The sequence below is a fragment of the Castellaniella hirudinis genome (assembly GCF_042651965.1).
GTDB classification, from domain to species: Bacteria; Pseudomonadota; Gammaproteobacteria; order Burkholderiales; family Burkholderiaceae_B; genus Castellaniella; species Castellaniella hirudinis.
Window position 1 is genome coordinate 168,752 of sequence record NZ_JBHSDY010000007.1, and the last position, 57,671, is coordinate 226,422.

Genomic DNA, 57,671 nt, shown 5'->3' on the forward strand with positions numbered 1-57,671 from the left:
GATTGCCCGCACTGAGCGCCAGACCCAGCGTGCCGGCGCCGGAGCCGTCCTGGATGATGCCGGAGAAGCTGGACGCGCCGGCCGAGCTGTCCACCGATAATATGCTGTCGGTCACGCCATCGTTGGTGATGAGGCCGGCGCTGCCGCCAAGGCTGGTGATGCGGCCGATGGTCGTGCTGAAGCCGTTGAGCCGCAGGATTCCGCTGGAGGGCGAACCGCCCATTTTCACGAAACGGATATCGGTCGTCTCTGCCAGCGCATTGGTCGCAAGCACATTCAGCGTGCTGGCCTCATAGAATGTCTGCATGCCGCCGGATATGGCGTGTGCAGACTGGGCATTGAGCCTGCTTGTGCCCTCAAAGTACTGCTCACCGTCGGCAATGGCGTTTACCGCAGACGCGTTGAGCGTACTGTTCCCGTAAAAGTCCTGCCAACCGCCACCGATCGCACCGTTCGCCGTGGCGTTGAGGATGCTGTCGTCGTTGAACTCCTGCGAGCTGTCCGCGATGGCCCTTGCAGCCGACGCATTGAGCACACTGTTGTCATTGAATACCTGCATGCCGCCCACGATGGCGTCGGTTGCGCCGGCGTTCAGCCGGCTCGTACCCCAGAATTCCTGCAGGCCGCCACTGATCGCGCCGTCGGCCTTCGCGTTGAGCGTGCTGTTGTCGTTGAACGACTGTTGGGTAAAGCCGCCGATGGCGTCGGCGACGGCCGCATCCAGCACACTGTCTCCATAGGCCTCGATGGTGCCGCGCAGGATGCCATCGAGCACCAGCGTTCCCGCCTGGAGGCGGGCAGTGCCGTCGAAGGCGGAGGAATCGCCCGCAAGCGCCAGTACGCCGAGGCCGGTCTTGGTCAAGTCGCCCGACCCCGATAGGCCACCCGCGATGGTCGTGGTGTTTCCGTCTGTGATGTCCAGCGTCAGCGCCCCTGAATTGAGCGCGACGCCGCCGCTGAAGGTGTTGGCCGTGCTGCCGCTCAGGGTCCAGGCCGTGCCGTTCATGACCAGGTGTTCCCAGCCGGATTCCAGCGCGGTGAGGGAGAAGCTGCCGCTGTTGCTCAACTGCACGGTATCCGTGCCGTTGCCGCCCAGCATGCGCGTCGTGCCGGTGGGCGAAGCGTTGAGTTCCAGCAGGTCGTCGCCATCGCCGAAATCCACGAAGCTCAAGCCGGAGAAGGTGCCGCCGTTGACGATGAATGCGTCATTGCCGCCACGAAGGCTGATGTAGCCGTTCGCCGAGGCAAGCGTCCCGGTGGACTGCAGGGTCAGCCTGTCCGCGCCGCCCTGGCCCGTCAACAGTGTATTGACGGTTGTATTCCGGAGCGTGCCGCTCAGGGTGATGTCCCAGCGCGGCTCGCCGGCGGCAAAGGCGCTGATGACATCTGTGGCGCTGACGAGTTCGCCGGCAATGTTGTAAGTGGTCAGGCTGCCGGGCGTGGTTGCAATGAAGACAGGATAGGCAACAGCAACCGCCGCTGAGTTCTTGATGGACGCACCCGCAGCGACATTCACGACGTAGTTGTCCGGCCCGCCAATCCGGAAAAGCGGGTTGTTGAAACTCGAATACGTCAGGTCGGTCGTGCCATCGACGGTAATGGTGGGCGTGCTGACGCTGCCGCCGCCGGCATCGTACGGAAAGGCGGGCGCGGTGCTGCCGCTGACGGTGAAATTGCCATCGCCATGATCGATCACATCGGCATGGGCCGCACCCGCCAGCACCACCGACAACAGCATGGCGGAGGCATTTTTTGCACGACCGCCTTTACCGCAACCGCCGGCCATTTCGGAAACAACCTGCCATACGCCAAGGGTTCGATTGAAGATCACGCGAAAAACACGGTTCATAAGTACGGCTCTGCCATTCACCGGCCTCGATTCGCACCCATGGGGCGAATGCGGGCAACATAGGATCCTCAAAATTTTTGCATGGCGAGATGGGCTCACCGGAGGCTATCTCTGGCGCGGGCGTCCCGGCTCTGGTGAATACGTTCCACTTTTGCCCTTCACAACATCGGCCATGCCCGCCGCAACCCTGCGCGAATCCAGTTCACTGCGCACCGTTAAACCTTAAAATGGCGCGATCCGCCCCCGCCGGGGCGCCCACACGAGAGGTCCGGATGTTCCGACGTTACCTGAACCTGGCTGCGCTGGCGGCCCTGACGCTGCTGCTTTCGGGCTGCGGCTACAACGAGATCCAGAGCCAGGACGAGCAGGTCAAGGCGGCCTGGTCCCAGGTCCTGAATCAGTACGAACGCCGCGCCGATCTGGTGCCCAAGCTGGTGTCCTCGGTCAACGCCTACATGGTCAACGAACGCACTGTGCTGCAGCAGGTCACGGACGCGCGCTCACGCGTCGGCCAGATCCGCGTCAGCGCCGACGACCTGGACGACCCCGCCCTGATGGCCCGCTTCGAACAGGCGCAAGGCGCCCTGTCCTCCAGCCTGTCGCGCCTGCTGGCGGTCTCGGAAAACTATCCGCAACTCAAGAGCGACGGCCTGTTCCGCGACCTGATGACGCAGCTCGAAGGCACGGAAAACCGCATCACGGTGGCGCGCGAACGCTACGTCGGCGCGGTGCAGACCTATAACCTGACGGTCCGCCAGTTCCCCACGCTGATCACGGCCCGCATCTTCGGCTACCAGCCCAAGGCGCAGTACGGCCTGGACAAGGCCGACGCCGTCATGCGCGACCCCGAAGTGAAGTTCGACCTGCCCCAGGGACAAGGGAAATGATGAGCACGCAGGGCCGCCCCAAGTGCGAATTCCCCCCTGGGGGGACGGCGCGTCGCGCCAAGGGAGCGACCCTGCGCCGCCTGCTGGCCCACGGCCTGCTGGCGCTGGGCCTGAGCGTGAGCCTGGGCATGGCGCCCGCCGTCTCATCGGCCCAGTCCGCGCCCGCGCCAGCCGCGCAGGCCACGCGCGCCGCTGCGCCGGACGCGGGCGGCCTCCTCGCCGTCCCGGCCTGGACCGGACCGGTGATGGACCGGGCCGGTGCGCTGACGCCGGAGCAGATCCGGACGCTGACGAGCCAGGTCAAGGCGCTGGAAAAAGCGCACGGCTCGCAACTCTTTGTGCTGCTGGTGCCCTCCACGGGCAGTGAATCCATCGAGCAATATGCACGCCGTGTGTTCGACCAATGGGCCGTGGGGCGCAAAGGCATCGATGACGGCGCCATGCTGCTGGTGGCCGTGCAAGACCGCCGCCTGCGCATCGAGGTCGGCTATGGGCTCGAAGGCGCGGTCACGGACGTGGACGCCGGGCGGATCATCCGCGAATGGATCACGCCGCATTTCGCCGAAGGCAAGATCTACGACGGGGTGGAAGCGGGGGTTTCCGCCCTGTCGGACCTGATTTCGGGCGAACCCCTGCCGCCGCCGAAATCCTCCGACGATGACGACGTGCTCGACGAGCGCGTGATGTTCCTGCCCCTGACGTTCTTCGCCCTGGTGATGACGCCGCCCATCGGCGCCCTGCTGATGGGCGGCTTCGTGTTCGTGCTGACCGAAAGCCTGCTGTGGACCGTGATCGGCGCGCTGGCCGGGCTGGCGCTGGGCATTCTGGGCCGCGTCCTGCACATCCCCGATCGGCTCGCAAGTGGGCGCGGCGGCCGAGGGGGCCGTGGCGGCAGGGGCGGAGGCGGCGGATTCGGTGGCGGCTTTGGCGGCGGCGGGGGCGGCTTCGGAGGTGGCGGCTTTGGCGGAGGCGGCGGTTCCTCGGGCGGCGGTTCCTCGGGCGGCGGCGGAGGGGGCGGACGCGGCGGCGGCGGCGGCGCGTCCGGCAGTTGGTGATTGACGCGGGTCATCGACAAGCACCCGCCCGCCAAGGCTGAAAAACCTACCGCAACTACAGCGCGGCGAACAGCGCCTGGGCCATGGCGCCGACCAGGGCCTCGCGCCGGGCGTCGGGCACTGGGTCCTCGCCGATCGAGGACCAGTCCGGGTGGCCGCGCGCCTCGTCCAGCATGCGCTGCACGTCCGGCGGCAAACGCCGCAGAGGCTCTGGCAGAGCGTCGGACGCCGGGGGCGTGCCCTCGGGCGCGTCCTGGCCCTCGGTCTCCGTCACAGCGGTCTCCGCCGCAGGTTCGGCCGGCAAGGCCGGCTCCGGCGGCGCCATCCGCGCCAGCAGATCACCGTCGATGGGCCGCATGGCGGCATGCCCCCGGCACTCCAGCGCCCGCACCAGCGCCAACTGGCGCAACCCCAGCAGATGCAGCACCGGATCGTCCACCGTCATTTCCGTATTGCCCGCCAGGCGGCCCACCAGGCGCTTGCCCCACTGGCTGGCGCCCTGCCAGGCGCCGCCGATGGCGGCCCCCAGCAACGCAGCGGCCCCCAGACTCAGGCCCCCGGTCAGCACGTCGATGGTGGCGCCGGCCATGGCGCCGGTGGCCATGCCCTTGCCGACCTGGATACCGAAGGTGCGCAGCGCCTGGGGATTGAACAGGTCCATGCCCCAGCGCTCGCCTTCCAGCGGCAGGGGGTGATGGGGAAAGGTCATCTTGCTGAAGCGATAGCGTTTCAGCAGCGCATGCACGCAGTCCTGCTCCCGGTCTCGGGTGCGCTTGCGCAGCCCCAGGGTGATGGCGGCCATGTCGGTCGGGTCCTGGGAGCAAGGGAGCCGCAGGGCGGCCGCGTCCACCAGCAATTCGGCGATCAGGCGCGTGGCGTCCTGCAGGCGGCGCAGGCGCTGCTGGCCCAGGTCGGTGCGCAGGGTCTGCAGGGCCGCCGCGTGATGGTCCAGCATCAGGGCCAGACGATCCAATAGTTGGCCCTCGCCGTCCAGCGCGGGCGCCACCGTGTCGAAATCCACCGTGGCGTGCAATCCCAGGCGGGCCAGCGCGTCGCGCCAGGCCGCCGTGTCCGACAGCGTCGCGCGGGTGAAGTTCAGCACCGGCAGGATGGGGCGGCCGCAGGCGGCCAGCAGCATCAGTTCGTCGCGGTGCTTGGGCAGGACCGGATCGCGGGTGTCGATGACGTACAGGGCCGCGTCGGTCTCCAGCACCGTCGCCAGAACCCGGCATTCCTGCTCGAAACGGCCGGCCGATTCAGGGCTGTCGAGCAGCATGCGGATACGATCCGGGCCGTCATGCCGTTCCTGGGGCGGGGACAACTGATCCAGGTAGTCCAGGACGCCCATGGCGTCCTCCAGGCCCGGCGTGTCGCGCAGCACCAGGATGGCCTGCCCGGTCTCGGTCAGCAGTTGCGCGCTTTCGACGTGGCGGGTGGTGCCGGGGCGGTCCGCGACCTCGCCAAAGTATTCGTCGCGCAGCAACGTGCGCAGCAGCGAGGTCTTGCCGGTATTGGTATGGCCGACGACCGCCAGGTCGATGGGGTTCGAAGCGTCAGTCATGGCGGAGGATTCCGATGTGTTCGAGCCAGCCGTCCAGGCTGGGGATCCGGGCGACGGCCTGTTGCGACAGAATGTCCTGCCAGGCCTGCAAACGGGGCGGCGTGCCGCCCAGGCACAGGGCGCGCAGGTCAGGGCAGGACCGGCGCAGTTCGTCCAGCCAGGCGGCGGCGCCCCGATCCGGCGTCAGACGCGCGTCGCAGACGAACAGCAGATGCGCGGGCGGCGCGCCCAGCAGCGCGCGGATGCGGGCGCGGTCCGCGCGGCTGTCGCAGCGGCCCAGGTCCACGACATCGGCCGGCAGTCCTTCCAGAGGCCAGGCCAGATCAGGCCCCAATTCGTAAGCCAGGACCGCCGCCCGGCCGTCGACCGCGACGACCGGCGCGACGGGTCCGGCCGCGCCGCCGGGCGCGGGCGCGGGCCGGTCGATGCCCAGATTGGCATGGGTGGGCAGCAGGCGTTCGCGCAGGTCCAGCCAGCCCGGCAGGCCCGGATCGACGGTCAGCCCGGCCAGGCGTTGCCGCAGGTGCACCACGCAGGCGAACAGGGCCAGCAGCCTGGGCAGCAGCCCCCAGACGACGACGCAGCCGATCAGCCACAGGGACCAGTCGGCCTGGACGCCGGCGGCCAGCGGCTGCGGCCCCAGGCTGGCGGCGATCTGGGCGTCGCCCGGCGCCGGAAAGCCCAGCAGCCCGGGCAGAGCGCCCAGCGCCCGGGTCGCGCCGACAAAGGCGTCCGGCGACAACAGCGTGGTTTCCCAATGGAAGGTGTAGCGGCGCGCGCTCAGGAGCAGGAGCAGCGTGGGCAACGCCCCCAGAAAGGCGGCCGTCCAGGCCCCGTGGCTGATCAGCCCGATGGCGGTCTTCCAGGCCCGCGCCCGGCCCAGCAAAGACAGGAAGGCCTGGGCCGCCAGGGCGGCGTCCGGCCCCCGGACCAGCCGCCGCGTCAGCCAGAGCCACAGACGCGACAAGGCAGTCGAGTCGGGCAGGCCCGGCAGCCAACTGGCCAGCCAGATCAGGAAAGTGAGCGCATGCAGGCCCAGCAGCCCCAGCAAGGCCAGCGCCAGATTGACCTGTCCCTGGCCCAGCACGGCGGCGGCCGTGCCGATGCCCGCCAGACAGGCGCACAGCCACAGAGCGGCCAGCGCCCAGCGGGCGCCGATGGACCATTGAACCAGACGGTCATGCAATTCGCCGTGTTCGGCCAGCCAGGCGGCGCGCGCCAGGATGCGGTCCTGGAGATCCGCCGGCAGGCGCAGGGCGGCCTGGCAGGCGGCACGGTCTTCCAGCGGCCCCCAGTGCGCTTCCCGCAGGCGCACGGCCTCGGCCTGCCAGTGCTGGAGCAACGGGCCGGCGGCAGGGCTTGCAGAGGATGGCGGACGATTCCACATGGGGAAACGGGCGGCTGAAAACAGGATGATACCGAGTTTTACCGGACCCGGGCACACCGGTGCAGAGGGGCCTCAACCTCGCGCCTTGCGCATGCTGGCCGGCGGCACCCCCATGGCTTCGCGGTACTTGGCCACGGTACGCCGGGCAATCACCACGTCCTGATCGGCCAGCAGTTGCGCCAGCCGCATGTCGGACAGGGGTTTGCCGGCCGGCTCCGATGCCAGCATCGCGCGCATCAGCGCCTGCACCGCCAGCGCCGAGGTCTCCTCGCCCGAGCGGGTCTGCACCACCGTGCCGAAAAAGAATTTCAGTTCGTGCACGCCCCAAGGGGTCTGCGCGTACTTCAGGCGCGTGGCGCGCGAAATCGTCGACTCATGCAGGTCCAGCGCCTGGGCGACCTCGCGCAGCGTCAGCGGCCGCAGCGCCCCGACGCCGGATTCCAGGAAGGCCTGCTGGTGCTGCGCGATGATTTCCGCCACTCGCAGGATCGTCTGACGACGCTGGTCCAGATTGTGGATCAGGCTGCGCGCCTGACGCACCCGATCCCGCAGATCAGGCGACAGGTCCTGCCCCGCCAGGCCGTCCGCCAGTTCGGGATTCAAGCGCACGCGGGGTTCGACGGCGGGATTGAGGCTGACCCGCCAGCCGTCTGCCGCGCGGTGGAACAGCACGTCGGGCACCACATAATGGATGGGGTCGGTCTGCCAGGCGCCTGCCGGACGGGGGTCCAGGCAGCGCAAGGCCCGATGGGCGGCGTCCAGCAGCGCGCGGTCGCAAGCCAGCGTCTCGCACAAGCGCCCCCAGCGGCCCGCGCCCAGGTCCTCCAGATGGTCCGTCAGCCGCAAGGCGCAGGCCAGCACGTCTGCGGGCCATTCGTCGGCGCGCGCCCGCAGTTGCAGCCGCAGGCATTCGGGCAAGTCGCGCGCGCCCACCCCGGCGGGATCAAAGGACTGCAACAGGCGCAGCGCCGTGCGCCATTCATCGTCCTCGACTTCCAGTTCCGGCGGCAGGCCGGCGGTCAATGCCGCCGGCTCGAATTCCAGGTAGCCGCGCTCGTCCAGTTCGCCCATCAGCCGGATCACCAGCAGGCAGTCGCGCTCCGTCGCACGGGTGGCGTGCAACTGTTGCAGCAGATGGTCGATCAGGCTGAGCGGCTGGCCCGGCTCGGGCAGATCGTCGGGCAAGGCGGCGCGCGCGGGCTGCGACCACAGACGGTCCAGCCGCTCGGCCTGGGCCGCCGATTCCGGTTCCGGTTCGACGACTTCGAGCAGCGGGTTATCGGCCAGCGCCTGGGCGATCTCCTGATCCAGCTCCTGGGACGAGCATTGCAACAGGGCCAGCGCCTGGCGCAACTGCGGCGTCAGCGTCAGGTGCTGATGCTGGCCCAGTTCCAGGGAGGGTTGCGCGCGCATGTTCAATCTAGGGCCTGTTCAATCTAAAATACGGTCATGAACCCAGAACGAAACGAATCTTCCAGCCGTCGGGACCACGCCTTGCTGCGCAGGATCCTGCTCAAGCTCACCGCCACGTCCAGGATCCTGTCGGCCGCGCTGGTCGTGGTGGTCGTCCTGATCTGGTATGACGCGCTGAACCGGCTGCTGGCGTTCGGCAACGGCATTGATTATGCCGGAAACCGCATCATGGGGGCGGAAGCCACCGCCCTGCTGCAGCGCTACAACCCCTACTTCTGGGGCGCGCTGGTCACGCTCTGCTCTCTATTGCTGGCCTACCTGACGTGGCTGGCCGTGCGCGCGATCCTGGCGCGCGCGCGCCTGCGGCCCGTCGATCCCGCCTCGTTCCAGCAACTGGCCGACCAGTTGTCCAAGCCCTCGCTGGACGTGCTGCTGTGGGCCTGGCAGACCCGCGACGAGCCCCTGCGCGTGGGTGACCTGATGCAAACCCGGGACGAACTGGCCGCCGGCCGCGCCGCCCGCCTCCACCGCGCAGCCGAACAGCTCGCCGTCCTGGAAAACGCCCGCCGGCGACAGTGACGCGCCCCGCGCGGTATGTCCACCCGGGTTCGACCGTTGCCGCGCCAGGCGATCGCGTCACCGCGTGCGAGCTGCCCGGCGCCCCTCTCCCAAACCTCCGCCTCGCGCGCCGTTTTCTTGCGTCATATCAATTGCATATAAGAATTATTATCATAATCATTGATTGATGCAATTGCATTCTCTATAGTGTGGCTCGCCATCCGGACGACCTGCGCCGTCCGGTTTCCTCATTTCCGCCAAGAGCCATGAGCACACCCTGCCCGCCCTGTCATTGATTCACACAGGGAACCTACAAAATGAACCATGCAATCATGGGCCGGGGAGAAGCATCCGCCGCGCCGCGCGTCGGCATGCGCGCACTGGCGCTGGCCTTCAGCCTGCCGCTGGCGGCAGGCGTAGCCTGCGCGCAGGAAACCGGCGCACAGCACGCCACCTGGCTCGACACCATCACCGTGACGGGCACGCGCACCGAAACCTCCGTCATGAACAACCCGGCCTCGGTCTCGGTCGTCGATCAGGAGCAGCTCGAGCGCCAGGCGCCCAGGAGCATCGCCGACCTGGTGCGCGACGTGCCCGGCGTCGAGGTCGTCGACGCATCCGCGCCGGGCATGCAGCGCCTGCGCATCCGGGGCGAATCCTCGCACCGCGTGACCATCCTGGTGGACGGCCAGGAAATCACCGACCACAGCGACTACGGCACGCCCATCCTGGTGGACCCGGCCAACGTCGAGCGCATCGACGTGATACGCGGACCGGCGTCGGTGCTGTACGGCGCCAAGGCCATCGGCGGCGTGGTCAACATCATCACCAAGCGCGGCGCGCCCAAGCCCATCCAGCTCGAAACGGGTGTCAGCTACTATTCCGGCACACGCGGCTGGCAAGGCTGGGCCGCCGTGTCCGGCACCGTGGGGGATTTCGACTACCGCCTGTCGGGCAGCGCCGACCGCCACCATGACCGCAAGGTGCCCAACGGCATCTACACGCAGACCGGGCAACTGGACGGCTCCAGCTACCGCGACAGCGATGTTTCCCTGCACCTGGGCTATGCCTTCGGCCAGAACCGCAACCATTACCTGGCGCTGAAGGCCGAGCAGCACATCCTGAGCACGGACAGCTGGACGGATCCGGACTACCTGCAGGACCCGATCCGCGATTTCGGGATCGAACTGCCCAAGCGCGACCTGCGCAAGGTCGGCCTGTACTACGACGCCAGAGACCTGAGCCCGATCGTGCGCAAGATCCATGTGGACGCCTACCACCAGACCGTGGACCGGCTGTTCGAGAACCGGGTCGAGGTGCAGCCGACGGCATCCATGAACATGAAGAACCGCGCCACCTCGGACGACCGCAACCTGAACTACGGCGGCACCGCGCAGATCGACCTGGCCCTGCATCCCGACCATTACACGATCGTCGGCGCGCAGTACCTGATGGACGACCTGGACACCCGCAAGAACAGCATCACGGATCTCGCCATCAAAGTGCCCTTCCCGCCGCCGGCCGGATCGACGGTCAGGACCACCACGACCAGTCCCACGCACACCCGCGCCTCGATCCAGACGGCCTCGCTGTTCACCCAGGACGAATGGGCCTTCGCCCGGGATTTCAAGCTGACCGCCGGCCTGCGCTACTACCACGTCAGTTCGAGCCTGGACGAAACCACCAACACCGCCCTGGCGAACCAGGACGACGGCACCACCAACCGCCTGGTGAAGTCCCTGGGCCTGACCTGGGCCGGCCTGGAGCACACCACCCTGCGCGCCCTGTATTCCGAGGGTTACACGACTCCTACCCTGATGCAGCTATACAGCGACACCACGGCGGGCAGCGGCAACCCGACCCGGGCCAACCCCGGCCTGAAACCCGAGACCTCGCAGAACTACGAACTGGGCGCCCGCTATCAGCACGCGGGCGTGGTCCTGGACGCCGCCGTGTTCTACACCCGGGCCAAGGACTACATCACCACGACGACGTGCGCCTCGGCCGGCACCTGCCCAGTCGGTTACGGCGCCAAAGACAACACCTACGTCAACGCCGACCGCGCCGACACCCACGGCATCGAGCTGGCCGCCGAATACGCGCTGCCCGGCACGAACTTCACGCCCTACGTGTCCGGCGCCTGGATGCAACGGGAGCTGAAGTACGCCGCCTATTCGACCAGGGACAGCGGCACACCGGCCTTCTCGGGCCGCATGGGGATGCGCTACGACACGACGCTGTACGGCGCCGAGGTCTGGGCCGACCTGTTCGTGCGCGCCGCCACGTCGATCAAACAGGCCAGCAGCGCCACCGCAAGCGAGCACCTGCCCGGCTGGGGCACGCTGAACCTGGCCTTCGGCGGCACGCACGGCAAGGACCGCAAAGTCCAGGTCGGGGTGCAGTTCAACAACCTCCTGGACAAGGAATACCGTTCCGCGTTCGACTCCCTGCCGGGCACCGGCCGCAGCGTAGAGGTCACCCTGCGCACGACCTTCTGATCCGGGTTTCGCCGTCGATCCTTCTCGACACCGCACCGGCAGGCGTACACCGCCTGCCGGCCGTCAGCGGTCACACGTGACGATCACGCGTGGCGATGCCGCCACCAGTACACGATCACCCCCACGATCAGGGCGATCCCCAGATAGCCGAGCAGCGGATACACCGTACCCACCAGGGTGGTGAAGCCCACGAAGCTCAGCCCCAGGCCGACGAAGCTGGACACCACGCTGATCAGGCGGAATTTCGGCGTCTCGGGATCGGCAAAGCGGGCGCTGAAGGCAAAGAACATGCCCACCGCCGTGCTGTAGATCATGCAGCACAGCGACACCATCATCAGCCAGCCCAGCCAGGGGCTCAGGCGCTTGGCCAGCATCACGGTCGGCATCTCGGCGCCCTGGATCTGATCCAGCGTGGCGAACAGGCCGATGTTCAGCAGCAGGATCAGCACGCCCAGGCCCAGCCCGCCCAGCACCCCGCCGCGCGTGGTGTTGCGCAGATTGGTGCTGCCGCCGGACAAGACGGCCAGCAGCGGGAAGCCGACGGCGATGTTGAAGGACGCATACAGCACGCCGCCCAGGAACCAGTTGGGCGCGGCGCGGTCCTGCTGCTGCGCCGCCAGGGCGCTCAGGGTCCCGGCGTCCGTATCGCTGTTGAACAGCGCATAGGTCACCAGCACGATCACCAGGGCCAGCAGCAGCGGCGTCACCGCGCTGATCAGGTCCACGATGCGCTGCACGTTCAGGCACAGCGTCAAGGACACCAGCACGGTCATGAACAGGCCGCCGGCCAGCTTCGGCAGGTCGAAATGCTCCAGGAACAGGGAGCCCGTGCCCGCCAGCATGGCCACCCCCACGCCGAACAAAAAGAAAATCAGCGCCAGGTCGATGACCGACCCCAGCTTGTCGCCAAAGACCGCGTTCAGCACGACCTTGTGCGAATGGGCCTGCAACTGGGTGCCGATGCGCGCCACCTGCATGCCCAGAAAGGCGAACAACAGCCCCGCCACCAGCGTGCCCGCCACGCCCCAAAGACCAAAATGCGTGAAAAACTGCAACACTTCCTGCCCGGAGGCGAAACCGCCGCCGATGATCACGCTCATATACGCGGAAGCTAGCTGAAGAACCTGTCGATTCATGATGCCCTCACACGCCCTTCACGGGCCGGATCAGCCTGCTGGGCGCCTCGAAACGTTGGATAAACCGCGCATTGTGCCGAAATATAGGGGCGCTGGCACTTGCGGAAACACAGGAAATATGTTCGACTTGCATGTATGAACACCACGCGCGCCTCTTTTCGTGACTCCCCGCAGCCCCCCGCTGCCGGGCGCGCGCGTCCGTCGTTCTCCCTCTCCCTGTCGGGTCTACTGCTGCTAGCGATCGGTTGCCGGGCCTAGCGCCGCGTGGCAGTTCGGCAACCTGTTTCGCCACACCCTCGCATTTCCGCGCCCGTGATCCGGGCGCACCACCCAGACAGGTACCGACATGATCAAGAATCCCGCCGACAAATACGTTCCGTTCGCCCCGTTCACGCGCGACTTCGCTGAACGCACCTGGCCCAGCCGCCGCATCTCCGCCCCCCCGATCTGGATGAGCACCGACCTGCGCGACGGCAACCAGGCGCTGATCGAACCCATGAGCGTCGAGCGCAAGCTGCGCTTCTTCGAGCAACTGATCAAGATCGGCTTCAAGGAAATCGAAGTCGGCTTCCCGTCCGCGTCCCAGACCGACTTCGACTTCGTGCGCAAGCTGGTCGACGAAAAGCGCATTCCCGACGACGTCACCATCATCGCCCTGACCCAGTCCCGCGAAGACCTGATCCAGCGCACGGTCGCAGCCTGCGCGGGCGCCAGGCACGCCATCATCCACCTGTACAACGCCTGCGCGCCGGCCTTCCGCAAGATTGTCTTCCGCATGAGCCGCGACGAAGTCCGCGCCATCGCCGTCGAGGGCACCAAGATCGTCAAGGCCGAAGTCGCCAAGCACCCGGAAACCCACTGGCGCTACGAATACTCGCCGGAGGTCTTCAGCACCACCGAACCCGATTTCGCACTGGAAGTCTGCAACGCCGTGGTCGAGACCTGGCAGCCGACCGTCCAGGACAAGATCATCCTGAACCTGCCGGCCACCATCGAGGCCACCACGCCCAACCTGTATGCCGACCAGATCGAATGGATGCATAAAAACCTGGCGCAGCGTGACAAGATCGTCGTCAGCGTCCATCCCCATAACGACCGGGGCACCGCCGTGGCTGCCGCCGAATTCGCCGTCATGGCCGGCGCCGACCGTATCGAAGGCTGCCTGTTCGGCAACGGCGAGCGCACCGGCAACGTGGACCTGGTCACCCTGGCGTTGAACCTGTACACCCAGGGCATCCACCCGGGCCTGGACTTCTCCGACATCGACGAAGTCCGCCGCTGCGTCGAATATTGCAACCAGTTGCCCGTGCACCCGCGCCACCCCTACGCCGGCGATCTGGTCTTCACGGCCTTCTCCGGCTCGCACCAGGACGCCATCAAGAAGGGCTTCGCAGTGCGCCAGGAAGGCTCGGTCTGGGAAGTCCCCTACCTGCCCATCGACCCGGCCGACCTGGGCCGCAGCTACGATGCGGTCATCCGCGTCAACAGCCAGTCCGGCAAGGGCGGCGTGTCCTTCCTGCTGGAACAGGAACACGGCCTGGTCCTGCCGCGCCGCCTGCAGATCGAATTCAGCCGCGCCATCCAGCGCGTCACCGACGAGACGGGCCGCGAAGTCACGCCCAAGGACGTGTTCGAGGTCTTCTCCAGCGAATACCTGGATCGCGAAGCGCCGATGAAGCTGATCCGGCACCGCATCACCGGCAGCCCCAAGACCACCGGCCAGAAGCAGTTCATGATCGAAGTCGAACTCGAAGTCGACGGCCAGGTCCGCCACCTGTCGGGCCAGGGCGACGGCGCGATCTCGGCCTTTGTGGATGCGCTGGACATCGACGCCCGCGTGATGGACTACCAGGAACACGCCATCGGCACCGGCACCGACACCCGCGCGGCGTCCTACATCGAGATGCGCATCCAGGACTCGGCCAGCGGCTACGGCGTCGGCGTCCACGAGGACATCGTGACCTCGTCCTTCCTGGCGATCCTGAGCGCGGTCAACCGCCACGCGGCGGCGGGCGGCGACGTCCGGCCGCGCGCTTCGGTTGCGGCTTGATGCATTGATTCTCCCGGCCTGATCCAGGCCTGAGCGAGGACAAAAACCGGGCGCCCCACAAGGGCGCCCGGTTTTTTTTACCTACCAGGACGGCGCCGGTTCCCAGGTGACGTCTTCGCCCTTTTCGCGGGCCAGACGCAGCATGGTCAGCAGCGGCCAGGCCCGGCGGCGCATGCCGACCGGCTGAGCGATGGGGTGCTCGACCGTGTCGTCGTGGTCGCCGGAGGCATCGTCATGACCGGGATCGGCCGCCACCAGCGACTCGATACCGGCGATGGCCGTGTCCAACTGCGCCCGGGTGATGACACCGCGTTCCGGCAGGCCGGGTTCGTCGAAGGCCTTGCCGGCGGCCAGCAGGATGGGCCGGGCATGCTGGGCGAACATCAGGACTTCCGCTGCAGATTTCGACTGGAACAAAATGAGCATGGTGGACTTCCTGCAATGGACACATTCATACACTAACCCATCTTCAACCCCCTGCCAAGCGACACAATGAGGACTCCGACCGGAGGTGCCTCATGCCCGAAACCCTTGACTCGCGCCGCTCGTTGCCGCGCTGGCTGGCCGGCCTGCCGCTGACGCTCGTCGCCTGGCCCATGCCGGCCCCGGCGCAGGCCGCATCCGCCTTGAGTTGTCCTGCGCCGCAAGCCCAGGCGCCCTGCGGCGCGGGATCGCCCCGGGGGCCGGCGGCGTCCGCCCCCGACTCGGGCATCGCCAATCCCATCCATCTGGCCACCGGCGAAAAATTCCTGCGGGAATCCGACCTGCCCGAGCCGATCTCGGGCGCCCATCCATCCTTCATCCGCCTGTACCGCTCGGGGTCCGCCGAAGACGGGCCGCTGGGCCGGGGCTGGCGCAGCGAATACGACATCCGGCTGCAGCCGGCCCCGGACGGCTGGCGGCTGGATCTGCCCGACGGGCGCCGTGTGCACTTTGACGCCCAGGGGTTGGGGGCCGGGCCTACGGATGGGCGCGTGCGGGTGCCCTCGCCGCAGGGCACGCAAGCGGTGCGGGCCGGGGATGCCGGGACACCCGGCGCATCCTGGCAGGGCATCGACGGCAGCCGGCTGATCTTTGACACACAAGGCCGGCTGCGGACGATCACCGCCCCCGGACGGCCGGACATCGTCATCGACCGTCATGCAGACGGCCCGTTGGGCGGCCTGATCCAGACCATCCAGCGGGAGGATGCCACGCTGCGGCTCGACTACGATCCATCGGGGCCGCGCCCGCGCCTGCGCGCGCTGGATACGCCGCTGGGCGTCTTCCGCTACAAGCATGCGGCCGCCCTGCTGACCACCGTGCAGCGCCCCGACGGCATGCGCCGCCACTACCATTACGAACCTGGGCGTCAGGCCGGGCACGGCGCCGCGATCACCGGGATCACGCTGGAAGCCGCCGACGGCAGGCGCTGGCGCGCCCGCTCCTGGATCTACGACGCGCGCGGCCGCGTCGTCCAGGCCATTCCGGGCGCCCCCGATGCGATGGCGGGCCGGCTGGACCTGGACTACCTGGACGGCCCGCACGGCGCCGGCACGACCCGGATTCACGCCGCAAACGGTGCGACCGCAGTGGATACCCTGGCGCGCGGCGGACGCACCGTACTGCGCGCGATGCGCTCGTCGTCTTGCCCGGGGTGTCCCGAAACCATTCAACGCCTCGGGTACGACGTCCGAGGCCGCTTGAGCGCCGTCGGCGATCTGCGCATCCGCCGCACGCCGGACGGCGGCATCCGCGCGCTGGCGCAGGCACGCGGCGGCTGGCCCGGCCTGCGCCTGGACTATGGCCCCGACGGACGGCTGGCGCGCTGGTCCAGCCGGCTCACAGGCACGACCCGGCTGACACATGACGCGCACGGCCGCCTGACCAGCCGGCATCAGGCCAACGGCGGCCGCCTGGACATCCGCCGCGACACCCTCGGCCGTCCGGTGGGGCTGCGGCACACGGCACCGGACGCACCGCCCCTGGAGATCGGCCTGCGCTGGCGGGGCGACCGGCCGGTCCGCCTGACGCATCCCGAAGAAACCGAATACCTGGAACACGATGACCATGGCCGGGTGACGGCCCGCGCCGTACGCCGCCCCCATCCTCGGGGCACACTGAACTACCGGGAACGTTTCGCCTACGACGCGCAGGGACGGCTGACGCGTCACGACCTGCCGGAGGGCGGAGCGTTGCACTACGCCTGGTCCGGCACGGGGCGCCTGGGCCGCCTGGACTGGGAAGCCGCGGACGGCACGCGCCGCACCGTCATCGATTCCGCGCCGGGCCTGGCCGGCTACCGCTACGGCAACGGCCTGCGGCTGCGCACGGCGGCAGGGCCGGACGGGCGGGCCGACACCCTGGTGCTGTCCGACGGACCACGCGTCCTGTGGGGCGAGCGGCGACGACACGACGCGCGCGGCCGGGTCGCGCGCCTGAGCACGCTCCTGGCGACCGGCTCCTGGCGACACCAGGTCCTGGCTCACGACGCGCAGGACCGGCTGGTCGGCATCCAGGACGACATCACCCGGACCTGGCTGGCCTGGGATGAGAACGGCCGCCTGCTTGCCCGCCACGACCAGCCCGTCCCGCCGTCGGCCGCGACAAGCACACACGCCGCCCCGCAGTCCACGATGACCCGCGATCCATCCGGCCTGCCGCTGGCGGTTGACGGCCGCACCCTGCACTACCAGGCCCAGGGTCGACTGGCCGAGGTCAGGGAAGCCGGCCGCACGCGGGTCCGCTACGCCCACAACGCCCGGGGCCAGCAGATCCGCCGCATCCAGCACAGCGGGGAAACCGAACGCTATTACCTGGACAACCGCCTGGCCGCAGTCTGGCGCCGGCCGGCCTCGACAGCGCTGGATACCCAGACCTTCGGCGTCACCCAACGCTACCTGTACGCCCACGAAGTCCCGGTCGGCTTGCTGCATACGGAAGCCGATGGCCGCACCCGCCTGTACTACGTCCACGCCGATCTGCTGGGCGCCCCCGTCCTGGTGACCGACGCCCGGCGTGCAGTGCGCTGGGCGGCCGACTACGACGCGCTGGGCCGCGCAACCCGCCTGCGCGGCGACCTGGCGCTGCCGCTACGCCGGCCGGGCCAGGACGAGGACCCCGCGACCGGCTGGCACGACAATGTCTTTCGCACCTACCTGCCCGACCGCGGCCACTACCTGGAACCCGACCCGCTGGGACCGCTGCCCGGCCTGCAGGCCCTGGGCTACGCCGCCCAGCAGCCCCTGCGCCACGCCGACCCCCTGGGCCTGATCCTGATGGCTTTCGACGGCACGCGCTACGGCCCGCGCAACCAGGGCAACGTCTGGAAACTCGCCCAGGCTTACGAGGACGGTCCGGCGTACTACCATGCCGGCCCGGGCAACAGCTATTACACCGACTGGGACGCGATCACGGCCGCCGGCAGCCGCCAGATCCTGAGCAACCAGTGGCAGTCCCTGATGAACGCCCTGAACCGCGCGCAGGGCGCGGCCGCGCCGGTGCCCATCGACATCCTGGGTTATTCGCGCGGGGCGGCCCTGGCCCGCGATTTTGCTAACCGCATCGCGCAGCACACCCGCGACGGCTGGTTCTCCTACGACGATCCGCTGCGCGGGACCATCGGCCTGTGCGTGGACCTGCGCTTTCTGGGCCTGTTCGATACCGTGGCGCAGTTCGGGCTGCTGGGCGCGGCCAACGCGGGCTTCGACCTGGGCATCGCCGGCGCCTGGCACTGGGTGGCGCATGCCGTGGCCCTGCACGAACTGCGGACCCTGTTCCCTCTGGTCTCGGCGGCCGGGGACGCGGGCAACACGGTCGAAACGCCCTTCATCGGCGCACACGCCGACATTGGCGGCGGCCTGTTGCTGGACGACCGGCAGCAGCCCATTCCCGATGGCGACCTGTCGGACGTGGCCCTGAACTGGATGCGCTGGCAGGCCCTGGCCGCGCTGGTGCCGCTGGCGGACCTGGCCCCCGGCGACCGGACGGTGACGCACCCGCTGCTGCACGATGAACGCCACCCCGCCCTGCGGCTGCTGGAGGGCGACCGGGCGCTGCAGGATGCCGCCACGCAGGCGATCGGCCCGCAGGGCGCCGACCCGCGCCTGGGCGACGCACAGCGGCGGATCGTCGAGGCTTTCATCCGCCGCGCCGACGCCGCGGGCGGCGGTTCGGGGTCCGTCGCCGGCACCGTGGACATGGGAGCCTACGGCGCCTGGCTGGAGACCGAACGGGGCCTGTCCGGGATGGCCGCCCCGGCACGGCAGCCCTGAAATCGGGCTATCATTTCAGGATATCCTCAGACACGGACACCATGCTACCCGAGCAACATACCCGGCTCATCGCCCTCCTGCGCTCCGTCGTGGACACGCTGATCCCCGAACAGACGCTGGACATCACCCTCGAACGCCCGAAGGTCGCCGCCCACGGCGACGTGGCCAGCAACGTCGCCATGCAGGCCGCCCGCGCGGCCCGCCGCAACCCGCGCGAACTGGCCCAGGCCATCGTGGAAGGCGTGCTGGCCCACCCGGACGCCGACGGCCTGATCGCCTCGGCCGAGGTCGCCGGCCCCGGCTTCATCAATTTCCGCCTGTCGGCCGCCGCCCACCAGGCCGTCCTGGACGCCATCCAGGCCCAGGGCGAACACTACGGCCACCGCCCCGCCAACGACGAGCGTGTGCTGGTGGAATTCGTCTCCGCCAACCCGACCGGCCCGCTGCACGTCGGCCACGCCCGCCAGGCGGCGCTGGGCGATTCCATCTGCCGCCTGTTCGCCACCCAGGGCGCCCAGGTCTCGCGCGAGTTCTACTACAACGACGCCGGCAACCAGATCCACAATCTGGCCATCAGCGTCCAGGCGCGCGCGCGCGGCATCGAACCCGACAGCCCGGACTTCCCCGAAGACGGCTACAAGGGCGAATACATTCTGGACATCGCCCGCGACTACCTGGCCCGCGCCACCGTGCAGGCCAGCGACGGCGAGCCCATTCAGGCCAGCGGCGATCTGGACGACCTGGACGCCATCCGGCGCTTCGCCGTGGCCTACCTGCGCCGCGAACAGGACCTGGACCTGCAGGCCTTCGACCTGCGCTTCGACCATTACTACCTGGAAAGCTCGCTCTACACCAGCGGGCGCGTCGACCGCACCGTCCAGGCCCTGATCGACGCCGGCCACACCTACGAACAGGACGGCGCGCTGTGGCTGCGCACGACCGAACTGGGCACCGGCGACGACAAGGACCGCGTGATGCGCAAGTCCGAGGGCGGCTACACCTACTTCGTGCCGGACGTGGCCTACCACGTCGCCAAATGGGAACGCGGCTTTCACCACGCCATCAACATCCAGGGCACCGACCACCACGGCACCATCGCGCGCGTGCGCGCCGGGCTGCAAGGTCTGGGCCTGGGCATCCCGGCCGACTATCCGGCCTACGTGCTGCACAAGATGGTGCGCGTCATGCGCGACGGCGCCGAGGTCAAGATTTCCAAGCGCGCCGGCAGCTACGTCACGCTGCGCGACCTGATCGACTGGGTCGGGCGCGACGCCGTGCGCTTCTTCCTGGCCCAGCGCCGCGCCGACTCCGAATTCGTCTTCGACATCGACCTGGCCCTGTCGCACAGCGAAGAAAACCCGGTCTACTACATCCAGTACGCGCACGCCCGCATCCACTCGCTGCTGCGCCAGCACGACGCCGGCAGCCGGACGCAGGCGGCCGATCCGTCCCTGCTGACGGCCCCCACCGAAATCGCGCTGCTGCAGCGCCTGGCGGAATACCCCGCCGTGTTGACGCAAGCCGCCCGCGAACTGGCCCCGCACCACCTGGCCTTCTGGCTGCGCGACTGCGCCGCCGATTTCCACGCCTGGTACAACGCCGAGCGCATCCTGGTGGACGACCCTGCCCTGGGCGCCGCCCGCCTGCGCCTGGCACGCGCCACCGCCCAGGTGATCGCCAACGGCCTGGGCCTGCTGGGAGTCAGCGCCCCGGAGCGCATGTAACGCCATGGCCACCCGCAAGAAATCCTCCTCGCGATCCGGCAGCGCCTGGTTCGGCCTGGTCCTGGGCATGGTGCTGGGGGTGGCGGCGGCCGTGGCCGTGGCGCTGTTCGTCACCAAAGCGCCCATGCCTTTCAAGGACAAGGCCAGCCGCGACGCGCCGACCACGCTGCTGCCGGACGTGAAGAACGCCCCGGACCCGAACATCGCCCTGTATGGCAAGGACGGTCCGGCCGGCACCCGCTCGGCGGCCCAGGGCGGCAGCGGCGCCAACCCGCCCGCTCCGGCACCGGAACCCGGCGCTGCGCCGGAAAATCCCCTGTCCGACGCCATCGGCCAGATCATCGCAGGACTGGACAAGCCCGCGCCGGCGCCGGCCCCGGCCAAGCCCCCGGCCCCTCCGCAGACCAGCCAACCCGTTCCGCCGCCGCCCCCGCCGCCGCCCGCCGCCCGGCCGGCGCCCGGCACGCAGACCACCTACTATCTGCAGACCGGCGCGTTCCGCTCACAAAACGAGGCCCAGGCCATGCTGGCCCGGGTCGTGCTGCTGGGCCTGCCGGTGCGCATCGAAGCCGGCGAATCCAACGGCGCCCCCATCAATCGTGTGCGCGTCGGCCCCTTCAAGGGCATCGACGAAATGAACCGCGCCCGGACCCGTCTGGGCGACGACAAGATCGAATCGACCGTCGTCCGCCCCTGAACCGCCTCCTAGGAGTCTCCATGAAGTTCGCTCTGTTTTCCCGCCTGCTGTCGGGCCTGGCCCTGGGCCTGGCCGCGCTGACCATGACGCCCGCCCAGGCGGCGCCCTTCGACACCCTGGACCCGGTTCAGCCCTCGGACACCCCGGGCAAGATCGAAGTCCTGGAATTCTTCTTCTACACATGCCCGCACTGCAACCACATCGAGCCCCTGATCGAGAAATGGCAAAAGACCCTGCCGGACAGCGTGGTCTTCAAGAGCGTGCCGGTGGCCTTCAACGCCAGCATGCGCGACATGCAGAAGCTGTACTACACCCTGGACGCCCTGGATCGCCTGGACCTGCAGCCGGCAGTCTTCAAGGCCATCCACGAGCAGGGCAAGGACCTGACCCAGGCCAAGAACATCATTGACTGGGCCGCCGCCCAGGGCATGGACCGCCAGACCTTCACCGACACGTTCAACTCCTTCGGCGTACAGACCAAGGTCTCCCGCGCCGACGAGCTGACCAAGTCCTACCACGTGGAAGGCACGCCGACGATCGCCGTCGGCGGCCGCTACCTGACCTCGCCCGCGCAAACCGGCACCTACCAGGGCGCCATCGACGAAGCGGACAAGCTGGTCAAGCAGCTCCTCGCCGGGAAGTAAATAGCCTCCAAGCTGCACAGCCTGACAGCTGTCACCCCGCCTCGCAGCCTGCATACTGACTCGGCGTCATCAGGCACGAATCGTCTTCGTGTTCCGGTTCAGTGCCGCTTGGCAGGAGACGGGGTGGGGGTCAATTGGAATCACGGATTGATGAGATGGATGCCGCATAAGAATGCGGCCGGGGACGTTTATCCCTTAAATCATCTGCACCCCTTTCGCTTCCCTCTGGAGCTTGAGCGAGGCCCGGTGACAATCTCAGTTGCTTTCGCCATGCACTGCTTCACCAGAGGCATTCAGTCGGAAGACACCTCCGGCGACATGTATCAGGATGCGCGGGAGAAGCGCACGTTCTGTCCGGAGCGGTATCAACTGTCCAGGCTGCTTCCCAGGCTGGTGAGAGACTTGGCCTCTGCCTCCTGCCGGTTCGCCAAGTCCGGCAACTATGTGACCGTTGAGGCTGTGGATCTTAACGGCAATCGTCGGGTATACGGCGTGTTCTTCAATGTGAGACAGTGGAAACACGAGGGCGGGCCCCGCATCTTGCTGACCGTCCAAAGCGCGTATGCACTCAGCCCAACGCAGCACCAGCCAGGTACAGGCAAGATACGCTTTACTCGGCTCATTGAGCTCACCCTGGAAGGTGTCAAGCCAAAGCCGCCGCGCTAAAAAACGAAGGCCCCGTCAGGGGCCCCGTAGTCTGGAATCCGTTGTCACCGCTTTTGGCGATACCGATCACTCGGCGGCAAGCGCTATTGTCAAAGACTCACCAGCTATTGCGCTTGAACCTATGTTAGCTGAATACCAGCGAGCATTCAACGAAACACGAGTGAAATCAATAAGGATCATCGCATCCACGCGCCGCCTCGAACGCCTGCGCCAGATCCGCGATCAGGTCGGCCGGGTCTTCCAGGCCGATGTGCAGGCGCAACACCGTGCCGGCCTTCATGCGCGCGTCGGCTATGGACGCCCAATAGCCGTGCGAGGCCAGGGCTGAGGGTTCGACCTGGGTGACCAGGCTTTCGTAGCCGCCCCAGGAATAGCCGATCCCGAACAGCCGCAGGCTGTCGATCAGGCGGCGGACCCGGGCCGTGTCGAAGTCCACGGCCACGGACAGCAGGCCGTTGGAACCCGTCGCATCGCGCTGCCACAACGCGTGGCCTGCGTCGCCCGGCCAGGCGGGGAAGAAGATGCGCGACACCTGGGGCTGGGCGTCCAGCCAGCGGCAGACTTCCAGGGCGTTTTCCGCGCAGGCGCGCAGGCGCACCCCCAGGGTCCGAGCCCCGCGCAGCGCCAGCCAGGCGTCGTCGGCGCTGACGGTATTGCCCAGGGCATAGTGGGTTTCGTGCAGTTTGCCGACCAGCGCCGGATCGCGCGCCACGGCGGCGCCCAGCATCAGGTCGGAGTGCCCGCCGATGTACTTGGTAGCGGCGATCACCGACACGTCGGCGCCCAGTTCCAGGGGCCGGTAGATGGCGCCCGAACCCCAGGTGTTGTCCGCCACCACGGTCAGGCCGTGTTCGTGCGCCCAGCGCGACAGGGCGGGCATGTCCAGCATTTCCATCAGCAGCGAACCCGGGGATTCCAGGTACAGCACCCGGGTTTCGGGCCGCAGGGCGGCTTGCAGGCCGGCGAGGTCGCCGCGCACGAAGTCCATGGCCACGCCCATGCGCGACAGAATGGTCTTGTGAAAGTAGCGCACCGGCCCATACACGGAATCCACGACCAGCGCATGGTCGCCCTGGCCCAGCAGGGCCATCAGCGCCATGCTGATGGCCGCCATGCCCGACGGCGCCAGGAACGCCCGTTCACCGCCTTCCAGGCGGCACAACAGCGTTTCCATGGCTTCGTGGGTCTGCAGGCCGACCCGGCCATAGGTCGGCACGCGCTCGCCGCGCTGCTTGGCCGCCTGGGCCTGGTCCAGCACGTCCATGGAGGCGAAGCGCACCGTGCTGGTGCGGTACGAGGGCAGCGCCACCGGCCCCGTGCCGGTGACGGGGTCCAGGGGCGCCTGTCCGATGTGCTGCAACAGGGTGTCGATACGGTCGGAATCGTGGCTTGTCATGATGGTCGCTATCTTTGGAATCGGTACACCCCGTCCTCGCCGAGGCTGCGCCGCAGTTTTCCCTGGAAGTATAGGGCGTGCAGGTGGGCGATGGATTCGCCCATGGCGAAAGACAACTGGTGCAGGTCGAGCTTGCGGCGGAACAGCACGGGCAGCAGGTCGTGGGCGCTGCGCGGCTGGTCACAGGCGGCCAGCACCTCGGCCAGGCGGTCCGCATGGTGTTCCCGCTGCTGGGCGATGCGCCGGTGCAGGCCCCGGAAGGGCCGGCCGTGGGACGGCAGCACCAGGGCGTCCCCGGGCAGCGCATCGTAGCCGGACAGCGACTCCAGGTACAGGCGCAGGGGATCGGCCTCGGGTTCCAGGTCGAACACGCTGACGTTGGTGGAAATGCGCGGCAGCACCATATCGCCCGAGATCAGCGTGCCCAGATCCGGGCACCACAGCGAGACGTGCTCGGGCGCATGGCCGTAGCCGACGATGACCTGCCAGTTGCGGCCGCCGATGGCGACTTCCTGGCCATGCATCAGGCGGTGGAAGCGCGGCGGCACGTCGGGCACCAGGCGGGTGTAGTAGTCGTGGCGGGCGCGGATCATGTCCTGCGCCTGCGGATCGACCAGGCCGTGGCGGGCGAAATGCCGCACCGCGCCGTCGCCGGCCGGGCCGCTGCCCTCGATCGAGGAATCGGACACCGAAGACCCCGTCCACAGCCGGGCCAGCGCGTAATCGGTCATGGACATCCACAGCGGCGCCTGCCAGCGCGCGCACAGCCAATGCGCCAGGCCGACGTGGTCCGGGTGCATGTGGGTGACCAGCACGCGCAACACCGGCAGGCCGTCCAGCGCCTGTTCGAACACGGTTTCCCAGCAGTCGCGGACCTCGGTCCGGTCAATGCCGCAATCGACCACCGTCCAGCCCTCGCGGCCGTCGACGCGATCGCGCAGCAACCACAGATTGATGTGGTCCAGGGCGAAGGGTAGCGGCATGCGGATCCAACGCACGTCGATCGCCACGTTGTGTGCGCGGCCGACCTCGGGCAGGGTGTCGCCCCAGGGATATTCCAGTTCGTTTTCCAGCGGATTCATGCATGTCTCCATGAAGGATTCGGGTTTTCTCTCAGATATTATGTCAGAGTTTATTGTTTACGTTGACGTAAACGTCATTCATAATGGACGCTGTCGCCGCACCCTGTCGGCACCCTGTTTTTCGCATCTCTGTTCCGCGCACCGACCCACCATGAGCCAAGCCACCTGGACGATTTCCGAGCTTGCCCGCGAGTTCGACATCACGCCGCGCACGATCCGGTTTTACGAGGATCAGGGCATCGTCAGCCCGGCGCGCGAAGGCCGCAACCGCGTCTACGCGCCGCGCGACCGCACGCGGCTCAAACTCGCCCTGCGCGGGCGGCGCCTGGGGCTGCAATTGTCCGAAATCGTCACCCTGATCGACCTGTACGACCGCGGCGGCGCCAGCAGTGACGCGCAACTGCGGCAGTACGCCGACGTCCTCGCCAGCCACCGCGAAAAACTCGAACAACAGCGGCGCGACCTGGACGCAACCCTGAAAGAAATCCGCCGCCAGCAAGCCGATTGCGAAGCGCTGCTGCAGGCGCGCCATCCACGACACCAGGAGACCCCTTCATGAACCTGCCCGGCCTGAATTTCGACCTCGGCTCCGACCTCGACATGCTGCGCGAGGCGGTCCGCGATTTCGCCCAAGCCGAAATCGCCCCGCGCGCGGCGGCGGCCGACCGCGACGATCAGTTCCCCATGGACCTGTGGCGCAAATTCGGCGACCTGGGCCTGCTGGGCGTCACCGTGGACGAAGCCTACGGCGGCGCCAACCTGGGCTATCTGGCGCACATGATCGCGATGGAGGAAATCTCGCGGGCCAGCGCGTCCATCGCCCTGTCCTACGGCGCGCACTCCAATCTGTGCGTCAATCAGCTCCACCGCAACGGCACCGAGGCCCAGAAACAGAAATACCTGCCCGGACTGATTTCCGGCGAACACGTCGGCGCCCTGGCCATGAGCGAACCGGGCGCGGGCTCGGACGTGGTCAGCATGCGGCTGCGCGCCGAAAAGCGCGGCGACCGCTACGTGCTCAACGGCACCAAGATGTGGATCACCAACGGACCGGACGCCGACACCCTGGTGGTCTACGCCAAGACCAACCCCGAGGCCCATCAGCGCGGCATCACCGCCTTCATCGTCGAAAAGTCCTTTCCCGGCTTTTCCGTGGCGCAGAAACTCGACAAGCTGGGCATGCGCGGCTCGCACACCGGCGAGCTGGTGTTCCAGGACTGCGAAGTCCCGGCCGAAAACGTGCTGGGCCAGGTCGACGGCGGGGTCAAGGTCCTGATGAGCGGCCTGGACTACGAACGCGCCGTGCTGGCGGCCGGCCCCCTGGGCATCATGCAGGCGGTCATGGACGTGGTCGTGCCCTATGTGCACGAGCGCAAGCAGTTCGGCCAATCCATCGGCGAATTCCAGTTGATCCAGGGCAAGCTGGCCGACCTGTACACCACGCTGCAGGCCTGCCGCGCCTTCTGCTACACGGTCGGCAAGAACCTGGACGCGCTGGGCGCCGGACACGCGCGCCAGGTGCGCAAGGACTGCGCCGGCGTCATCCTGTACTGCGCTGAAAAAGCCACCTGGATGGCCGGCGAAGGCATCCAGATCCTGGGCGGCAACGGCTACATCAACGACTACCCCACCGGCCGCCTGTGGCGCGATGCCAAGCTCTACGAGATCGGCGCCGGCACCAGCGAGATCCGCCGCATGCTGATCGGCCGCGAACTGTTCAACGAAACAGCCTGAACCCAGCCGGGAGCCACGCCGTCATGGACGATACCGGCGACCATCGCCACATCCAGCCCGTCGCGCCCCGGGGCCAGTCCCCGGAGGCCGTGGCGCGCATGATCCTGGCCGGATTCGACCGCCACTACTCGCTGTTCCGCTACAGCGCGCAACGGGCCAAATCGCTGTTCGAATCGGGCGACTGGCACGGCATCCAGCAGCTCTCGCGCGAACGCATCGAATACTACGACACCCGGGTGCGCGAATGCGCCTCGTCCCTGGGCCAGGCGCTGCGCGGCACCACGCCCGCGCGCACCGCGCCGGACACCGCCCTGACCGACGAGCAGATCGAGTTCTGGCAGGCCGCCAAGACCTGCTACATCACGCTGCTGGCCGGCCACCGCCAGCCCGAATGCGCCGAGACCTTCTTCAATTCGGTGTCCTGCCGCATCCTGCATCGCAACTACTTCAACAACGATTTCCTGTTCGTGCGCCCGGCCGTGGCGACCGACTACATCGACGGCGAACAGCCGTCCTACCGGGCCTACTACCCGCTGACCGAGGGCCTGCTGCCCAGCCTGGTCCGCATGGCGGCCGACTTCGGCCTGGCGGCGCCCTATCACGACCTGCCGGCCGACGTGCGGCGCATGGCGCGCATGGGCCTGCGTCATCTGCGCCGCACCCTGCCGCGCGGCCAGGGCAAGCGCCTGGCGCCGGACTGCCAGATCCAGGTGCTCAACACCCTGTTCTACCGCAACAAGGGCGCCTACATCGTCGGCCGCCTGATCAACCAGACCGCCATCCACCCGTTCGCCGTGGCGCTGCTGCACACGCCCTCGGGCCACATCCAGTTCGACGCCCTGCTGCACTCCAGCGACGACCTGAGCACGCTGTTCAGCTTCACGCGCGCCTATTTCCTGGTCGACATGGAGGCCTCGGCGGCCTACGTCGATTTCCTGGCGTCGCTGTTCCCGCGCAAGCCCAAGGCCGAGATCTACACCACCATCGGCCTGCAGAAACAGGGCAAGACCCTGTTCTACCGCGACTTCCTGCACCACCTGTCGCATTCGCGGGACGCCTTCGACTACGCGCCGGGGATCCAGGGCATGGTGATGACGGTGTTCACCCTGCCGTCCTACCCCTACGTGTTCAAGCTGATCCGCGACCGCATCGCCAAGGACGGCATGGACGAGGCCACGGTGCGGCTCAAATACCAGATGGTGAAAAAGCACGACCGCGTCGGGCGCATGGCCGACACCTGGGAATACTCCCAAGTCGCCCTGCCGCGCGACCGCTTCTCGCCGCGCCTGCTCGAAGGCCTGCGCCGCGAGGTTCCCAGCCTGCTCGAAGAAACCGACGATCTGGTGGTGCTGCGCCACGTCTACATCGAACGCCGTATGACGCCGCTGAACATCTTCCTGACCGGCGCCTCCGACGCCGCCCTGGAGGCCGCCGTGCAGCAATACGGCCAGGCCATCCGCGAACTGGCCGCCGCCAACATCTTCCCCGGCGACATGCTGTACAAGAATTTCGGCGTCACCCGCCTGGGCCGCGTGGTCTTCTACGACTACGACGAGATCCAGCGCATGACGGAAATGCAGTTCCGCCGCATCCCGCCCGCCCCCAACGAAGAAGCCGAGATGTCCGGCGAACCCTGGTATCCGGTGGGCGCCAACGACGTATTCCCGGAAGAATTCGAGCGTTTTCTATTGGGAGATTCCCGGGTGCGCGCCGCCTTCCTCAAACACCATGCGCCGCTTTTGGATGCACAATGGTGGCAGGATTGCCGTGCGCGCGCCGCCCAGGGTCGTATCGAAGATATCTTTCCCTACGATCAAGCGCGCAGACTGCAGCCGACGGACGGCCGCTGAAGGTCCGTCCGGAGCGAATCAAGAGACACACTCTGAGCAAAAGGAGCAACACCATGTCCGAGTCCATCGTCATCGTCGCCGCCGCCCGCACCCCCATGGGGGGCATGCTGGGCAGCCTTTCCGGTCTGGCCGCAAACGAACTGGGTGCCATTGCGATCAAGGCCGCCGTCGAGCGTTCCGGCATTGCCGGCGACGCCATCCAGGAAGTCATCATGGGCAACGTGCTGCAAGCCGGCCAGGGCCAGGCGCCCGCCCGCCAGGCCGCCCTGAAAGCCGGCCTGCCCAAAAGCGTGGCCTGCAGCACCCTGCACAAGGTCTGCGGCTCCGGCCTGAAGGCCGTGATGCTGGCCCACGACATCATCAAGGCCGGATCGGCCGAAGTCGTGGTGGCCGGCGGCCAGGAAAGCATGAGCAACGCCCCCTACCTGCTGCTCAAGGGCCGCCAGGGCTATCGCTACGGCCACTCCACGGTCTATGACCACATGGCCATGGACGGCCTGGAAGACGCCTACCAGCGCGGCACCGCCATGGGCGTGTTCGCCGAGGACTGCGCCTCGAAATACACCTTCACGCGCGAACAGCAGGACGCCTTCTCGCTCGAATCGCTGCGCCGCGCGCGCCAGGCGACCGAAGACGGCAGCTTCAAGTGGGAAATCGCCCCGGTCACCGTCAAGGGCCGCAAGGGCGACCAGGTGATCGACACCGACGAAGGCCCGGCCAAGGCCATGCCGGACAAGATCCCGACGCTCAAGCCTGCTTTCAAAAAGGACGGCACGATCACGGCGGCCAACGCGTCCTCGATCTCCGACGGCGCCGCGGCCCTGGTGGTGACGACCGCCTCCAAGGCCGAGTCGCTCGGCGTCAAGCCCCTGGCGCGCATCGTCGCCCACAGCCAGTTCTCGCACGAGCCGGAATGGTTCACCACCGCCCCGGTCGGCGCCATCCAGAAGGTGCTGGACAAGGCCGGCTGGAAGGCCGGCGACGTCGATCTGTACGAGATCAACGAAGCCTTCGCCGTGGTGACCATGGCGGCCATGGCCGACCTGAAACTGCCGCACGACCGCGTCAACATCCACGGCGGCGCCACGGCCCTGGGCCACCCCATCGGCGCCTCGGGCGCCCGCCTGCTGGTGACGCTGATCGGCGCCCTGCGCAAGACCGGCGGCAAGCGCGGCGTGGCCACGCTGTGCATCGGCGGCGGCGAAGCCGTCGCCCTGGCCGTCGAATTGCCGTAAGCCTTCGCAGTTCCCGGGATGAGTCCGGACACCGAGCAGTCCCTGCGGACTGCTCGGTGCCTGACGAATCGGAGCGCCTTGCAAGGCGCGACGTGGGGAGATGCCGCAATTTGAAGCTGGCCCCACAGCCTGCCGAACTTAAGCAGCACGCAGGTCATTTTTCTTTACTTCCAGGAACCGACATGCCGGTCATCGAGTCCCGCATCAACCCACGATCCCAGGAATTCCAGGACAACGCCCGCGTCATGCGGTCGCTGGTCGACGACCTGCGCGCACGCATCGCGCAGACGGCGCAAGGCGGCGGCGAAACGGCCCGCGCCAAGCACCTGGCGCGCGGCAAGCTGCTGCCGCGCGAACGGGTCGAGCGCCTGCTCGATCCCGGCACGCCCTTCCTGGAACTGTCGCCGCTGGCGGCGCTCGATGTCTACGGCAACGATTCGCCCGGCGCCGGCCTGATCACCGGCATCGGCCGGGTGGGCGGCACCGAATGCGTGATCGTCTGCAACGACGCCACGGTCAAGGGCGGCACCTACTACCCGCTGACCGTCAAGAAACACCTGCGCGCCCAGGAAATCGCCCAGCAGAACCATCTGCCCTGCGTCTACCTGGTCGATTCGGGCGGCGCCAACCTGCCCAATCAGGACGAGGTCTTTCCCGACCGCGACCACTTCGGGCGCATCTTCTACAACCAGGCCGTCATGTCCTCCATGGGCATCGCCCAACTGGCCGTGGTGATGGGATCCTGCACCGCCGGGGGCGCCTACGTGCCCGCCATGAGCGACGAATCCATCATCGTGCGCAACCAGGGCACGATCTTTCTGGGCGGCCCGCCCCTGGTCAAGGCCGCCACCGGCGAAGAAGTCTCGGCGGAAGACCTGGGCGGCGGCGACGTGCACACCCGCCTGTCGGGCGTGGCCGACCATCTGGCCGAAAACGACACCCACGCGCTGCGCCTGGCGCGCGACGCGGTGGCGCGGCTGAGCCGCCCGGCCCTGCCCGCCGCCGGCGCCTGGACCGAGCCCCTGTACGACCCGGCCGAACTGGACGGCATCATCCCCCAGGACACGCGCAAGCCCTACGACGTGCGTGAGGTCATCGCCCGCATCGTGGACGGTTCCGACTTCGAGGAATTCAAGGCGCGCTTCGGCACGACCCTGGTCACGGGCTTTGCGCGGATCTACGGCATGCCGGTCGGCATCATCGCCAACAACGGCATCCTGTTCTCCGAAGCCGCCCAAAAAGGCACGCACTTCATCGAGCTGTGCTGCCAGCGCAATATTCCCCTGGTCTTCCTGCAGAACATCAGCGGCTTCATGGTGGGCCGCAAATACGAAAACGAGGGCATCGCCCGCCACGGCGCGAAGATGGTCACGGCCGTGTCCACCGCCGCGGTGCCCAAATTCACGGTGCTGCTCGGCGGTTCGTTCGGCGCCGGCAACTACGGCATGTGCGGCCGCGCCTTCAGCCCGCGCCTGCTGTTCCTGTGGCCCAACGCGCGCATCTCGGTCATGGGCGGCGAACAGGCCGCCAGCGTCCTGGCCACCGTGAAACGCGACAACATCGAACGCAAGGGCGGCGCCTGGTCCGCCGACGAGGAAGAAGCCTTCAAGGCGCCCATCCGCGACCAGTACGAGCACGAAGGCCATCCCTACTATTCCACCGCGCGTCTGTGGGACGACGGCATCATCGCGCCGTCCGACACCCGGCGGGTGCTGGGCCTGGGCCTGGCCGCCGCCCGTCACGCCCCGGCCGAAGCCACGCGCTTCGGTGTGTTCAGAATGTAAGGAAACCGCCATGTTCGATACCCTCCTGATCGCGAACCGGGGCGAGATCGCCTGCCGCATCGCCGCCACGGCCCGCCGCATGGGCATCCGCACCGTCGCCGTCTATTCCGACGCCGATGCCGACGCCCGCCACGTCCAGGCCTGCGACCGCGCCGTGCACATCGGCGGCCCGGAGCCCGCCGCCAGCTATCTGCGCGCCGACGCCATCCTGGATGCCGCGCGCCGCACCGGCGCCCAGGCCATCCACCCGGGCTACGGCTTTCTCTCGGAAAACGCCGGGTTCGCCCGTGCCTGCGCCGACGCCGGCCTGATCTTCGTCGGCCCGCCGGTGGACGCAATCGCCGCCATGGGCAGCAAGTCCGCCGCCAAGACCCTGATGTCCGGGGCCGACGTGCCCCTGGTGCCGGGCTACCACGGCGAACGCCAGGAGGCTGATTTCCTGCAGGAACAGGCGCGCGCCATCGGCTATCCCGTGCTCATCAAGGCCAGCGCGGGCGGCGGCGGCAAGGGCATGCGCATCGTCCACGCCGACGCCGAATTCCAGGCGGCCCTGGCCTCCTGCCAGCGCGAGGCGGCCAGCAGCTTCAGCAACGCCCAGGTCCTGATCGAACGCTATCTGACCAAGCCGCGCCACATCGAGATCCAGGTCTTCGCCGACACCCACGGGCAATGCGTGCATCTGTTCGAGCGCGACTGCTCGGTGCAGCGACGCCACCAGAAGGTCATCGAAGAAGCCCCCGCGCCCGGCATGACGCCGGACCGCCGCGAGGCCATGGGCCGGGCGGCCGTGGCCGCCGCCCAGGCCGTCGGCTACGTCGGCGCCGGCACGGTGGAATTCATCGCCGAGCCTGACGGGCGCTTCTATTTCATGGAAATGAACACCCGGCTGCAGGTCGAGCACCCGGTCACTGAAGCCATCACCGGCCAGGACCTGGTGGAATGGCAGTTGCGCGTGGCCGCCGGCCAGCCGCTGCCGCTGCGCCAGGACCAGTTGCGCATCCAGGGCCACGCGCTGGAGGCCCGCATCTACGCCGAAAACCCGGACAAGGACTTCCTGCCCAGCATCGGCCGCCTGGACGCCCTGCAATGGCCGCCGCACGTCGTCTTCCAGACCGGCCCGGTGCGCGTGGACGGCGGCGTGCGCGAAGGCGACACCATTTCCCCGCACTACGACCCGATGATCGCCAAGCTGATCGTCCACGGCCAGGACCGCGAACAGGCCCGGCAGCGGATGCTGCGCGCGCTGGGCGCAGTGCGCTGCACCGGCGTGCAGACCAATATCGCCTTCCTCGGCCGCCTGATGGACGACCCGGCTTTCGCCGGTGCCGACCTGGACACCGGGCTGATCGAACGCGAACACGAACGCCTGTTCCCCGCGCCCCGGGACAGCGAGGACAGCGCGCTGGCCCTGGCCGTCGCCGCCCTGCTGCATCACGACGGTCCGGCCCGCCCCGGCGCCACGGCCGATACGAACCCCTGGGGCCAGTCCGACGGCTGGCGCATCGGCGGCCGCTACGCGCGCACCCTGGTCCTGAAAGACGATCGGGGCGAACGCACCCTGCATCTGCGCCGTGACGGCAGCCTCTGGACCCTGGGGGTGGACGAACACCCCGCGCAGGCCTTTCACTGGCAGGCCGAGGGCCGCCACCCGGCCCATGTCCGCGTGCGCCTGGGCGACACCGAGGCGCGCGGCGACGTCCATCGCGACGGCGCGCGCCTGGACGTCTTCGACTACGGCCGGCGCCAGACCCTGGAATGGCGCGACCCGCTCGCCCTGGCGGCGGCATCCGCCGACGATGCGGCCGGCGGCCTGACCGCCCCCATGCCGGGCAAGATCCTGTCGGTCGCCGTGTCGGCGGGCGACAGCGTCACACGCGGCACGCCCCTGATCGTCATGGAGGCCATGAAGATGGAGCACACCATCGAAGCGCCCCATGACGGCGTGGTCAAGGAAGTCTTCTACACGGCCGGCGACCAGGTGACCGAAGGCGTGACCTTGATCGACCTGGAGGCCGCCGAGGCGGATTGACGCATCCGGATTGCCGGAGGAATCCGGTACACTGGAACGGCAACTGCCTCATGACCGCCATGTACGACATCCTGGTTTACCTGTTCGAAAACTACTACACGCCCCAGGCCTGCCCGCGCGCCGAAGTCCTGGCCAGCAAGCTGGCGGCCGCCGGGTTCGAGCACGAGGACATCGACGACGCGCTGACCTGGCTGCGCGACCTGGCCAGCACCACCGAACGCTGCCTGCCGCTGGCCGTCATGCGCGACGCCCGGCGCGATGCCGCGCGCGTCTACACCGACTCGGAATACGCGACGCTGGGCACCGAGGCGATCGGCTTCATCAGCTTTCTGGAGCATTCCGGCAGCCTGCCCCCGGTCCTGCGCGAAATCCTGATCGAGGCGGCCCAGGCGGCGGATCATTCCCCCCTGTCCCTGGCTGAAATCAAGGTCCTGGCGCTCATGGTCCTCTGGAGCCAGGAGGCCGAGGTCGACCATCTGGTGTTCGAGGAACTGCTGACCGACGACGAAGGCCGGCTGTCGCACTGATGCCTTTCCCCTATGTGGGTCGCTTTGCTCCCAGCCCCAGCGGCCCCTTGCACGCCGGGTCGCTGGTCGCAGCCCTGGCCAGCCATCTGGACGCCCGGGCGCACCAGGGCCGCTGGCTGCTGCGCATCGAGGACATCGACGAACCCCGCACCGTGCCCGGCGCCGAGCGCGTCATCCTGGGGCAACTGGAAACCCTGGGCCTGCACTGGGATGGGGAACCTGTCCGCCAGACACAGCGCCACCCGCTATATGAAGCCGCCTTCACGCGGCTGCGCGCCGCCGGACGCCTCTACGGCTGCGCCTGCGTGCGGCGCGAACTGCCGCCCGGCCTGTACCCCGGCACGTGCCGGCCGCCGAGGGGCACGGGAAACCGCCCGATCCGCAGTTGGCGCTTTCTCGTCGAGCCCGGCGTAGAAGCCTTCACCGACCGCTGGCTGGGCCCGCAGACCCAGGACGTGGCGGCCGAGGTCGGAGACTTCATCGTCCGCCGCGCCGACGGCCTGTGGGCCTATCAACTGGTCGTGGTGGTGGATGACGGCGACCAGGGCGTCACCGACGTGGTGCGCGGCGCCGACCTGCTGGACTCCACGGCCCGCCAGCGGCAACTGGCCCGCGCCCTGGACCTGCCCGCGCCGCGCGTGCTGCACGTACCGCTGGTCCTGGACGCCGCCGGCCAGAAGTTGTCCAAGCAGAACCACGCGTCCGCGCTGGACGTATCGCGGCCCCTGGACTGCCTGCAAGCCGCCTGGCAGGCCCTGGGCTTCGCTGCGCTGCCCGCGACGACGCTGCAAGACTTCTGGCCCGAGGCCACCGCGCGCTGGGCGCAGCGGTTCAGTTAAAGCGGCGCCCGCGCCTCGTCCAACAGCCTCGCCAGCAAGGCGGTGCCGTCCTCCGCCACCCGCAGTTCGCCATACCGGGCCCGGGCATAGCGTTCACCCTGGCCTTCGGGGAAGAACCAGTGGCGGGCGCCCCAATCCATCTCGCCGTTGCGCCAGCGGAATTTGATTGCCAGCTCACTGGCCTCCAGCGTCGGCGCCGGACCCGCCACCAGCCCCTCGAACTGCCAGACGCCCTGCGCATCGGGCCGCAGCAGCAGCCAGCCCCGGCCGTTCGCCTGCAAGGCGTCCCGCGCATCGGGCTGCCCGATCAGCCATTGCTCGACCAGGCGGCGCACGGCATAGTCCAGGTCCATGTAATCCCCCTGCATCAGCGAACGGGGATCCACCGGCGCCAGGGCCAGGATCACCGGGTGTCCCCGGTCCAGGATGGCCTCATAGTGATGCACCCGGGCCTGGACCACACCCAGCACCAGCACACCGCCCGCCAGCAGGCCGACGGGCAGGCCCCAGGCACGGCGTGCCGCGGGGGAACGGGCGGTCCCGTCGGCCCGGCGCCACGGCGCCCGCAGCCACAGCGCCAGCGCGGCCAGCCAGACGGCCGCCAGGCCCAGTCTCGCGGCCTTCGCCACCAGCGTGACGGAAGGGTCGAAGTAGTACACCGCCAGCCCCACCAGGCCCAGCAGCACCGACAGCGCCTGCGCCGGCCGATTGCCCGACCAGCGCCCCAGGACCAGGCCGACCAGGGCCACGGCGCACGCCGGCGCGCCCAGCCATCCCAGGCCCGCCACACCATAAGCAGCCGATACCCCCAGGCACAGGTTCGCAGGCGCGCGCGGCCGGCTCAACGCCATCCAGACGCCCAGCACGGCGCCGGGCAGCAGCGCGGCAATGAGCAGCCCGCCCTGGCCCGTCCAAGGCAAGGACCGGAACGGCACAGGTTCGAGGACGTCGATCTGCAGGGCCAGCCCGGCCGCCGTCGTCAACGCCGCCCAGGCCAGGGGCCGCCAGCGCGCCCGGCGCGCCGCATCCTGAGAGACGATCCAGACGATCGCGCCCAGCACCAGCAGGATCGTCAAACGCCAGGCCAAACCGGTCGCCCAGTCACTGGCCGAGCCGTCCCCCCATCCGTATAGGAACCCTCGCGGCATCGTCAGCCAGCATCCCAGCCCCAGCGTCAGCCCGGCCGCCGCCAGGCGCACGGCAAACTGGCGCGTCCCGGCATAGGCCGCCGCGCCGGCTGCCAGCAGAATCGGCAAAGCGCCCCACGGCCCGCCCTCGTCCGCCAGCATCCAGACGCCGGCGGCGCACAACAGCAGGCCCAGGATCGTCAGCACGCCGCCCGTCTCCTGCCAGGACGCCCGCGACGCCATCCGGCCGAGCGCCAGCCCGCCCAGCATCAGCAGCACCCCGGCGCTCAGGGCGTCGGCGGCGGAATCCAGATCGAAACTGATCGCCACCCAGACGCCCAGCAGCAGCACGACGGGCGCCAGAATCCCCATCCGCAGCGCCGTCACGTACCAGGGCGCGTGGTCTTCGTCCCGTGTGCCGGTCGGCGCCTCCAGCCGCCCAGCCGGGCTTGCTCCTGCCGGGTCCAGGACCGGCGCACGATCCGATGCCGCAGACGCGGCCGGTGAAGCCCCTGCGCCGTCGGCCTTGACCGCCTGCGCCCACAACAGCAAGGCGTGCCGCGCCGCCCCCAGCCCCAGGGCCAGGATCAGCAGCGCCAGGCCCAGCACGCCTTCCGCAGACTCCACGTGCACCACCAGCAGGAACCCGACCACCCCGATGCCCGCCAGCAGCGCCAGAGTCGCCACCGCCGGATCACGCCGCCAACGGGTGTAGGCGGCATAGATCGCCAGAATCGGGACCAGGCTGAACGCCAGCGCCGGCAGCAGGCTTTGCGCCCACATCCCCGCGAAGCCCATCACGGCCCCTTGCGCCGCGACGGCGACCGCCCAGGCCAGCGTCGCCGCCGCCGCAGTCCGGCGGATCAGGCGCCAGGGATCGCGCAGCACCGGCCGCAGGCACTCGGCCCCGATCAGCAGCAGCGCGTTCAGGCCCAGCAGCCAGATGCCCGTCGACCAGGATTCGCCCCACCGCCACCAGGCAGCCGCCGTCGAGCCATCGAGGAACAGCCACAGCGCCAGGTTCAGCAGCGCGCCCCACAGCAGCGCCAGAAACACGGACCGGAGCACCACCAGCCAGGGCAGGATCAGCACGGCCCAGGTCAGGAACAATTGCCAGGCGTCAGCGCCGGTTTGATATATTTGACCCACGAGGGCCAGCAACGCGCCCGTCGCCAGGGCCGCCAGACCGGCCGCCGGCTCCGCCCCGCGATGACCGCGCCGGGCCAGCCCGACGGCCAGGACGACGAGCAGGGCCAGCACCCCCTGGACGCCCGTCAGCCGGGCGTCCTGCGTCATCTGAGGCCAGTTGGCCGCGACCCAGAACACCAGGGCGGCACCGGCCAGCGCGGCGGCCAGCAGCCCGGCGCCATGGGCCAGGCCCTGGCGCCATCGGACTGCGTGTTCGGCCGGCGGCCCGGCTTCAGTGACTTGCATGGTGTGATGCCCCCTCGTATGATCCGCGCTAATGCGGCCCGAAATGAGGCCGCCACTGGAACCCCATGACCAAAACTCTGATTATTGCTGAAAAACCCTCGGTCGCCCTGGACATCTCCCGGGCGCTGGGCGGCTTCACCCGGGAAGGCGACTACTTCGAAAGCGAGCAATACGTGCTGTCCTCCAGCGTCGGCCACCTGCTCAGCCTGGTGGCGCCCAACGACCCGGTGCGCGGCAAATGGAGTTTCACCCACCTGCCGGTCATCCCGCCCCAGTTCGAACTGGGGCCGACCGACAAGCGCTCCGCCGAACGGCTGAAGCTGCTGATCAAGCTGCTCAAGCGCAAGGACGTCGGCGCCGTCATCAACGCCTGTGACGCGGGCCGCGAGGGCGAACTGATCTTCCGCTACATCGTCCAGTATTCGGGGGTGAAGAAACCCGTGCAGCGCCTGTGGCTGCGGTCCATGACCCAGGCGTCCATCCGCGAGGCCTTCGCCAACCTGCGCGACGACGAGACCATGAAGCCGCTCGAGGCCGCCGCCCGGTCCCGCGCCGAGGCCGACTGGCTGGTCGGCATCAACGGCACCCGCGCCATGACGGCCTTCAACAGCAAGGACGGCGGTTTCTTCAAGACTCCGGTGGGCCGCGTCCAGACGCCCACGCTGGCGATCGTGATGGAGCGCGAAAACCGCATCCGCAGCTTCGTGTCGCGCGACTACTGGGAAGTCCACGCCACCTTCGTCGCGGCCGCCGGCCTGTACGAAGGCCGCTGGTTCGACCCTGGATTCAAGAAAAACGAACAGGACCCCGAAGTCCGCGACTCGCGCCTGTGGTCCGCAGCGGCCGCCCAGACCATCGTCGCCGCCTGCCGCGAGCAGCCCGGCAGCGTGACCGAGGAATCCAAGCCCAGCACGCAGATGTCCCCGGCCCTGTTCGACCTGACCACGCTGCAGCGCGAGGCCAACTCGCGTTTCGGCTTTTCCGCCAAGACCACGCTGTCGCTGGCCCAGTCGCTGTACGAGCGCCACAAGGCCCTGACCTACCCGCGGACCGATTCACGCTACCTGCCCCAGGACTACGTCGGCACCGTGCAGCAGACCATGCGCGTCCTGGCCGACAGCGAATCGGGCGTGGCCCGGTCCGTGAAACCCTACGCCGCCCAGGTCGTGAAGCAGGACTGGGTCAAGCCCAACCGGCGCATTTTCGACGACAAAAAGATCTCTGATCACTTCGCCATCATCCCCACCCTGCAGGTGCCGCGCGAACTGAGCGACGCCGAATTCAAGATCTACGAGCTGGTGACGCGCCGCTTCCTGGCGGTGTTCTTCCCGGCGGCCGAATTCCGCGTCACCACCCGCATCACCCAGGTCTCGGGCCATCATTTCAAGACCGAGGGCAAGGTGCTGGTGTCGCCCGGCTGGCTGGCCATCTACGGCCGCGAAACCCAGGGCGACGATGCCTCGCTGGTGCCCGTGGCCGAGGGCGAGCGCGTGCGCACCGAGGACATCGAGGCGCGCGGCCTGGCCACCAAGCCGCCTGCCCGCTTCAACGAAGCCACGCTGCTGTCCGCCATGGAAGGCGCCGGCAAGCTGGTGGACGACGAGGCCCTGCGCGAAGCCATGTCCGAGCGCGGCCTGGGCACCCCGGCCACCCGCGCGGCCATCATCGAAGGCCTGATCAACGAGACCTATCTGCGCCGCGAAGGCCGCGACCTGGTGCCCAGCGCCAAGGCCCGCCAGTTGATGACGCTGCTGTCGGGCCTGGGGGTCAATGAACTGACCTCGCCGGAACTGACCGGCGAATGGGAACACCAGTTGAAGCTGATCGAACAGCGCCAGCTCGACCGCGAATCCTTCATGCGCGAAATCGCCCAGATGACCCAGGTGATCGTCAAGCGCGCCAAGGAATACGAACGCGACACCGTGCCCGGCGACTATGCGACGCTACAGACCCCTTGCCCGAAATGCGGCAGCGTGGTCAAGGAAAACTACCGCCGCTACGCCTGCACGGCCTGCGATTTTTCCATCGGCAAGCACCCGGGCGGGCGCACCTTCGAAGTGCCCGAAGTCGAAGAACTGCTGGCCCAGCGCACGCTGGGGCCGCTGACCGGCTTCATCAGCAAGATGGGTCGGCCTTTCGCGGCCGTGCTGCGCATCACCGACGAATACAAGCTGGAATTCGACTTCGGCCAGCGCGACGACGAGGACGCCGAGCCCGTGGACTTCTCCGGCCACAGCCCGCTGGGGACCTGCCCCAAATGCGGCGGCCGCGTCTTCGAGCACGGCATGAACTACGTCTGCGAACGCGCCGTGGGCCCGGAAAAGAGCTGCACCTTCCGCAGCGGCAAGGTCATCCTGCAGCAGGAAATCCCCGCCGCGCAGATGAGCAAGCTGCTGGAAACCGGCAAGACCGACCTGCTCGACGGCTTCGTGTCCAGCCGCACCAACCGCAAGTTCAAGGCCTTCCTGGTGCGCCAGGACGACGGCAAGGTCGGCTTCGAGTTCGAGCCGCGTCCAGCCAAGGCGGGCGCCAAGACGGCAGCGAAGACCGCTGCGAAAACAGCGACCAAGACCGCGACGAAGACGGCGAGCAAGACCGCCGCCAAGTCCTCCACGAAAACGGCGGCCAAAAAGACCGCCGTGAAGAAGGCTGCCGGGAAGAAAACGGCCGCCAGAAAGATCGCCGCCACGCAGGACGACGACGGCCCGGCGTTCTAAGCGGATGGGCGCGCCGGCAGCTCAGCTGCTGGCGCGGATCTTCAGTTCGAAGCCCAGATCGACGGCGGGCGCGTCCACCGGCTCGCCGCGCATCAGCCTCAGCAGCATCCGGGCGGCGGCATCGCCGACTTCCCGGCGCGGCGTGCGCAGGCTGCTCAGCGCGGGCAGCATCTGCGCATTGCCCGGCAGGTCGTTGAAACCCACCACGCTGACCCGGTCCGGCACCGGGACGCCCAGCCGCAAGGCCTCCAGCAGGCCCCCGTGGGCCAGGTCGTCGTTGCAGAAGAACACCGCGTCCAGATCCGGATGCGTCTCCACCAGGCGGCGGAACGCCTCCGCCCCCAGGGCGGCCGACGAGGGTCGGGAATCCAGGATCTCCAGCCGGGGATCGTGACAGCCCGCCGCCTGCAAAACGCTGCGAAAGCCCTCGGCACGTTCCAGCGTGCGCGGGTCCAGTTGAGCGCCCACGAACGCAATGCGCCGCCTGCCGCGATCCAGCAAATGGCGGGCGACGGCCTGTGCGGCCTTGATCTGGGAAAAACCGACGCAATGCACGTCGGGGGCGTCGCTGAGCTCCATCACGTGCACGCACGGCGTGTCGCTGGCCTCGATCAAGCGGCGCTGGGCCTCGCTGCGGTCGAAACCGGTCAGGATCAGGCCCGCCGGCCGGTGCGACAGGTAGCTGTCCAGCAGGGCGGCCTCGCGCTCCGGCTTGTATTGGGTGATGCCGACGAAGATCGGGTAGCCGGCATCCCACATCACATCCTGGACGGCTTCCAGCAGCTCGGTAAACAAGGTGTTGGACAGCAGCGGAATCAGCACCACGACGTGGCGGCTCTTGGCCGAGGCCAGCGCGCGCGCCGACGGATCGGGGCGGTAGCCGAGCTGCGCCACCGCCGCCCGCACCCGCTCGGCCAGTTCCGGGCGCACGGTCGTCTTGCCCGCCACCACGCGTGAAGCCGTGATGGGGCTGACGCCGGCCAGGGCCGCCACGTCGGCCAGCGTCGCCCGGCCCGTGGCCCGGCTGCGGCCCCGGGGTGCCCGGGATCCGGTCCCGTCGTTGTCGGAAGAGGCGTCATGCATACAGGAATTCCCTAATGTCGGCCGGGACGAGATAGCGCTATCTTTGCGTCTCACCCGCCTGCGGGAAGATCGGCCGGCGCCGGCCGGACCCGATACTTCGGGCACCATTGTACGTAAGGACCGTTTTTTTTCAATGCAAAAGATAGCGCTATCTTCTCCTGATGCCACCCCGGGCGCGGCGATCCGTCCGCCGCACGCGGTGGTCGTCATGGGCGTTTCCGGCTGCGGCAAATCCACGGTCGGGGACATGCTGGCGCGGCGCCAGCACTGGGCCTTCGTCGAAGGCGACGCCTTTCACAGCGCAGAAAACCACGCCAAGATGCGCGCCGGCGTGCCGCTGACCGACGAGGACCGCGCCTCCTGGCTGGCGGCGCTGGGCCAGGAACTGGCGCGCCGCGCCGCCGACGGCGTCGTCCTCAGCTGCTCGGCCCTGAAGCGGGCCTACCGCCAGCAGTTGCGCGCGCACGTGCCCGGCCTGGTATTCATCTGGCTGGAAGTCGGCCGCGATGCGGCCCACCAGCGCGTCGCCGGCCGGGGCGACCGTCATTTCTTTCCCACCACCCTGATCGACAGCCAGTTCGCCACGCTGGAACCGCCCCACGACGAAGCCGGCCTGCTGCACCTGGACAGCGAACGCCCCCTGGAAGAACTCCTCGCACACGCCGCCGCATGGCTGCAAAGGAATCCGCATGCACACCCCTGACGCCCCCGCTGACGCGCCGCACAAGCCCCTGATCCGCAAAGCCGCCGAAGTCTTCATGGCGACCACCCTGGCCCTGATGGTGATCGCCGTGTTCAGCAACGTCGTGCTGCGCTACGCCTTCGGCACGGGCCTGGTGATCTACGAAGAACTGTCCCGTCTGCTGTTCGTCTGGCTGGTCTGCATGGGCACGGTCGTCACCGCCCATGAAAAACGGCACCTGAGCTTCGACCTGCTGATCGACCGCGTCGGCCCGCGCACGCGCGCCGCGATGGGCGTGCTGGCCACCCTGGTCAGCGCCATCGTCCTGGGCATGGTGGCCAAAGGCGCCTGGGACCAGGTGATCGCCGGCCTGCGCAGCTTCAGCCCCGTCATCGGCTATCCCCTGGCGGTCGCGGCCGCCGCCACCCTGTTCATGGCCGTCGCCATGGAAATCCTGCTGTTCAAGCAGGCCGTTCTCGATCGCCCGCGCGGCTGAAGGAATCCTGCACATGGATACCACCCTGATCTTCCTCGCCGTCCTGTTCTCCTCGATGGCGATCGGCATTCCCATCGCCGTCGCCCTGCTGGTCTCGGGCGTCGCCCTGATGTGGCACCTGGATTTCTTCAACACCCAGTTGCTGGCGCAGAACCTGCAGGCCGGCTTCGACAACTTCCCGCTGCTGGCCGTGCCCTTCTTCATCCTGGCCGGTGAGCTGATGAACGTGGGCGGCCTGAGCCAGCGCATCATCAATATGGCGCGCGCCTTCGTCGGCCACATCCCCGGCGGCCTGGGCTACGTCGCCGTGTTCGCCTCGGTGCTGCTGGCCTCGATGAGCGGCTCGGCCATCGCCGACACCGCCGCGCTGGCCACCATCCTGCTGCCCATGATGCGCCAGCAGGGCTATCCCATGGACTACAGCACGGGCCTGCTGGCCTCGGGCGGCATCATCGGCCCGATCATCCCGCCCTCGCTGCCCTTCATCATCTACGGCGTCACCACCAACACCTCCATCAGCAAGCTGTTCATCAGCGGCGTGGTCCCCGGCATTCTGATGGGCGGCGCGCTGCTGCTGGCCTGGCGCGGGGTCGCGCGCCGCCGCCAATTGCCCACGGCTGTGCGCGCCACGCCGGCCGAACGCCGCCGCGCGGTGACCGACAGTGTCTGGGCCATCTTCATGCCGGTCATCATCCTGGGCGGCATCCGGTTCGGCGTCTTCACCCCGACCGAGGCCGCCGTGGTGGCCGCCGTCTACGCCTTTCTGGTGTCGCGCTTCATCTACCGGGCGCTGTCCTGGAAGGCCACTTACGACGTGCTGGTAGCCTCCAGCATCACCACGGCGGTGGTCATGTTCCTGTGCGGCGCCGCCACCGTGGCCGCCTACATGATCACGCTGGCCGACCTGCCCAATCAACTGGCCGAACTGTTCCAGCCCATCCTGGCGCATCCCACGCTGTTCATGGCCTGCATGGTGATTTTCCTGCTGCTGGTGGGCACATCCATGGACCTGACGCCGATCATCCTGATCTTCGCCCCCGTCTGCCTGCCGCTGGCGCTGAAGGCGCACATCGATCCGATCTATTTCGGCTTCATGTTCGTGTTCACCGGCTGCCTGGGCCTGATCACACCGCCGGTGGGCACAGTGCTGAACGTCGCCGCCGGCGTGGGCGGCGTGAAGATGGAATCCGTCGTCAAGGGCGTCACCCCCTTCCTGCTGGTCTACGCACTGCTGCTGGTCCTGCTGGTGCTCTTTCCCCAGATCGTCACCGCCCCGGTCCGCTGGCTGGGCTGAGGCAAACAACACCGCCCCCACGGCGGACACTTCACCAAGGAGAATCCCCATGAAACTGAAAGCCCTGTTCCTGGCCGCCACCCTGGCGGCCGGTGCGATGGCCCTCCCGGCCCAGGCCGCCGACATCCAGACCCGTCTGATCCGCTTCGGCTACGGCCTGAACCAGGATTCCAACCAGGGGCGCGCCGTCCAGGTGTTCGCCGACGAGGTCGCCAAGCTGTCGGGCGGCAAGATGAAGATCCGCGCCGTCGGCGCTGCGGCCCTGGGTTCGGACGTCCAGATGCAGCAGGCGCTGATCGGCGGCGCCCAGGAAATGATGGTGGGTTCCACCGCCACCCTGGTCGGCATCACCCAGGAAATGGCCCTGTGGGACACGCCCTTCCTGTTCAATTCCGGTGAGGAAGCCGACAAGGTGCTCGACGGCAAGACCGGTCAGGCCGTCATGCACAAGCTGGAGGACAAGGGCCTGGTGGGCCTGGTCTACTGGGAAAACGGCTTCCGCAACCTGACCAACAGCCAGAAGCCGGTCAACGGGCCCGAGGACTTCAGCGGCCTGAAGCTGCGCGTCATGCAGAACAACGTGTTCCTGGAAACCTTCCAGCGCCTGGGCGCCAACGCCGTGCCGCTGCCCTTCTCGGAACTGTTCACCGCGCTGGAAACCAAGACGGTGGACGGCCAGGAAAATCCCTACAACACCATCCTGTCGAGCAAGTTCTACGAAGTCCAGAAATACCTGAGCATCACCAACCACGTCTACAGCCCCTGGATCGTCACCGCCAGCAAGAAGTGGTGGGACGGCCTGAGCGCCGACGAACGTGACGTGCTGCTCAAGGCCGCCGTCGTCAGCCGCGACTACGAACGCAAGGACACGCGCGAGGAAGCCGACAAGGCCCTGGCGCAACTGAAGGCCGACGGCATGCAGATCAACACCGTCAGCCCCGAAGCCGTGCAGAAGATGCGCGACACCATCGCGCCAGTCAACGCGCAGATCGAGAAGTCGGTGGGTTCGGATCTGTGGAATGCGGTGCAGGACGAGTTGAAGGAAATTCGTAAAAGCTGATTGCCATGCTGCGGCTGAGGGGATGCCGCACGCGCGGCATCTCTACTCTCTACATGTCGCGGCCTGCATGCCGCTTGGATTCGTCCGGCATAGGACAGTTCATAGGGGACTGTCCTATGACCCGCCCTATCCAGTCCGTCAACTTCGACACCCGCGCCGTGCTTCCAATTCGCGTCGTGTCTTTTCCACCGCTTCGGTGAGTAGATTTTCATCCGGCAAAGCGGTCCTGTATTCGGCGGCCAACACCTTGTTGGGCAAACCTTCCAGCGCGTAGTGGGCTTCGGCTGCGCCCTTTTCGGCACACAGAATCAGGCCCACGGGCTGGTTTTCGCCCGGTTTCATCCAGTGCTCGCGGGCGTAGTTCAGGTACATATGCATCTGACCTGCGTCGGCGTGGTTGAACCTGCCGACCTTGAGGTCGATGACCAGCAGGCATTTCAGGCGGCGATGAAAGAACAGCAGATCGATGCGGAACCAGGTGTCGTCCAGGCGCAGACGGCGCTGGCGGCCGACGAAGGCGAAATCGTCTCCCAATTCCAGCAGGAAGTCGGCCAGATGGTGGATGAGCGCATCCTCCAGGGCGGACTCTGAGTATTCGTCCTTGAGGCCCAGAAACTCCAGCACAAAAGGGTCTTTGATGGCCTGCTCAGGCGTGATGGCGTCGCCGGGTTCGGCAATTTCACCCTTCTCAAGCATGGCGGCCTTGTTGCGGGACAAGGCGGTGCGTTCGTAAAACTGGCTGTTCACCTGTCGGTCGAGCTGGCGCACGCTCCAACCGCCGCGCAGGGCCTCGGTTTCGTAGAAGCTGCGAGCCTGTTCATTCTTGACGGAAAGCAGACGGACGTAGGCCGACCATGGGAGCGGGAAGGCTTTGGCGAGGGCGGCGAGGTCTGGAGACTTGCCAGACGATGTCTCGAAAATCGGTAGCGAGGAAGATTTGGCAGACAGTGTCTGCCAAATTCGTTCTGGCCCCCACGCGAGATAGAACAGCCGCATGTCTTGCAGGTTGCGCCGCCCAAAGCCCCGACCGAAACGAGGTGTCAAATCGCTGGACAGTCGCAGCAGCAATGCCTCCCCATATTCGGCACGCCCCTTGCCGCCCTGCTCAAACTCCACGATACGCCGCCCGACTTCCCAATAGCCGGCGGTCATCAACGCGTTGACGCTGCGCGCAGCGGCACGGCGGGTGGCTTCGAGCAAGGCGACGATGTCGCCGTGGATGCCGTTGTAAGCGGTATCCATTGATATGGGCGCTGTCACCTTGGCGGATTTCTTCGCTGCGATGGTTTTGACAGGCGAGCGCCGGATGTCGTTTTGCATCGCCATGTCCTGTCTCACCGATATGCCAGATCGCGGAAATACAGCGACAGGTCCGGCCAGTAGGTGATCACCATCAGGCAGACCACCACCACGCCGACGAAAGGCAGCAGCGGCCGGATCAGGCGCTCGATGGGCACCTTGGCGACCGTGCAGGCCGCGAACAGGTTCACGCCGAAGGGCGGCGTCACCATCCCCAGGGCCAGGTTCACCACCATGATCACCCCGAAATGCGCCGGATCGACGCCGAACTGCGTCGCCACGGGCAGCAGCAGCGGCGCCAGCACCACGATGGACGCGGACGTCTCGATGAACATGCCGATGAAGAACAGGGCGACGTTCACCCCCAGCAGGAAAGTGATCTCGCTGCCGAACAGGTGGCCGAGCCATTCGCCCAGCATCATCGGCACCCCGGCGCGGTTCAGCAGAAAGCCGAACACGCCCGCGTTGGCGATGATGAACATGATGATCGCCGTGGACACCACCGAACGGTGGAACGTACGGCCCAGCGTGGAAAACGTCAGCCGGCGATAGATGAAAATACCCACGAACAGCGCATACACCACCGCCACGGCCGAGGCCTCGGTGGGGGTGAAGATCCCGCCATAGATCCCGCCCAGAATGATGACCGGCATCAGCAGCGCCCACCAGGCCTTCTTGAAGGCCGTCCAGACCGGCAGGCGGCCGTCGCCGTCGTGCTTGCCCAGGCCATTGCGGCGCGCGTACAGCCAGACGTAGGCCATCAGCGCAATGACGATCAGCAGGCCCGGCCCGATCCCGGCGATGAAGACCTCGCCCACCGAGGTGTCGGTGGACACCGCGAACAGAATCATGGGAATGGACGGCGGGATGATGACGCCCAGTTCCGCCGCCGAGGCCTGCAGCGAGGCTGCGAAGGGCGCCGGATAGCCGTGCTTGACCATGGCGGGGATCAGGATGGCCCCCACCGCAAAGGTCGTCGCCACGCTGGACCCGGCCACCGCCGCGAAGATCATGCAGGTCAGCACGCAACTGCAGGCCAGCCCGCCCTGCACGCCGCCCACCACGCTCTTGGCGAATTCGACCATGCGCTCGGAGATGCCGCCTTCTTCCATCAGATTGCCGGCCAGGATGAAGAAGGGCACGGCGACCAGCGGATATTTATCCAGGGCGGCGTAAAGCTGCTGCGCAATCACCAGCCACGTCATGTGGCCGTCGAAGCCGACGCCGACCATGGAAGCCAGGCCGATCGACACGGCCACCGGCACGGTCAGGCCGAAGAACAGCAGCATGGAAACGACCATCAACTGCGACATGATGCGTTTCCTTGGTCAGACGGTTTCGATATGGAGGCGGCGCGGGCCTTCGGCCCAGTAGGCCAGGGCCGCGAACAGCGACAGGGCGGCGCCGACGGGAATCGCCAGATACACCCAGGAGATCGACACGGCCAGGCTGGGCATGGTCTGGAAGCGGACACGCCAGGTCATCTCGATCCCGATCCAGAGCAGGAAACCCAGGAAGCCCACGACGATCAGCAGCACGCCGTGCTCCAGCAGCCGCGCCCGGCGCGGCGCCAGCAGATTGTGCAGCAGGTCCACGCCCAGCATGGCCCCCTGGCGGAAGGCCAGGGCCACCCCCAGCATCACCGCCCAGATGATGGCGGCCCGCGTCCAGGCCTCGGACCAGGCCGAGGGCGAGGCGAAGACGAAGCGCGCCAGGACCTGGTAAAAACCCGCCGCCACGGCGGACCACAGCAGGCCCTGGGCGACCCAGGACACCAGCCGGGACAGGCCCCGGTCGACCAGACCTAGCGCGCGCATCATCACTTACTGCGTATCGCGGATGGCATCGACCAGCTCCTGGCCGAACTGCTTGTAGTACTGCGGATAGACCGGCTGGACCGCCTTGACGAACGCAGCGTGATCCACCGTGTTGACCTGCATGCCGTTGGACTTCAGGGTTTCGATGCCGTCCTTTTCGACCTGATCGACGTAGCCGCGCATGGCCACGGCGCCGGCAGCGGCGGCTTCCTTGAATTTCGCCTTGCCGGCATCGTCCAGACCGTCATAGACGGAGGGCGCCATCAGGATCAGCGCCGGGCCGTAGACGTGCGCCGTCAGCGACAGGTATTTCTGCAATTGCCACATCTTCACGGAAACGATCACCGACAGCGGGTTCTCCTGGCCGTCGATGGTGCCCTGCTGCAGGGCCGTGGCGACTTCGGGCCAGGCCATGGGCGTGGCCAGCACGCCCAGCTCCTTGAAGGCGGCGATGTGGATCGGGTTTTCCGTGGTGCGGATCTTCAGGCCCTTGATGTCGGCGGGCTCCTTCACCGGGCGGACATTGTTGGTCAGGTGGCGGAAGCCCTGTTCGCCCCAGGCCAGGGCCACCAGGCCGCGCTTGGGAAATTCGGCCAGCATGTCCTGGCCGATCTTGCCGTCCAGGACCTTGCGCGCATGGGCCAGGTCACGGAACAGGAAGGGAATGTCGAACACCCCGGCCTGCGGCACGAAATTCAGCGTGGCGCCCGTGGACACGATGGCCAGGTCGATGGTGCCCAGTTGCAGGCCCTCGATGACCTCGCGCTCCCCGCCCAGCGCGCTGTTCGGGAACTGCTGCACCTTGAAGTCCGGCGCGCTGGCTTCCAGGCTCTTGGCGAAAGCGGCGGCACCCGCGCCATAGTGCGAGTTCTCGGACAGCGCGTAGGCCATCTTCAGCGTAGTCTGCGCCAGCACCGGCGCGGACGCCGTCATGCCGACCAGCGCAGCGGCTGCCAGCCAGCCGGCAAATTTTTTCCCTTGGAACATGGTGTCGTCTCCCGAATGCGATATGAGTATTCTTCAAAAATTCCCTAAGGGTTCTACCACGAAGTCCGGCAGAGTCGCAATGAAAACCACCCGCAAATTCGGGTTATCACAGGGGCGCGCCGCCCCAAAACCCGCTAGAGTCATGAACGGGTCCATCACTGTGTCCAGGACATGACCGCCTATCACTACATCGCCAATGCCCGCCTCCCCGTCCCCGACGAGCGCACCATCCCGGTCATCGATCCGGCGGACGGCCGGACTTTCGGCCGCATCGCCCGAGGCTCGGCAGAAGACATCGCCCTGGCCGTGCAGGCCGCGCAGGCCGCCATGGGCGCACATTTCGACGGCCCCTGGGCCATGACCTGCGCCCGCGACCGGGGACGCCTGCTGGCAGCCTGGAGCCGCGCCGTGCTGGACGAAGTCGATGCCCTGGCCCGGCTGGAGGCGCGCGACACCGGCAAGACACTGCGCACCGCGCGCAACGACATCGTCGCCCTGGCGCGCTACTTTGAATACTATGCGGGCGCCTGCGACAAGCTGCATGGCGAGACCCTGCCCTACGACACCGGCACCCTGGCGCTGACGGTGCGCGAGCCGCACGGCGTCACCGGCCACATCATCCCCTGGAACTACCCGGCGCAGATTTTCGGCCGCAGCGTCGGCGCGTCCCTGGCGGCCGGCAACGCCTGCGTGGTCAAGCCCGCCGAGGACGCCAGCCTGTCCACCCTGTACCTGGCCGAAATGGCCGCCCGCGTGGGTTTTCCGCCCGGCGCGCTGAACATCGTCACCGGCTACGGCGCCGAGGCCGGCGCGGCCCTGAGCGCCCACCCCGGCGTCCGGCACCTGTCCTTCACCGGCTCGACCGTCACCGGCCAGCGGGTCGCCGAGGCCGCCGCGCGGCACCACTGTCCGGTGGTGCTCGAACTGGGCGGCAAGTCGCCGCAGATCGTGTTCGAGGACGCCGATCTGGACGCCGCCCTGCCGGCGGTCGTCAACGCCATCATCCAGAACAGCGGCCAGACCTGCTCGGCGGGCAGCCGGCTGCTGGTCCAGGCCGGCATCCACGACGCCTTCGTCGAGCGCGTCGCCGAACGCTTCCGCGCCCTGCGCGCCGGGCCGCCCGCGTCGGACGACGCCGACCTGGGACCGCTGATCAATCGCACGCAATACGACCGCGTGCGCCGGATGCTGGACACGGCCCACGACGAGGGCCTGGTCGAGGCCGCCCGGGGCCGCATCCTGGACGAGGCGCCGCCGGAAGGCTACTACCAGGAAGCCGTGCTGCTGCGCGACGTGCCCCCGGACAGCGCGCTGGCCCAAGCCGAAATCTTCGGCCCGGTCCTGATCACGCAGGCCTTCCGCGACGAGGCGCACGCCCTGGCCCTGGCCAACTCGACCGACTACGGTCTGGTCGCCGGGGTCTGGACCCGCGACGGGGCGCGTCAACTGCGCATGGCCCGCCACCTGCGCTGCGGCCAGGTCTTCATCAACAACTATGGCGCCGGCGGCGGCGTCGAACTGCCCTTCGGCGGGGTCAAGTCCAGCGGCCACGGCCGCGAAAAAGGCTTCGAGGCCCTGCTGGGATTCACCACCTTGAAGACCGTGGCGATCCGCTACGGCCAGGATGCCTGAGGAGACACACCCATGCGTTTGCGCGACAAGACAGCCCTCGTCACCGGGGCCGGCTCCGGATTCGGCCGGGGGATCGCCTCGGTCTTCGCCCGCGAAGGCGCCCGGGTGCTGGTAGCCGACATCCACGACGCGCATGGCCGCGAGACCGTCGAGCAGATCCGGGCGGCCGGAGGCCAGGCCGAATTCGCGCACGTCGATGTCGCCGACGCGGCCGGCATGCACGGCCTGCTGGCCGAGACCCTGGCCCATTTCGGCGGCCTGGACATCGTGGTCAACAACGCCGGCGCCACGCACCGCAACCGGCCGATGCTCGAAGTCACCGAAGCCGAGTTCGACCGCATCTACGCCATCAACGTCAAAAGCATCTATCTCAGCGCCCAGGCCTTCGTGCCGCACTTCCGCCGGCAGGGCGGCGGCGTGTTCGTGAACATCGCCTCCACGGCGGCCCTGCGGCCGCGCCCCGGCCTGACCTGGTACAACGGCACCAAGGGCGCCGTGGTGACCCTCAGCCGCTCGATGGCGGCCGAGCTGGGCCCGGACCGCATCCGCGTCAACTGCGTCAATCCCGTGGTGGGCGCCACCGGCCTGCTGTCGGAATTCATGGGCATGCCGGACACGCCGGAAAACCGCGCCAAGTTCACCGCCGGCATCCCGCTGGGCCGGTTCTCAACCCCGGACGACGTCGCCCACGCCTGCCTGTACCTGGCCTCGGACGAGGCCTCTTTCATCACCGGCGCCTGCCTGGAGGTGGACGGCGGCCGGTGTGTGTGACTACTCCTCGACGTACCAGGTGTCCTCCGACAACATCACCTGCTGGTGACCATAGCCGGCCGGCATCATCGGGAAGCAGTTCTGCAGCGGCACCACCGCCACGTCCAGGAAATACGGCCCGTCGTGCGCCATGCACGCGGCCAGCGCCGCGTCCAGGTCGCGCGGATGCTCGACCCGCGCCGCACCCCAGCCAAAGGCGCCCGCCAGGGCCACGAAATCCGGGATCGAGGCGTTGTAGCTATGGCTGTAGCGGCCTTCGTGGATCAGTTCCTGCCACTGGCGCACCATGCCCATGTGGCCGTTGTTGCACAGGATCAGCTTGACCGGCGCGCGGTGCTGCGCGGCCGTGGCCAGTTCCTGGATGTTCATCAGCACGGACGCATCGCCGCTGACGCAGACCACCGGCTTGTCGGGATGCGCGATCTGCGCGCCGATGGCGGCCGGCAGCCCGTAGCCCATGGTGCCCGCCCCGCCGGAAGTCAGCCAGCGGTTGGGCCGGTCGATGCCGATGTACTGGGCGGCCCACATCTGGTGCTGGCCCACGTCGGTGGACACGACGGCGTCGCGCCCGGCCAGCAGCCGGTCGATGCGCCGCATCAGGTCCTGCGGCAGGATGACCTCGTCCGAAGGCGGGAACTTCAGGCAATCGCGCGCCTGCCAGACGGCGATGCGCTGCCACCATTCGTCCAGGCGTCCGGATTCCAGCGGATATTGGCCCAGTTCCTTGTGCAGGGCGCGCAGCAGCGGATAGCAATCGCCCACCAGCGCCACGTCGGCGCGCACGACCTTGTCGATCGAAGCCGGGTCGATGTCCAGGTGGATCTTGTCGGCGTGCGGACAGAAATCCGACAGCCGGCCGGTGATGCGGTCGTCAAAGCGCGCGCCCACGCAGACGATCAGATCCGCGTGGTGCATCGCCAGGTTCGCCTGCAGCGTGCCGTGCATGCCCAGCATGCCCAGGAACTGCTTGTCGCCCGCCGGATAGGCGCCCAGGCCCATCAGCGTCAGGGTGCAGGGCGACCCGGTCGCCTGCACCAGGCTGCGAAAAGCGTGGCAGGCATCAACACCCGAATTGATCAGGCCGCCCCCGCCGTAGAACACCGGACGGCGCGCGCGGGCGATCAGCGCGGCGGCGCGTTTCAGTGCGGCTTCCGTCACCGGCGCCAGCGGCTCGGCGGCGGTCTCGGGCTCCAGGTCCGCGACGGCGTGCTCCGGCGGCACGCGAGCGATCTGCAGGTCCTTGGGGAAGTCCAGCAGCACCGGGCCCGGACGGCCGGCGCGCGTCAGGCGCAGGGCTTTGGCCGCCAGGTCGGCGATGTCCTCGGACCGGCGCACCTGGGCATTCCATTTGGTGACCGGACGCGAAATCCCGACCGCGTCGCATTCCTGGAAGGCGTCGGTGCCGATGGCGCCGGTGACCACCTGGCCGCTGACGCACAACACGGGGATCGAATCGCACAGCGCGTCCAGCAGCCCGGTGGTGGTGTTGGCCATCCCCGGCCCCGAGGTCACGAAGACCACGCCGGGACGGCCCGTGGAGCGCGCATAACCTTCGGCGGCGTGCATGGCAGCCTGCTCGTGGCGCACCAGAATGTGGCGGAGGCGCGGCTCGGCATACAGGGCGTCGTACAGCGGCAGCACCGCACCGCCCGGATAGCCGAACACCGTGTCCACCCCCAGGGCGATCAAGGTCTCCAGCAGGACTTCGGCGCCATTGCGGTCGAGGGCGGGGGCGGGGGCGGGGGCCTGAGCGGCCTGGACGGGATGGAGAGCATTCACGGGCGGTTCACCTGGACGGAAGGATCGGGGATACCGGGCCGGCCCCCTCATGCGCGATGGCCCCCGGCAGGATCGCCGCCGGAGCGAGTGGACTTGCGGACGACATCCCAAGGATAATGAGGGCAGTTTATCCCTTTTCGATCCAGCCCCTTCCCGATCGCATCCCATGGCCATCCCCCGCTTGCCCTGGCACGCCGTGCGCGTCTCGACCCTGCACGGCACCGGCGTCTTCGCCACGCGCGACATCCCCGCCGACACCCGGATCCTGGACTACGCGGGGCGGCGCCTGACGCCGGAACAGGCCGACGCCCGCTGGCCGGTCAATCCCGACGACCCTTATCACACCTTTTATTTCGCGCTCAGCGGCGGATCGGTGATCGACGGCGGCCGGCGCGGCAACGACGCCCGCTGGATCAACCACGGCTGCGCGCCCAACTGCGAAGCGCGCGAAAACGACGACGGCACCCGCGTGGCGATCTACGCGCTGCGGGACATCCCGGCGGGCGCGGAACTGCTCTACGACTACGGCCTGGTGATCGACGAGCCGCTCACCCGCACGCTGAAACGCCATTACCGCTGCCGCTGCGGCGCATCCGCCTGCCGGGGCACGATGCTGGCGCTGCAGGACAAGTCTCAAAAGCCTTAAAGCCTAAAGAGACACCGGGGATTGCACCGACAGGCAAGCGGGTCATTTCGCTGTAGGATTCAGTGTTGCCATCCGGCCTGCTCTACGCCATACCCCGATCCATGCCCGACGACCACGCTGCCGATTCCGGCGCCGACGACCTTTCCGAATTCACTCCGCCTGCCGATCCCCCCTTGCGCGTCCCGCTGCGATTCGAGGACTGGCTGACGGTATTGACCTTGGGCACCCTGGCCTGCATCACCCTGGCCAATGTGATCGTCCGCTACCTGACGGCCGAATCCTTCGCCTGGACAGAGGAAATCTCCATCTTCCTGCTGATCGTGCTGACCCTGAGCGCCAGTTCTTCGGCCTTCGTCCGCCTGCTGCACATCCGCATCGAGCTGCTGGCCGACGGCGGCAGCCCCGGACGGCGGCGCCGCTTCGCCCTGTCTGCAGGCGCGGTATCGCTGCTGTTCTTCGCCGGCCTGACGGTCCTGCTGGGCCGCATGGCCCTGGACGAATACAACTGGGGCGACACCTCGCCGGCCATCGGCGTGCCCACCTGGTGGTATTCCATGTGGCTGCCGATCCTGTCGGCGGTCATCACCCTGCGGCTGGCCGGCATCCTGCGACGCACCTGGGAGCAGTCATGATCCCTACCCTGCTGTTCGCGCTGTTCATCGTCCTGATGGTCATCGGCGTGCCCGTGGGCATCGCCCTGGGGGCGGCCGGCACGCTGGCCATCGCCCTGGCCAACCCCGACACCCACTGGTTCGGCCTGATGGCGGTCTCACAGAGCTTTTACGCCGGCCTGGCCAAATACCCGCTGCTGGCCATCCCCATGTTCGTGCTGGTGGGCTCGATCTTCGACCGCTCCGGCGTCGCCGCCAAGCTGGTGCGGCTGGCCCAGTCCATCACCGGCAACGGCCCCGGCATGCTGGCCGTGGTCGCCATCACCGTCGCCATGTTCCTGGGCGGCATCTCCGGCTCCGGCCCGGCCTGCGCCGCCGCCGTGGGCGCCATCATGATCGGCGCCATGAACCGCGCCGGCTATCCGCGCGCCTATTCGGCCAGCGTGGTGGCGGCGGGCGCGGCCACCGACATCCTGATTCCGCCCTCGATCGCCATGATCGTCTATTCGGTCCTGGTGCCGCAGGCCTCGGTGCCGGCGCTGTTCGCGGCAGGCATGTTCCCGGGCATCCTGGCCGGCATCGGGCTGATCATCCCGGCCGTGTGGCTGGCGCGTCGCCACAAGATGGGCGCGGCCGCCCGCGCCGAGCCTCGCCCGCCCTTCTGGCGCAGCCTGTTCGAAGCCATCCCCGGACTGGCCGCCCCCGTCATCATCCTGGGCGGCATGCGCATGGGCTATTTCACGCCCACCGAAGCCGCCGTGGTCGCCGTGTTCTACGGCCTGCTGATCGGCATGCTCGTGCATCGCACCATCCGCCTGCGCGACCTGTTCCCCATCCTGCGCGAGGCGGGCGAACTGTCCGCCGTCATCATGCTGATCGTCACGCTGGCGGGGATTTTCGCCTGGTCGCTGTCCACCCTGTCGATCATCGACCCCATCACCAATGCCATCGTGCATTCGGGCCTGGGGCAGTACAGCGTGCTGACGCTGCTGATCCTGCTGCTGATCGTGGCGGGCATGTTCCTGGACGGGATCTCGATCTTCCTGATCTTCGTGCCGCTGATCCAGCCGGTCGCCCAGGCCTTCGGCTGGGATCTGGTGTGGCTGGGCGTGGTGCTGACGCTGATGGTCGCGGTGGGCCAGTTCACGCCGCCGGTGGCCGTCAACCTGATGGTCTCCAGCAAGATCGCCCGCATCCCGATGGAAAGCACGGTGCCCTGGGTGCTGTGGCTGGTGGGCGGCATGCTCTGCACCCTGATCCTGGTGGTGATCTTTCCGCAGATCGCGCTCTGGCTGCCCCATTATCTGGGATACTGATTTTTCAAAGAGGAGACTGACATGCGCTTCAAACAACTCATCGGCGCGGCCGCCCTGGCCTGCACGGCCCTGGTCACCGCCCTGCCGGCCCAGGCCGCCGACTACAAATCCGAATACAAGCTGTCCATCGTGGTGGGCACCAACTTCCCCTGGGGCCAGGGGGCGGTGATCTGGTCCGATCTGGTCCGCGAGCGCACCAACGGCCGCATCAACATCAAGGTCTATCCGGGCACGTCCCTGGTCCAGGGCGACCAGACGCGCGAATTCACCGCCATCCGCCAGGGCGTGATCGACATGGCCATCGGCTCGACCATCAACTGGTCCCCGCAGGTCAAGGAACTGAACATCTTCTCCCTGCCCTTCCTGATGCCCGACTATCCCGCCATCGACGCCCTGACCCAGGGCAAGGTCGGCGAGGACCTGTTCGGCATCCTGTCGAAAAAGGGCGTCGTGCCGCTTGCCTGGGGTGAAAACGGCTACCGCCAGTTGTCCAACTCCGCGCGCGAGGTCAAGACCCCCGAGGACGTCAAGGGCATGAAGCTGCGCGTGGTCGGTTCGCCGCTGTACATCGACATCTACACCGCACTGGGCGCCAACCCGACCCAGATGAGCTGGGCCGATGCGCAGCCCGCGCTCGCCAGCGGCGCCGTCGACGGCCAGGAAAATCCGCTGTCCATCTACGCCGGGGCCAAGCTCTACGACGTCGGCCAGAAATTCCTGAGCCTGTGGAACTACGTGGCCGACCCGCTGGTCTTCGTCGTCAACCAGGACGTCTGGAACTCCTGGACGCCGGCCGACCAGAAGATCGTGCGCGAAGCCGCCATCGAGGCCGGCCGCCAGGAAATCGTCATCGCCCGCAAAGGCGTGACCAACACCGACGACTCCCTGCTCAAGGAAATCGAAAGTCACGGCGTGAAGGTCACGGTGCTGTCGCCCGAGCAGATCGGCGCCTTTGCCAAGGCCACCCAGCCGGTGTTCGACAAGTGGGCCAAGCAGATCGGCCCCGACCTGGTGAAGCAGGCGCAGGCCGACATCGCCAAGCGCTGAGCCGCACACGCAAGCCCTCGCCCGGCGGGCCACGGTCCGCCGGGTTTTTCGTGCCATCAGGAGCCCGCATGCACACCGTCGAAATTCTTGGCACTCAGGTCGCCTACGCCGTCCACGGACAAGGGCCGGCGCTGGTGCTGGTGGCCGGCACGGGCGGCACCCTGGACAGCAACTGGGGGCATCTGGTCGAGCCCCTGGCGGCCCGCCACACGGTCATCCGGCCCGACTACTCCGGCTCGGGTGAAACCACTGATCCGCCCGGCGAATTCAGCCTGGCGCTGCTGGCGGCCCAGGTGCTCGCGGCGGCCGACGCGGCGGGCGCCGACACCTTCGACCTGGCCGGGTTTTCGCTGGGCGCCTGCGTGGCCGCGCACCTGGCGGCCGAACACCCCGGGCGCGTCCGCTCCCTGACCCTGCTGGCCGGATTTCCCACCGGCGACGATCCCCGCCTGCGCATGCAGTCGGCGCTCTGGCTCAATCTGATCCGCCACGATCCCCACGACTTCGCGCGGCTGGTCCTGCTGACCGGCTTCAGCCCCGCGTTCCTGGGGCGCATGGACGCGGCTCAGTTGCAGCAATGGGCCGACGCCGTCGTCGTCTCCAACCGCTGGGAAGGCATCACCCGCCAGATCCTGCTCGACACGCGCCTGGACATCCGCCCGCTGCTGCCCCGCATCACGGCGCCCACCCTGGTCATCGGCTGCGCGCAAGACGCCATGGTGCCCAAGGAACACGCCCGCGCCCTGGCTGACGCCATTGCCGGCGCCCGCTACGCCGAACTGGACAGCGGCCATCTGGCGCCGTTCGAGCAGCCCGAGGCCTTCCTGGACCTGCTCACGACTTTCATCGACGCCCCGCGGGGCTGACACGCCCGTTGCGCGGCACCCATCATGGAAATCACCTTCGACGTCGCCGTCCTGCTGTTCTTCGTCGCGCTGCTGGCGGGCGTCATCGATGCCATCGCCGGAGGCGGCGGCCTGATCACGATCCCGGCGCTGCTGGCGGCGGGCCTGCCTCCC

46 protein-coding genes (2 of these 46 running past the window's edge) are annotated in these 57,671 nt (G+C 68.0%); 31 read left to right on the plus strand and 15 right to left on the minus strand.

Features of this window, described 5'->3' with window-relative positions; all coding sequences use genetic code 11:
* A protein-coding gene (locus ACFO0J_RS12390) for an autotransporter domain-containing protein (RefSeq protein ID WP_376813397.1) crosses the window boundary here: on the minus strand, nt 1-1,849 show its beginning. The gene continues 1,934 nt to the left of window position 1, outside the view; the window shows 1,849 of its 3,783 coding nt (coding positions 1-1,849); its start codon is at nt 1,847-1,849; its stop codon lies beyond the left edge, outside the window.
* Between the two features lie 272 nt (nt 1,850-2,121).
* Between ACFO0J_RS12390 and ACFO0J_RS12395 the strand changes: the two genes are divergently transcribed.
* Both ACFO0J_RS12395 and ACFO0J_RS12400 read left to right on the plus strand, forming a co-directional pair.
* The gene (locus ACFO0J_RS12395) at nt 2,122-2,736 is read left to right on the plus strand and encodes a LemA family protein (protein ID WP_376813398.1); all 615 of its coding nucleotides are present in this window, start codon (nt 2,122-2,124) and stop codon (nt 2,734-2,736) included.
* On the plus strand, nt 2,733-3,791 hold the full coding sequence (locus ACFO0J_RS12400; RefSeq protein ID WP_376813399.1) for a TPM domain-containing protein: 1,059 nt from the start codon (nt 2,733-2,735) through the stop codon (nt 3,789-3,791). The genes ACFO0J_RS12395 and ACFO0J_RS12400 overlap by 4 nt, the downstream gene beginning before the upstream one ends.
* Before the next feature lie 55 nt (nt 3,792-3,846).
* On the opposite strand, the gene ACFO0J_RS12405 is transcribed toward ACFO0J_RS12400, so the two are convergent.
* The 3 genes from ACFO0J_RS12405 to rpoN form a co-directional block, all read right to left on the minus strand.
* Nucleotides 3,847-5,352, minus strand: a complete 1,506-nt coding sequence (locus ACFO0J_RS12405; protein ID WP_376813400.1) for a GTPase/DUF3482 domain-containing protein — start codon at nt 5,350-5,352, stop codon at nt 3,847-3,849.
* Nucleotides 5,345-6,694 (minus strand): DUF2868 domain-containing protein, encoded by a 1,350-nt coding sequence (locus ACFO0J_RS12410; protein ID WP_376813401.1) that lies wholly within the window; start codon nt 6,692-6,694, stop codon nt 5,345-5,347. Before ACFO0J_RS12410 ends, ACFO0J_RS12405 begins: the two co-directional genes overlap by 8 nt.
* Nucleotides 6,695-6,811: 117 nt before the next feature.
* Complete coding sequence (gene rpoN / locus ACFO0J_RS12415) at nt 6,812-8,152, minus strand: RNA polymerase factor sigma-54 (RefSeq protein ID WP_376813402.1); 1,341 nt, start codon at nt 8,150-8,152, stop codon at nt 6,812-6,814.
* Between the two features lie 36 nt (nt 8,153-8,188).
* Between rpoN and ACFO0J_RS12420 the strand changes: the two genes are divergently transcribed.
* Entirely contained in the window at nt 8,189-8,731 is a 543-nt protein-coding gene (locus tag ACFO0J_RS12420) for a hypothetical protein (RefSeq protein ID WP_376813403.1), read from the plus strand.
* 296 nt (nt 8,732-9,027) lie between these two features.
* Nucleotides 9,028-11,208, plus strand: a complete 2,181-nt coding sequence (locus ACFO0J_RS12425) for a TonB-dependent receptor plug domain-containing protein (RefSeq protein WP_376813404.1) — start codon at nt 9,028-9,030, stop codon at nt 11,206-11,208.
* A gap of 83 nt (nt 11,209-11,291) precedes the next feature.
* Here ACFO0J_RS12425 and ACFO0J_RS12430 read toward each other — a convergent pair whose 3' ends face one another.
* Nucleotides 11,292-12,308, minus strand: coding sequence for a YkvI family membrane protein (locus ACFO0J_RS12430; protein ID WP_376813405.1), 1,017 nt, complete (start codon nt 12,306-12,308; stop codon nt 11,292-11,294).
* Between the two features lie 382 nt (nt 12,309-12,690).
* On the opposite strand from ACFO0J_RS12430, the gene leuA reads away from it, so the two are divergent.
* On the plus strand, nt 12,691-14,394 hold the full coding sequence (gene leuA, locus ACFO0J_RS12435) for a 2-isopropylmalate synthase (protein WP_376813406.1): 1,704 nt from the start codon (nt 12,691-12,693) through the stop codon (nt 14,392-14,394).
* A gap of 81 nt (nt 14,395-14,475) precedes the next feature.
* Here leuA and ACFO0J_RS12440 read toward each other — a convergent pair whose 3' ends face one another.
* Nucleotides 14,476-14,820 (minus strand): DUF1840 domain-containing protein, encoded by a 345-nt coding sequence (locus ACFO0J_RS12440; protein ID WP_376813407.1) that lies wholly within the window; start codon nt 14,818-14,820, stop codon nt 14,476-14,478.
* A gap of 92 nt (nt 14,821-14,912) precedes the next feature.
* Here ACFO0J_RS12440 and ACFO0J_RS12445 point away from each other — a divergent pair, with 92 nt between their 5' ends.
* The 5 genes from ACFO0J_RS12445 (at nt 14,913) to ACFO0J_RS12465 (ending at nt 22,378) form a co-directional block, all read left to right on the plus strand.
* Entirely contained in the window at nt 14,913-18,647 is a 3,735-nt protein-coding gene (locus tag ACFO0J_RS12445; RefSeq protein WP_376813408.1) for a DUF6531 domain-containing protein, read from the plus strand.
* A gap of 41 nt (nt 18,648-18,688) precedes the next feature.
* Complete coding sequence (gene argS, locus ACFO0J_RS12450; RefSeq protein ID WP_376813409.1) at nt 18,689-20,371, plus strand: arginine--tRNA ligase; 1,683 nt, start codon at nt 18,689-18,691, stop codon at nt 20,369-20,371.
* A 4-nt stretch (nt 20,372-20,375) separates the two neighbouring features.
* Complete coding sequence (locus ACFO0J_RS12455; protein WP_376813410.1) at nt 20,376-21,068, plus strand: SPOR domain-containing protein; 693 nt, start codon at nt 20,376-20,378, stop codon at nt 21,066-21,068.
* 20 nt (nt 21,069-21,088) lie between these two features.
* Nucleotides 21,089-21,712, plus strand: a complete 624-nt coding sequence (locus tag ACFO0J_RS12460) for a thiol:disulfide interchange protein DsbA/DsbL (RefSeq protein WP_376813411.1) — start codon at nt 21,089-21,091, stop codon at nt 21,710-21,712.
* 159 nt (nt 21,713-21,871) lie between these two features.
* A complete protein-coding gene (locus ACFO0J_RS12465; RefSeq protein WP_376813412.1) occupies nt 21,872-22,378 on the plus strand; it encodes a hypothetical protein in 507 nt (168 codons plus the stop codon).
* Between the two features lie 166 nt (nt 22,379-22,544).
* Here ACFO0J_RS12465 and metC read toward each other — a convergent pair whose 3' ends face one another.
* Together metC and ACFO0J_RS12475 are read right to left on the minus strand one after the other, a co-directional pair.
* On the minus strand, nt 22,545-23,774 hold the full coding sequence (gene metC, locus ACFO0J_RS12470; RefSeq protein WP_376813413.1) for a cystathionine beta-lyase: 1,230 nt from the start codon (nt 23,772-23,774) through the stop codon (nt 22,545-22,547).
* Between the two features lie 8 nt (nt 23,775-23,782).
* On the minus strand, nt 23,783-24,856 hold the full coding sequence (locus ACFO0J_RS12475) for an MBL fold metallo-hydrolase (protein ID WP_376813414.1): 1,074 nt from the start codon (nt 24,854-24,856) through the stop codon (nt 23,783-23,785).
* A 151-nt stretch (nt 24,857-25,007) separates the two neighbouring features.
* Here ACFO0J_RS12475 and ACFO0J_RS12480 point away from each other — a divergent pair, with 151 nt between their 5' ends.
* From ACFO0J_RS12480 to gluQRS, 8 genes are all read left to right on the plus strand, one after another.
* Complete coding sequence (locus ACFO0J_RS12480; RefSeq protein WP_376813415.1) at nt 25,008-25,415, plus strand: MerR family transcriptional regulator; 408 nt, start codon at nt 25,008-25,010, stop codon at nt 25,413-25,415.
* Complete coding sequence (locus ACFO0J_RS12485; RefSeq protein ID WP_376813416.1) at nt 25,412-26,590, plus strand: isovaleryl-CoA dehydrogenase; 1,179 nt, start codon at nt 25,412-25,414, stop codon at nt 26,588-26,590. The genes ACFO0J_RS12480 and ACFO0J_RS12485 overlap by 4 nt, the downstream gene beginning before the upstream one ends.
* A 23-nt stretch (nt 26,591-26,613) precedes the next feature.
* Nucleotides 26,614-28,440, plus strand: a complete 1,827-nt coding sequence (aceK, locus tag ACFO0J_RS12490) for a bifunctional isocitrate dehydrogenase kinase/phosphatase (RefSeq protein WP_376813417.1) — start codon at nt 26,614-26,616, stop codon at nt 28,438-28,440.
* Between the two features lie 53 nt (nt 28,441-28,493).
* Nucleotides 28,494-29,675 (plus strand): acetyl-CoA C-acyltransferase, encoded by a 1,182-nt coding sequence (locus ACFO0J_RS12495; protein ID WP_376813418.1) that lies wholly within the window; start codon nt 28,494-28,496, stop codon nt 29,673-29,675.
* Nucleotides 29,676-29,857: 182 nt separating this feature from the next.
* A complete protein-coding gene (locus tag ACFO0J_RS12500) occupies nt 29,858-31,459 on the plus strand; it encodes a carboxyl transferase domain-containing protein (protein ID WP_376813419.1) in 1,602 nt (533 codons plus the stop codon).
* A 10-nt stretch (nt 31,460-31,469) separates the two neighbouring features.
* Entirely contained in the window at nt 31,470-33,488 is a 2,019-nt protein-coding gene (locus ACFO0J_RS12505) for an acetyl/propionyl/methylcrotonyl-CoA carboxylase subunit alpha (protein WP_376813420.1), read from the plus strand.
* A 59-nt stretch (nt 33,489-33,547) separates the two neighbouring features.
* Nucleotides 33,548-34,015 carry a Smg family protein gene (locus tag ACFO0J_RS12510; RefSeq protein ID WP_376813541.1) on the plus strand — a complete coding sequence of 156 codons (468 nt, stop codon included), beginning with the start codon at nt 33,548-33,550 and terminating at the stop codon, nt 34,013-34,015.
* The gene (gluQRS, locus tag ACFO0J_RS12515; RefSeq protein WP_376813421.1) at nt 34,015-34,854 is read left to right on the plus strand and encodes a tRNA glutamyl-Q(34) synthetase GluQRS; all 840 of its coding nucleotides are present in this window, start codon (nt 34,015-34,017) and stop codon (nt 34,852-34,854) included. Before ACFO0J_RS12510 ends, gluQRS begins: the two co-directional genes overlap by 1 nt.
* On the opposite strand, the gene ACFO0J_RS12520 is transcribed toward gluQRS, so the two are convergent.
* The gene (locus tag ACFO0J_RS12520; RefSeq protein ID WP_376813422.1) at nt 34,851-37,415 is read right to left on the minus strand and encodes a GDYXXLXY domain-containing protein; all 2,565 of its coding nucleotides are present in this window, start codon (nt 37,413-37,415) and stop codon (nt 34,851-34,853) included. The two genes, gluQRS and ACFO0J_RS12520, sit on opposite strands and share 4 nt — an antisense overlap.
* 65 nt (nt 37,416-37,480) lie before the next feature.
* Here ACFO0J_RS12520 and ACFO0J_RS12525 point away from each other — a divergent pair, with 65 nt between their 5' ends.
* Nucleotides 37,481-40,132 carry a DNA topoisomerase III gene (locus ACFO0J_RS12525; RefSeq protein WP_376813423.1) on the plus strand — a complete coding sequence of 884 codons (2,652 nt, stop codon included), beginning with the start codon at nt 37,481-37,483 and terminating at the stop codon, nt 40,130-40,132.
* Between the two features lie 21 nt (nt 40,133-40,153).
* Here ACFO0J_RS12525 and gntR read toward each other — a convergent pair whose 3' ends face one another.
* A complete protein-coding gene (gene gntR / locus ACFO0J_RS12530; RefSeq protein ID WP_376813424.1) occupies nt 40,154-41,215 on the minus strand; it encodes an HTH-type transcriptional regulator GntR in 1,062 nt (353 codons plus the stop codon).
* Nucleotides 41,216-41,348: 133 nt separating this feature from the next.
* Here gntR and ACFO0J_RS12535 point away from each other — a divergent pair, with 133 nt between their 5' ends.
* Genes ACFO0J_RS12535 through ACFO0J_RS12550 form a run of 4 tightly spaced genes read left to right on the plus strand, consistent with a single transcriptional unit; the run spans nt 41,349 to nt 44,747 of the window.
* Entirely contained in the window at nt 41,349-41,918 is a 570-nt protein-coding gene (locus ACFO0J_RS12535; RefSeq protein WP_376813425.1) for a gluconokinase, read from the plus strand.
* Nucleotides 41,905-42,393, plus strand: a complete 489-nt coding sequence (locus ACFO0J_RS12540) for a TRAP transporter small permease (RefSeq protein WP_376813426.1) — start codon at nt 41,905-41,907, stop codon at nt 42,391-42,393. Before ACFO0J_RS12535 ends, ACFO0J_RS12540 begins: the two co-directional genes overlap by 14 nt.
* A gap of 13 nt (nt 42,394-42,406) precedes the next feature.
* Nucleotides 42,407-43,687 carry a TRAP transporter large permease gene (locus ACFO0J_RS12545; RefSeq protein ID WP_376813427.1) on the plus strand — a complete coding sequence of 427 codons (1,281 nt, stop codon included), beginning with the start codon at nt 42,407-42,409 and terminating at the stop codon, nt 43,685-43,687.
* 49 nt (nt 43,688-43,736) lie between these two features.
* Nucleotides 43,737-44,747 carry a TRAP transporter substrate-binding protein gene (locus tag ACFO0J_RS12550; protein ID WP_376813428.1) on the plus strand — a complete coding sequence of 337 codons (1,011 nt, stop codon included), beginning with the start codon at nt 43,737-43,739 and terminating at the stop codon, nt 44,745-44,747.
* A gap of 138 nt (nt 44,748-44,885) precedes the next feature.
* On the opposite strand, the gene ACFO0J_RS12555 is transcribed toward ACFO0J_RS12550, so the two are convergent.
* The 4 genes from ACFO0J_RS12555 to ACFO0J_RS12570 form a co-directional block, all read right to left on the minus strand.
* Nucleotides 44,886-45,989, minus strand: a complete 1,104-nt coding sequence (locus ACFO0J_RS12555) for a PDDEXK nuclease domain-containing protein (RefSeq protein ID WP_376813542.1) — start codon at nt 45,987-45,989, stop codon at nt 44,886-44,888.
* 92 nt (nt 45,990-46,081) lie between these two features.
* Complete coding sequence (locus ACFO0J_RS12560; RefSeq protein ID WP_376813429.1) at nt 46,082-47,359, minus strand: TRAP transporter large permease; 1,278 nt, start codon at nt 47,357-47,359, stop codon at nt 46,082-46,084.
* A 15-nt stretch (nt 47,360-47,374) separates the two neighbouring features.
* A complete protein-coding gene (locus ACFO0J_RS12565; RefSeq protein ID WP_376813543.1) occupies nt 47,375-47,863 on the minus strand; it encodes a TRAP transporter small permease in 489 nt (162 codons plus the stop codon).
* Nucleotides 47,864-47,869: 6 nt separating this feature from the next.
* Complete coding sequence (locus ACFO0J_RS12570; RefSeq protein WP_376813430.1) at nt 47,870-48,850, minus strand: TRAP transporter substrate-binding protein; 981 nt, start codon at nt 48,848-48,850, stop codon at nt 47,870-47,872.
* Between the two features lie 171 nt (nt 48,851-49,021).
* Here ACFO0J_RS12570 and ACFO0J_RS12575 point away from each other — a divergent pair, with 171 nt between their 5' ends.
* Both ACFO0J_RS12575 and ACFO0J_RS12580 read left to right on the plus strand, forming a co-directional pair.
* Nucleotides 49,022-50,482 (plus strand): aldehyde dehydrogenase family protein, encoded by a 1,461-nt coding sequence (locus ACFO0J_RS12575; RefSeq protein WP_376813431.1) that lies wholly within the window; start codon nt 49,022-49,024, stop codon nt 50,480-50,482.
* Between the two features lie 12 nt (nt 50,483-50,494).
* Nucleotides 50,495-51,253 carry a glucose 1-dehydrogenase gene (locus tag ACFO0J_RS12580; RefSeq protein ID WP_376813432.1) on the plus strand — a complete coding sequence of 253 codons (759 nt, stop codon included), beginning with the start codon at nt 50,495-50,497 and terminating at the stop codon, nt 51,251-51,253.
* Here ACFO0J_RS12580 and ilvB read toward each other — a convergent pair whose 3' ends face one another.
* Nucleotides 51,254-53,032: a biosynthetic-type acetolactate synthase large subunit gene (gene ilvB / locus ACFO0J_RS12585; RefSeq protein WP_376813433.1), complete on the minus strand. Its 1,779-nt coding sequence runs from the start codon at nt 53,030-53,032 to the stop codon at nt 51,254-51,256. It lies immediately after the preceding gene.
* A 166-nt stretch (nt 53,033-53,198) separates the two neighbouring features.
* Here ilvB and ACFO0J_RS12590 point away from each other — a divergent pair, with 166 nt between their 5' ends.
* The 6 genes from ACFO0J_RS12590 to ACFO0J_RS12615 form a co-directional block, all read left to right on the plus strand.
* Nucleotides 53,199-53,678, plus strand: a complete 480-nt coding sequence (locus ACFO0J_RS12590; protein WP_376813434.1) for an SET domain-containing protein — start codon at nt 53,199-53,201, stop codon at nt 53,676-53,678.
* Between the two features lie 101 nt (nt 53,679-53,779).
* Nucleotides 53,780-54,310 carry a TRAP transporter small permease gene (locus tag ACFO0J_RS12595; RefSeq protein ID WP_376813544.1) on the plus strand — a complete coding sequence of 177 codons (531 nt, stop codon included), beginning with the start codon at nt 53,780-53,782 and terminating at the stop codon, nt 54,308-54,310.
* A complete protein-coding gene (locus ACFO0J_RS12600) occupies nt 54,307-55,605 on the plus strand; it encodes a TRAP transporter large permease (RefSeq protein WP_376813435.1) in 1,299 nt (432 codons plus the stop codon). The genes ACFO0J_RS12595 and ACFO0J_RS12600 overlap by 4 nt, the downstream gene beginning before the upstream one ends.
* A 21-nt stretch (nt 55,606-55,626) precedes the next feature.
* Nucleotides 55,627-56,652 carry a DctP family TRAP transporter solute-binding subunit gene (locus tag ACFO0J_RS12605; protein WP_376813436.1) on the plus strand — a complete coding sequence of 342 codons (1,026 nt, stop codon included), beginning with the start codon at nt 55,627-55,629 and terminating at the stop codon, nt 56,650-56,652.
* 68 nt (nt 56,653-56,720) lie between these two features.
* Nucleotides 56,721-57,518, plus strand: a complete 798-nt coding sequence (locus ACFO0J_RS12610; protein WP_376813437.1) for an alpha/beta fold hydrolase — start codon at nt 56,721-56,723, stop codon at nt 57,516-57,518.
* 24 nt (nt 57,519-57,542) lie between these two features.
* Nucleotides 57,543-57,671, plus strand: partial view of a TSUP family transporter gene (locus ACFO0J_RS12615; RefSeq protein ID WP_376813438.1) — the start only. The gene runs 621 nt beyond the window's last position; 129 of the gene's 750 nt are visible here — the first part of the coding sequence; the start codon lies at nt 57,543-57,545; its stop codon lies off the right edge, out of view.

What these genes read in the sequence shown, in the direction of transcription:
- ACFO0J_RS12395 (WP_376813398.1), top strand. Translation starts at nt 2,122, where the DNA reads ATGTTCCGACGTTACCTGAACCTGGCTGCGCTGGCGGCCCTGACGCTG.
- ACFO0J_RS12400 (WP_376813399.1), top strand. Translation starts at nt 2,733, where the DNA reads ATGATGAGCACGCAGGGCCGCCCCAAGTGCGAATTCCCCCCTGGGGGG.
- ACFO0J_RS12405 (WP_376813400.1), bottom strand. Translation starts at nt 5,352, where the DNA reads ATGACTGACGCTTCGAACCCCATCGACCTGGCGGTCGTCGGCCATACC.
- rpoN (WP_376813402.1), bottom strand. Translation starts at nt 8,152, where the DNA reads ATGCGCGCGCAACCCTCCCTGGAACTGGGCCAGCATCAGCACCTGACG.
- ACFO0J_RS12420 (WP_376813403.1), top strand. Translation starts at nt 8,189, where the DNA reads ATGAACCCAGAACGAAACGAATCTTCCAGCCGTCGGGACCACGCCTTG.
- ACFO0J_RS12425 (WP_376813404.1), top strand. Translation starts at nt 9,028, where the DNA reads ATGAACCATGCAATCATGGGCCGGGGAGAAGCATCCGCCGCGCCGCGC.
- ACFO0J_RS12430 (WP_376813405.1), bottom strand. Translation starts at nt 12,308, where the DNA reads ATGAGCGTGATCATCGGCGGCGGTTTCGCCTCCGGGCAGGAAGTGTTG.
- leuA (WP_376813406.1), top strand. Translation starts at nt 12,691, where the DNA reads ATGATCAAGAATCCCGCCGACAAATACGTTCCGTTCGCCCCGTTCACG.
- ACFO0J_RS12440 (WP_376813407.1), bottom strand. Translation starts at nt 14,820, where the DNA reads ATGCTCATTTTGTTCCAGTCGAAATCTGCAGCGGAAGTCCTGATGTTC.
- ACFO0J_RS12445 (WP_376813408.1), top strand. Translation starts at nt 14,913, where the DNA reads ATGCCCGAAACCCTTGACTCGCGCCGCTCGTTGCCGCGCTGGCTGGCC.
- argS (WP_376813409.1), top strand. Translation starts at nt 18,689, where the DNA reads ATGCTACCCGAGCAACATACCCGGCTCATCGCCCTCCTGCGCTCCGTC.
- ACFO0J_RS12455 (WP_376813410.1), top strand. Translation starts at nt 20,376, where the DNA reads ATGGCCACCCGCAAGAAATCCTCCTCGCGATCCGGCAGCGCCTGGTTC.
- ACFO0J_RS12460 (WP_376813411.1), top strand. Translation starts at nt 21,089, where the DNA reads ATGAAGTTCGCTCTGTTTTCCCGCCTGCTGTCGGGCCTGGCCCTGGGC.
- ACFO0J_RS12465 (WP_376813412.1), top strand. Translation starts at nt 21,872, where the DNA reads ATGCCGCATAAGAATGCGGCCGGGGACGTTTATCCCTTAAATCATCTG.
- metC (WP_376813413.1), bottom strand. Translation starts at nt 23,774, where the DNA reads ATGACAAGCCACGATTCCGACCGTATCGACACCCTGTTGCAGCACATC.
- ACFO0J_RS12475 (WP_376813414.1), bottom strand. Translation starts at nt 24,856, where the DNA reads ATGAATCCGCTGGAAAACGAACTGGAATATCCCTGGGGCGACACCCTG.
- ACFO0J_RS12480 (WP_376813415.1), top strand. Translation starts at nt 25,008, where the DNA reads ATGAGCCAAGCCACCTGGACGATTTCCGAGCTTGCCCGCGAGTTCGAC.
- ACFO0J_RS12485 (WP_376813416.1), top strand. Translation starts at nt 25,412, where the DNA reads ATGAACCTGCCCGGCCTGAATTTCGACCTCGGCTCCGACCTCGACATG.
- aceK (WP_376813417.1), top strand. Translation starts at nt 26,614, where the DNA reads ATGGACGATACCGGCGACCATCGCCACATCCAGCCCGTCGCGCCCCGG.
- ACFO0J_RS12495 (WP_376813418.1), top strand. Translation starts at nt 28,494, where the DNA reads ATGTCCGAGTCCATCGTCATCGTCGCCGCCGCCCGCACCCCCATGGGG.
- ACFO0J_RS12500 (WP_376813419.1), top strand. Translation starts at nt 29,858, where the DNA reads ATGCCGGTCATCGAGTCCCGCATCAACCCACGATCCCAGGAATTCCAG.
- ACFO0J_RS12505 (WP_376813420.1), top strand. Translation starts at nt 31,470, where the DNA reads ATGTTCGATACCCTCCTGATCGCGAACCGGGGCGAGATCGCCTGCCGC.
- ACFO0J_RS12510 (WP_376813541.1), top strand. Translation starts at nt 33,548, where the DNA reads ATGTACGACATCCTGGTTTACCTGTTCGAAAACTACTACACGCCCCAG.
- gluQRS (WP_376813421.1), top strand. Translation starts at nt 34,015, where the DNA reads ATGCCTTTCCCCTATGTGGGTCGCTTTGCTCCCAGCCCCAGCGGCCCC.
- ACFO0J_RS12520 (WP_376813422.1), bottom strand. Translation starts at nt 37,415, where the DNA reads ATGCAAGTCACTGAAGCCGGGCCGCCGGCCGAACACGCAGTCCGATGG.
- ACFO0J_RS12525 (WP_376813423.1), top strand. Translation starts at nt 37,481, where the DNA reads ATGACCAAAACTCTGATTATTGCTGAAAAACCCTCGGTCGCCCTGGAC.
- gntR (WP_376813424.1), bottom strand. Translation starts at nt 41,215, where the DNA reads ATGCATGACGCCTCTTCCGACAACGACGGGACCGGATCCCGGGCACCC.
- ACFO0J_RS12535 (WP_376813425.1), top strand. Translation starts at nt 41,349, where the DNA reads ATGCAAAAGATAGCGCTATCTTCTCCTGATGCCACCCCGGGCGCGGCG.
- ACFO0J_RS12540 (WP_376813426.1), top strand. Translation starts at nt 41,905, where the DNA reads ATGCACACCCCTGACGCCCCCGCTGACGCGCCGCACAAGCCCCTGATC.
- ACFO0J_RS12545 (WP_376813427.1), top strand. Translation starts at nt 42,407, where the DNA reads ATGGATACCACCCTGATCTTCCTCGCCGTCCTGTTCTCCTCGATGGCG.
- ACFO0J_RS12550 (WP_376813428.1), top strand. Translation starts at nt 43,737, where the DNA reads ATGAAACTGAAAGCCCTGTTCCTGGCCGCCACCCTGGCGGCCGGTGCG.
- ACFO0J_RS12555 (WP_376813542.1), bottom strand. Translation starts at nt 45,989, where the DNA reads ATGGATACCGCTTACAACGGCATCCACGGCGACATCGTCGCCTTGCTC.
- ACFO0J_RS12560 (WP_376813429.1), bottom strand. Translation starts at nt 47,359, where the DNA reads ATGTCGCAGTTGATGGTCGTTTCCATGCTGCTGTTCTTCGGCCTGACC.
- ACFO0J_RS12565 (WP_376813543.1), bottom strand. Translation starts at nt 47,863, where the DNA reads ATGCGCGCGCTAGGTCTGGTCGACCGGGGCCTGTCCCGGCTGGTGTCC.
- ACFO0J_RS12570 (WP_376813430.1), bottom strand. Translation starts at nt 48,850, where the DNA reads ATGTTCCAAGGGAAAAAATTTGCCGGCTGGCTGGCAGCCGCTGCGCTG.
- ACFO0J_RS12575 (WP_376813431.1), top strand. Translation starts at nt 49,022, where the DNA reads ATGACCGCCTATCACTACATCGCCAATGCCCGCCTCCCCGTCCCCGAC.
- ACFO0J_RS12580 (WP_376813432.1), top strand. Translation starts at nt 50,495, where the DNA reads ATGCGTTTGCGCGACAAGACAGCCCTCGTCACCGGGGCCGGCTCCGGA.
- ACFO0J_RS12590 (WP_376813434.1), top strand. Translation starts at nt 53,199, where the DNA reads ATGGCCATCCCCCGCTTGCCCTGGCACGCCGTGCGCGTCTCGACCCTG.
- ACFO0J_RS12595 (WP_376813544.1), top strand. Translation starts at nt 53,780, where the DNA reads ATGCCCGACGACCACGCTGCCGATTCCGGCGCCGACGACCTTTCCGAA.
- ACFO0J_RS12600 (WP_376813435.1), top strand. Translation starts at nt 54,307, where the DNA reads ATGATCCCTACCCTGCTGTTCGCGCTGTTCATCGTCCTGATGGTCATC.
- ACFO0J_RS12605 (WP_376813436.1), top strand. Translation starts at nt 55,627, where the DNA reads ATGCGCTTCAAACAACTCATCGGCGCGGCCGCCCTGGCCTGCACGGCC.
- ACFO0J_RS12610 (WP_376813437.1), top strand. Translation starts at nt 56,721, where the DNA reads ATGCACACCGTCGAAATTCTTGGCACTCAGGTCGCCTACGCCGTCCAC.